Genomic DNA, 56,621 nt, shown 5'->3' with positions numbered 1-56,621 from the left:
CTTTGCGCCTTTTTGCATCCATTGAGTCATCCCATAGCGAAGTTTCGCGTAGCGAAGATTTGTATATAGACAAATAGAAGTCGTATTTGACAAAAGTGGCGCTCGGGAGAAAACTGCATTCAACCCCTCACTGACGTTGGATGCCGCCATGAAATCACTGACCGACTACCAGAGCTACGCCGATGCGCAGCTGCAGTTTTCCCCCGAACGGCTCTGGGATCTGTTCGACGGAAACCGCGAGTCGCTGAACATCGCCCACGAGTGCGTGGACCGCCATGCGGCTTCGGGCCGCGACGCGTTGATCGTGGTCCAGGCCGCGGGCGGCGAAGAGCGCATAGGCTTTGCCCAGCTGTCGGAAGATTCATCGCGCCTCGCACACTGGCTGGAAGCCCGGGGCGTGCAGGCCGGCGACCGGGTGGCGATCATGCTCGAGCCCTCGCGCGCTTTCTATACCGCGATGTTCGGCGTGATCAAGCGCGGCGCGATCGCCGTGCCGCTGTTCACGCTGTTCGGCCCCGACGGCATTCGGCTGCGCGTGCAGGACTGCCAGCCCGCGCTGCTGATCACCAACGCCGAAAAGGAAGACGCCGCGCGCTTTCCCGGCCACCCGCCGGTGCAGGTGTTCGATGCCGCTTTCGCCGAAACGCTTGCACAGTTCCCCGCGGCTTATCAGACCCAATCCAAGGCATCGGACCTGGCGGTGTTCCAGTACACCTCGGGCACGACGCGCGAACTGCCCGAAGCCGTCAAGCATTCGCACAAGGCGCTGGTCACGCTGATGGTCGCGGCGCTCTACGGCACGGGCATTCGCCCCGGCGAGCGCTACTTCTGCCCGTCGTCGCCGGCCTGGGGCCATGGGCTGTGGCATGGCACGCTCGCACCGCTGGCGCTGGGCCTCACGGTGGGCGCATACAGCGGGCGCTTCAACGCCGAGCGCCTGCTGCAGGGCCTGGCCGAACACGGCTTCACCAACATGTCGGCCGCGGCCACGCACTACCGCATGATGAAGAACTGCGGCAAGGCCGGCGACTACCGCTTCGCGCTCGAGAAGCTGTCGTTCACGGGCGAGCCCATCGATGACGACACCGCAGACTTCGTGCGCGCCACGTTCGGCCTCGAAGTCTGCAGCATGTACGGCACGACCGAGATCGGCGTGGTGCTGGCCAGCTACCCGGGTGCGCCCGACTTTCCCGTCAAGAAAGGCGCGCTGGGCAAGGCCGTGCCCGGCACCGAAGTGCAGGTGCAGGGCGACGACGGCAAGCCCTGCGCGCCCGGTGTCACGGGCCAGCTGATGGTGCTGCGCCGCGGCGAGTGGATTCCCACCAAGGACCTGGGCCGCATCGACGCCGACGGCTACTTCTATCACGGCGGCCGCGCCGACGACGTGATCATCTCGGCGGGCTGGACCATGAGCGCCGTCGAGATCGAGAACGTGATCCTGATGCACCCCGACGCGCTCGAAGCCGCGGTCATAGGCGTGCCCGACGCGCTGCGCGGCCAGGTCGTCAAGGCCTTCATCGTCAGCACGCGCCCGGCGTGCGACATCGATGCCTTCACGCGCGAAATCCAGGAGCTGGTCAAGACCAAGCTGAGCCAGCACGAGTACCCGCGCCATGTGGCCCTGGTCGACGAGCTGCCCAAGACGCCGGCCGGCAAGGTGCATCGCAAGGTGCTGCGCGAGCGCGAGCTGGCACTGGCTGGAGGGCAAGGCCGTTCATCCTTCGACAGGCTCAGGACGAACGGTTCGGCGCCCGGGCTCTCGTCCGTTCGCCCCGAGCCGCCCCCCGTTCACTCTGAGCCGCCCCCCGTTCGCCCTGAGCTTGTCGAAGGGCCCTCCGTTCGCCCTGAGCTTGTCGAAGGGCCCCCCGTTCGCCCTGAGCTTGTCGAAGGGCAATGCACCCCAGGCCGCTGACCCCGCCCACCCCCGTTTTCCCTTTCCCGTTTCTCAACCAGGAGTCGTCACCATGGACATGAAAGCCCAGCGCAATTTCCCCAAGATCACCGAAAGCGGACTCGACGAATTGCGCCAGCGCATAGGCGTCAAGATCGGTCACACCGTCGAGCCGTGGTGCCATGAGGCCACGCGCGACAACATCCGCCATTACGCCCATGGCATTGGCGACGACAACCCGCTGTGGTGCGATCCCGACTACGCGGCCAAGTCGCACTACGGCGGCATCGTGGCACTGCCCAGTTTCCTGTTCTCCACCAGCCGCATCGTCTCGGGCTATGTCGGCGGACTGCCGGGCGTGCACGCGATGTGGTCGGGCGCCGACTGGACCTGGCACAAGCCCGTGCACCGCAACGATGAAATCCACACCGAGGCCTATCTCAAGGACCTGGTCGAGCACCAGACGCGTTTCGCGGGCCGGGCGGTGCAGCAGATCTACCACGTCGACTTTTTCAATCAGAACGGCGACAAGGTGGCCGAGGCCGACAGCTGGTGCTTTCGCACCGAGCGCGACCATGCGCGTGAAGTCGGCACCAAGTACGATGCGGCGCGCGAACGCGGCCAACGCAGCTATACCGACGAGGAACTGGCCGCGGCCTTCGACCTCTACCGCAAGGAAGAAGTGCGCGGCGCCGTGCCGCGCTACTGGGAAGATGTGAAGGAAGGCGAGGCGCTGCCGACGATGTTCAAGGGTCCGATGACCGTGACCGGCTTCATCGCCTATGCCCAGGGCTGGGGCGGCCTCTACATCCGCGCCAACAAGCTGGCCTGGAAGCTCATCGATGCGCATCCGGGCGTGGGCATCAAGAACCGTTTCGGCATTCCCGATGTTCCAGAGCGTGTGCATTGGGAAGAAGACTTCGCGCTCGAAGTCGGCGCGCCCGGTGCCTATGACTACGGTCCTGAGCGTACTTCGTGGCTGACCCACCACCTGACCAACTGGATGGGCGACACCGGCTTCCTGCACAAGGCCAGCTGCAAGATCCGCCGCCACAATCCCGAAGGCGACATGGTGTTCATCACGGGCAAGGTGGTGCGCAAGTTCGTCGAGAACGGCCAGCACATGGTCGAGATCGAGCAGATCGCGCACAACCAGGACAACGAGTTGTCCGTGGTCGGTAGCGGTGTCGTGGTCCTGCCCAGCCGCGGAGCCTGAGCCATGAGCCGCGCAGGCGCCTTGCAGGGGCTGAAGGTCGTAGACCTGACCCGGGTCCTGGCCGGGCCCCTGTGCACGCAAATCCTCGCCGACCATGGGGCCGAAGTGACCAAGGTCGAGCCGCCCGCGGGCGACGAGACGCGCCGGTTGGGGCCGCCGTACACGGCCAGCCAGCAGGCCGCATATTTTTCCGCGCTCAACCGCGGCAAGCAGTCGATCAGCCTCGATCTGTCGACGCCCGACGGCCAGCAGGTGCTGCATGGCTTGCTGGCCGGCGCCGATGTGCTGGTCGAGAACTTCGTTCCCGGCACGCTGGAGCGCTGGGGCCTGGGCTACGAAGACGTTCTGGCCGCGCGCTACCCACGGCTGGTGCTGTGCAGCATCAGCGGCTTCGGCGCCGACGGGCCGCTGGGCGGACTGCCGGGCTACGACGCCGTGCTGCAGGCGGCCTGCGGCATCATGAGCATCAACGGCAGCGCCGACAGCGGCGCGACCAAGGTCGGCATTCCCGTGGTCGACCACCTCACGGGCTATGTCGCGCTGACCGGCATTCTGATGGCGCTGCAGGCGCGCGAGCGTGACGGCCTGGGCCAGCGCGTCGAGGCCACACTCTACGACACCGCGATCAGCCTGCTGCTGCCGCATGGCGCGAACTGGCTTTGTTCGGGCGAAGTGCCCGCGCCCTTGGGCAGCGCCCACCCGAACATCGTGCCCTACGACAAGTTCCGCGCGGCCGACGGCGAGCTGTTCATCGGCATTCTCAACGACGCGCAATTCGGGCGCTTCTGCGCAGCGATAGGCGCGCCCGCGCTGGCCGCCGACCCGCGCTTCGCCAACAACGCCCAGCGCCTGGGCCAGCGCGACGCGCTGTACGCGGCCATCGAGGCGGCGATCGCCACGCAGCCGGCGCAGGTCTGGGCCGATGCGCTGATGGCCGTCGGCGTGCCGGCCTCGGCCGTCAACAGCGTGGCCGCCGCGCTCGATCATCCGCATACCCAGCACCGGCAGATGCTGGTGCGGCGCGGCGACTACACGGGCATACGTTCACCGGTGCGGCTCATGGGCACGCCCGCGGTGCCGGGCGCGGCGCCGCCGCGGCTGGACCAGGACCGCGCGGCGATCCTGGCGCGCAGCTGGCAGGCACAGGCGCAAGCGCAAGGGCAGGTCACTGCGGGTTTGGCACAGGCGCCAGCGCAGGCGTCGGCCCGCAAAATGCAGGAGGGCCATGCCATCACCCAACACTGATCCACAGAAGAAAAGCCGCTGCACGGGGCCTGGCCCCGCGCAGGAAAAAACCGTTGGCATCACAAGGAGACAGACATGAAACTCATCGCATTGGGCCTGGCCGCCGTCATGGGCCTGGCCGGCAGCGCGCTGCACGCGCAGACCTATCCGGCCAAACCCATCAAGATCATCGTGGCCTACCCCGCAGGCCAGGGAACGGACATCGCCACGCGTTATCTCGCCGACCAGATCGCACGCGATCTGGGCCAGCCCATCATCATCGACAACCGCCCCGGCGCTGGCGGCAACGTGGGCACCGAGGCCACGGCCAAGGCCCATCCCGACGGCTATACGCTGACCATGGGCACCAACGCCACCCATGTGCTCAACGAGTTTCTGTACACCAAGATTCCTTTCAACGCAGGCAGCGACTTCGAGCCCGTGGTCATGGTCGGCACCTTTCCCATGGTGCTGGCCGTGGCGAGCACTTCGCCGCTGACTTCGGCCCGGCAGCTGGTCGACGCGGTCAAGTCCGCGCCGCGCAGCGCCGACATCGCCTTGCCCAGCACCAGCGCGCGCCTTGTGGTCGAGCTGCTCAAGGAGCGTTCGGCCGTTGCGCTGTTCGGCGTGCCTTACAAGGGCGCGAGCATTGCGATCACCGATCTGATCGGCGGCCAGCTCACGGCCATTGTCGACACGCCCACCAGCCTGCGCCCGCACCTGCAGTCGGGCAAGCTGCGCGCCATCGCCGTGACGTCCAGGCAGCCCAGCGCGCTGGTGCCCGGCGTGGCGGCGATCTCCGAGCAGGGCTACCCCGACTTCGACGTGATCGCCTGGAATGCGCTCTACGCCCCCAAGGGCACGCCGGCGCAGATCATCCACACGCTCAACGCCGCGTTCAACAAGGCGCTGGCACGCCCCGAAACCCGCCAGCGCCTGCTGGAACTGGGCTTCGAGCCCGCGGGCGGCACGCCCGAATGGCTGCAGGCCTTTGGCAAGACCGAGCGCCAGAAGTGGCAGGGGGTGATTTCCACGGCGGGGTTGAAGGCGGATTGAGGACCACGCCATGGAACTGCAGGCCCACGGCTGGAAACCCCACGAACTCCCCGGCTTCATGGGCCTGGCCGGCCCGCTGTGGAGCCGGCGCGAGGGCGATGACTGGGCCTATGGCCTGCAGGTGCAGGCGCAGCACCTGAACCCGGCGCGCATGCTGCATGGCGGTGCCTTGCTCACGCTGATGGACCATGCGCTGAGCACCATCGCCTGGCAGGCCGCGGGGCGCCAGCCCTGCCTGACGCTGCAGCTCGACAGCCATTTCCTGGCCGGCGTGGGCGAGGGCGCTTTTGTCGAAGTGCGCGCCCGCATCACGCGGCGCACGCGCAGCCTGTTGTTTCTGCAGGGCCTGGCCAGCGTCGACGGCGCGCCGGTGCTGCAGGCCCAGGCCATCATGAAGGCCGTGGCGCAAAGGAGTACGCCATGATTTCGCTCGACATGGCCTGGACGCCTTTGGGGCGTGCGGCTTCGGGTAAGCTGGACATCCCGACCGTGCGTCGTCGCCACCAGAAAACCAGCAGCATGGCCAGTGAACCGAGTCAACCCAAGGCCCAGCGCGTGCGGCCCGTGCCGGCCGTGAGCCGATCGATCGCCATCTTGCGGCTCTTGGGCGAGAGCAAGCCGGGGCTGGGCGTGAAGGCGATCGCCGACCAACTGGGCCTGGTGCCCAGCACCTGCCTGCATATCCTGCGCGTGCTGGTCAGCGAAGACCTGGTGCAGGTGGACAGCGCGACCAAGCGCTATACGCTGGCCGGCGGCATGATCAGCCTGGCGCGCAGCGTGCTCGAAGGCGGCAGTTTCGCCCAGCGCGTGCAGCCGGGCCTGGACCGGCTCGCGGCCCGCCATGGCGTCACGGCCATGGGCGTCGAAGTCACGCAGCACCAGAGCGTGGTGGTGCTGGCGCTGTCGAAGTCGAATCAGCCGTTTCGCCTGCACACCGATGTCGGCAGCCAGTTCTCCAGCCTGGTCAGCGCCACGGGCCGGCTGATCGCGGCTGAACTGGGCGCGACCGCGGCGCAACTCAAGAAGATCTACGCGGCGATTGCCTGGGACGACGCGCCCGGCTTCACCATCTGGCGCAATGAAGTCGAACTCGCCAAGCGCCAGGGCTGGGCGCTGGACCGCGACCATTTCGTGCGCGGACTGTCCGTGGTCGCGCTGCCGGTATTCAACGCGCGCCAGCAGCTCACGCATACCGTCGTCGCCGTGGGCATGAGCAGCCTGCTCGACGGCGCGGCCGTGCAGCGGCTCGTGCATGACATGCGCACCGAAGTCGACGCGCTCGCCGGCCGGCCCTGAGACTGGCGCCGCCGCTTCAGTAGACGCTCGCCAGCGCCGGCCCCTGCGTGCGCAGCAGCTCGACGATGCGTTGCGCCGCGGGCGACAATTCGCCCGCGCGGCGCACGGTCACGCCCAGCTTGCGCCGCAGCGTCGTGGCTTCGAGCCGCACTTCCTCGAGGTGGTCGCCGCCCGGCAGCGCGAGCGTATGCCGCGACACAAAGCTCAGCAGGTGGGTGCGCGCGATCATGCGCGGCAGCAGCGCGATGGAGCTGGCCTCGATCTGCACGCTGGGCGGCGCCAGGCCCTTGTTGGCGAACGCCATGTCGAGCCACTGGCGGCTGGGAATGACGGGCGCGGGCAGGGCCCAGGGGTAGCGCAGCAGCGTCTGCATGGTGATCTTGGGCGTGGCGAACACCGGGTGGCTGCGGCTCGCGGCCACGACCACCACGTCTTCGACGATGGGGTAGGAGATGGTGGTCGGGTCGCCGTCTATGGTCAGACCGATCAGCAGATCGATCTTGCCTTCGCGCAGTTGCTCGCGCAGCTCCCAGCTCGGGCCGACGACGATGCTGATCGTCGTCTGGTGGCCGCCCGCCAGCGCCAGGCTGCAGACTTCGGGCAGCAGGTGATCGGCCGCGACCGGCCCGCTGCCTATGCGCACATGGCCGGCCAGGCCCTGGGCGAACTCCTGCACCTGGCGCACCACTTCCTCGGCGGTATTGCGCAGCATGCGTGCCCGGCCCAGCAGCATCTCGCCCACGGGCGTGAGCCGTATGCCGCGGCCTTCGCGCTCGAACAGCGGGCTGCCGAACGCCTCTTCGAGGCGCTGAATGCATTTGGTCAGCGCGGGCTGGCTGCGCGCGAGATGCTCGGCGGCCTGGCCGAAATGGCCCATTTCGGCCGCGGCTTCGAAATAGCGCAGATCGCGCAGATGCAGGTCCATGGGGCGCTTTCTTCAATTACCAAAAGAAATGAGTCAATCACCATTATTCAATAGACCGAATGAATGCCGCTGCGCAGAATGCGTTCTCATCAGGATCCGTCCGAGATCCCGCAACGAGACAACATGGCATTCACGATTTTCATCACCGCGCCCAAGCTGGCCCCCGCAGGCCTGCGCATTCTCGAAGACGCAGGCTGCCGCGTGCTGTTCATGCGCGATGGCAACGACGCCGCCGAAGTCGAGCAGATCCTGGCCAGCGAGCCGGTCGACGCGATCATTTCGCGCACCGTCACGCTGTCGGCCGCGGCCATCCGTTCCTGCCCCACGCTCAAGGTCATCTCCAAGCATGGCGTGGGCGTGCCCAATATCGATGTCGCCGCGGCCAGCGAGCGCGGCATTCCGGTCTATGTGACGCCCGGCGCGAACGCGCAGTCGGTCGCCGAACTCACGCTGGGCCTGATGCTGGCCGCGGCGCGCAAGGTCGCGCTGCTCGACGCCGAACTGCGCGCCGGCCGCTGGACGCGCGCCCAGGACGGCGTTCAACTCGCGGGCCGGCGCCTGGGCCTGGTCGGCTTCGGCCAGGTGGGCCAGCGCGTGGCCAAGGTGGCGCTGGCGCTGGGCATGGAAGTCGAAGCTTTCGATCCCGGCCTGCAGGGCCCCAGCCCGGTCGAGGGCGTGGCGCTGCATGGCGCGCTGGACACCTTGCTGCCACGCGCCGACGTGCTGAGCCTGCATATTCCGCTCAACGCCCATACGCGCGGCCTGTTCGATGCCGCGCGCCTGGCCTTGCTGCCGCGCGGCGCGATCCTGGTGAACACCGCGCGCGGCGAAGTGATCGACGAGCCCGCGCTGATCGCGGCGCTGCGCTCGGGCGCGCTGTTCGCCGCGGGCCTGGACACCATGGCCGTCGAGCCCCTGCCGGCCGACAGCGCGCTGGCCGCGCTGCCCAACGTGGTGCTCACGCCCCATGTGGGCGGCTCGACCGCGGCCGCGCTCGAAGGCATGGCCACGGGCGCGGCGCGCAACGTGCTGGGCTTTCTCACGGGCCAACCCCCCGATCTTTGCGCCTGCGTGAACCCGCAGGTGTTTTCCGATAACCACCAGAGCATCCGATGAGCAATACCCTTTCGTGGCCCGCGGGCTACCGCATCAACCCCCGCGTCGCCGGCCCCGACGCCGAAACCGTCGCCGCATTTCGCGAGATGCCGGTCGCGGCAATAGGCGACTCCATGAGCCGCAATGTAGGCACCATAGGCCTGCGCCAATACCACCAGCGGCTGGACACCGTGCTGTGCGGCCCGGCCGTCACGGTGCGCGTGCGCCCCGGCGACAACCTGATGATCCACAAGGCGCTGATGATGGTCGAGCCCGGCGATGTGCTGGTCATCGACGGCGGCGGCGATGTGTCGCAGGCGCTGGTCGGCGGCCTGATGCGCACCACCTGCCTGGCCAAGAAGCTCGGCGGCCTGGTGATCGACGGCGCGGTGCGCGACCTGTGCGAATGGGCCGAAGACGGCATGCCGATCTTCGCCAAGGGCCATACGCACCGCGGCCCGAGCAAGGACGGCCCGGGCGAAGTCAATGTGCCGGTGTCGTGCGCGGGCATGGTGGTGCTGCCCGGTGATCTGATCGTTGGCGACGCCGACGGCGTGATCGCCGTGCCGGCCGCGGACGCCGCCAGCGTTCTTGCCAAGACGCGCGCACACCTGCTCAAGGAAGCCAAGATTCGCGAGACCAACCGCACGGGCACGGCCGATCCCGAGCGCTTCGACGCGGTGCTGCGCGAAAAGGGGCTGCCTATCTAAAGCGGCGATGGATTTCCGTTCGGCCTGAGCGGGGTAAGCGAGCCGTGGCCTCGCAAGGCGTTCAAAAGAAACAGCGGGCACTAAAAAACCGTTCGTCCTGAGCCTGTCGAAGGATGAACGGCCTGCGCTCAAGTCATGAGGACAGGCCGTTCATGGTTCGACAGGCTCACCACGAACGGTTTGAAAGCGCACGTCGCTGTTTGCACAAAACGAGTGCTTTCTAAGTGCTTGATTTAATTGATGAAAAAAGCTGTTTCTTGAGAGCCTGTCGGAGGATGAACGGCCCTTCGACAAGCTCAGGGCGAACGGTTCTATCGGTAGTTGACGTCGGCTCCACAGCGGCCTGCGCATAGAAACAAGAAATAAACCAAAGGAGACAATCCATGCAACGACGTACTTTTCTTCACACCGGCGCCTTGGCGCTGACCGCGGCAACCACGGGCGCTTTTGCCCAGAGTACCTGGCCGGCCAAGCCCATCAAGCTGATCGTGCCGTTTCCTCCGGGCGGCGGCACCGATGCGACGTCGCGGCTGATCGCCGAGAAGTTCACGGTGCTCAACCAGTGGACCGTGGTCGTCGAGAACCGCCCCGGCGCGGCCGGCAATATCGGTCTGGACGTGGTCGCCAAGGCCCAGCCCGACGGCTACACCATAGGCATGGGCCAGGCGTCGAATCTGTCGATCAATCCCGCGCTCTACGCGAAGATGCCTTTCGACCCGCTCAAGGACTTCACGCCCATCGTCGAGATCGCCGTGCAGCCCGTGGTGCTGGTGGTGCGCGCCGATTCGCCGTTGCGCACGCTGGCCGATTTCATCAAGGCCGCCAAGGCCAAGCCCGGCGATTTCAGCATCGCCCATGCGGGCAACGGCACCGTGGGCCATCTGGCCGGCGAAATGCTCGCGCGCCGCGCGGGCATCGAAGTGCTGCAGGTGCCCTACAAGGGCGCGGGCCCGGCAATGAACGAGCTGCTGGGCGGCCAGGTGCAGCTGTACTTCGGCAACAGCGTGTCGGTGATGTCGCAGATGAACAGCGGCCGCGTGCGCGCGCTGGCCGTGAGCTCGGCCCAGCGCCTGCCCGTGATCGGCCAGGTGCCCACGGTGGCCGAGCAGGGCTATGCCGGCTTCGACGCCACGACCTGGCTGGGCCTGGTCGGCCCCGCGGGCATGCCGGCCGACGTGGTGGCGCGCGTCAACAAGGAAGTCGGTGCGATGCTGGCGCGCAAGGACGTGCAGGACAAGCTGGCCTTCGAAGGCAATATTCCCGTGACCGGCACCCCGCAGCAGTTCGCGGCCTTCATCAAGGCCGAGCACACCAAGTGGGGCAGCCTGATCCGCGAAGCCAACATCAAGCTCGAGTGAAATTTCGGCGCTGAAATGAACAACGCCGGCAGCGCAAAGATGCCGGCGTTTTTCGTTTGGGCGCTCAGTGCTTGGCGAACAGATGTTCGCGCCCCAGCTCGGCCGGGCGACTGACGCCTATCAGCGCCATGTTGCGCAGGATTTCCGAGGCCAGTATGCCTATCGCATGGCGCACGCCAGCTTCACCGGCCACCGCGCCCGCGTAGTTGAAGGGCCGGCCGACAAACACGAACTTCGCGCCCAGCGCCAATGCCAGCAGCACATCGTTGCCGCGGCGAAAACCGCTGTCGATCATTACGGGATAGTCGCTGCCCAGCGCCTGCACCACGCCCGGCAGCACCTGCAGCGGCGAGACCGCGCCGTCGAGCTGGCGCCCGCCATGGTTCGACAGAATGATGCCGTCGGCGCCATGGTCGCGTGCCTGCACCGCGTCGTCCTGGTGCAGGATGCCCTTGAGCACCAGCTTGCCTTTCCAGCGCCGGCGTATCAGATCGAAATGCTCCCAGTTCAGATGGTCGCGCGCGCCGAAGTCGCGCGTCACGGTCGACGACAGAATGGGCGCGCCGCGGCTGGCCTGGGAGTTCTCGAAGTGCGGCATGCCGTGGCGCACCAGCGTGCGCAGCGCCGTGCCCCACAGCCAGCCCGGGTGCGTGATGCCTTCCCAGGCCAGGCGCAGGCTGGGGCGCAGCGGCGTCGAAAAGCCGGCGCGCAGATTGTTCTCGCGGTTGCCCGAGACCGGCGTGTCTGCGGTCACCACCAGCGTGCCGAAGCCCGCGCGCGCGACGCGCGCCAGCAGCAATTCGATGCGCTCGGGCTCGCCGGGCACATAGGCCTGGAACCAGGCGCGCGGATTGGCGCGCACCACGTCTTCCATGGCGATCAGCGAGGTGCCGCTGAGGATCATGGGGATGTTGGCCGCCGCCGCGGCCTGGGCCTGGACCAGATCGCCGCGGTAGGCCGACAGCGCGCTGATGCCCATGGGCGCGATGCCGAACGGCGCGGCCCAGTCTTCGCCCAGCAGCGCGGTCGTGAGGGTGCGGCCCGAGGTGTTCTTCAGTATGCGCGTCTGCCAGCCGTAGTCGGCGAACGCGCTGCGGTTGCCCTGCAGCGACCGGTTGGTCTCGCAGCCGCCCGACACATAGGCAAAGATGGGACGGGGCAGAAAGTCGCGCGCCGCATGCTCGAAGTCGTCCAGCGACAGCATCTGGCGCAGACGGCGCGGCAGCGCGGGCGCGCCGGCGCGGGTGGGAGACGCCGAGCTCGGCGCGGCAAAGTCTTCAAGACGGTAGGTGGAGGTCATGGCCTGGCGAAATCGATGGAACAAGCCCGCATGCTAGAAGACAATACGCAGTTGTTGTTTGATCATTCGTCGTTCGATACACGAGAAAAACTCATGAAAATGCAGTTGCTTGCCACCCTGTCCTCGGTCGTGCAGCAGGGCAGCTTCGCCCAGGCCGCCGAGCAGGTGAACCTCACGCCCAGCGCCGTGAGCCTGCAGATGAAGCAGCTCGAACAGTATTTCGGTCAGCCGCTGTTCGATCGCTCGGCGCGCAATGCGCGGCCCACGGCGTTCGCGCTGCAGCTCGCGGCCGTGGTCGACCGCAGCCTGGCCGAACTCGAGTCGCTGCGCCACACGGCCGACGCCGCGCCCGCGGGCAATGTGCGCCTGGGCATCACCGAGTCGGCGCTGACCACCTTGCTGCCCCAGGCCTTTGGCGCGCTGCAGCGCCAGGCACCCAAAATTGCCTTGCAGATATCGCGCGGCACCACGCCCGATCTGCTGCTGGATCTCAAGGCCGGGCGCGTCGACGCCGCCGTGGTGGTGCGGCCGGTGTCCGGGGGCTCGAGCCGGCTGCTGTGGACGCCGCTGCTGCGCGAGCCTTTCGTGCTGGTCGTGCCCGCGAACATGGCGCCGGGCACGGTCAAGCAGATTCTCAGCCATTCGCCCTGGATACGGCTGGACCGCGCGGTGGTCGCGGGCCAGATGGCGGCGCGCTTTGTGAACCAGCTGGTGCCGCAGCGCCAGCCGCTGCTCGATGTGCCGGCCATGGACGCCATCGTCGCCATGGTGGCCGCGGGCCTGGGCGTGTCGGTGCTGCCCAAGATCCGCTACCAGCTGCGCGATGCCTATGGCGTGCGCGAGATTGCGCTGGGGCGTTCCGCGCCGGTGCGTCAAATCTGCATCGTGCGGCGCAGCGCGGACGCGGGCATGCAGCGGCTCGATGCCGTGGAGCAGGCGTTCGTGGCCGCCGCCGCCCTGCCTTGAGCGCGGCCTTGGCTGGCATCAACAGGGGCGCGGCGCTGTCTTCAAAGCGGTAGCGAACTGTTGGCGTTTGCTGACATCGCGCGCGCCGGGCGCACCGCATACTGCAAGCAGCGCATGGGTCCCATTGGTCATCCAGCATGCGTGGCGCAAAGAGGAGCAGTCGCTGGCGCAGGAATTCTCCTTGTCATTCTGGTAGCCCACGACAACCATGATCAGACTTCAACTCCAAATCGAGTTGTCCTATACGGTGTTCGCACCGGGAGCGGATTTCTTCTTCTACATCCATGCCGCGCACACGCCGCATCAGGTGGTGTCCGATGAAAAGCTGGTGATCAGCCAGCCCGACGCCTGGCGCGAACTGCAGCAAAGCCCCGATATGGGCCAGCGCTGCCTGCGCCTGGCTGCACTGCCCGGGCCGCTCACGGTGCAGTACGCGGCCACGGTCGACATCTCGCACCACAGCGCCGATCCGGCGCAGATCGCCGAAGTGCCGGTGCGCCAGCTGCCGCTCGATGTACTTCCCTATATCTATCCCAGCCGCTATTGCCAGTCCGACCGGCTGTCGAATTTCGCCATGGGCCAGTTCGGCTATCTGAACCAGGGCTATGCGCGCGTGCAGGCCATCTGCGACTGGGTGCGCCAGCATGTGACGTTTCGCTCCAATAGTTCGAGCGGCACCACGTCGGCGGTCGACACGCTGGTGGAGCGCGTGGGCGTGTGCCGCGACTTCGCGCATCTGATGATCGCGCTGTGCCGTGCGCTCAATCTGCCCGCGCGCTTTGTCACGGGCACCGACTATGGCGCCGATCCCGCGCTGGGGCCGCCAGATTTTCATGCCTATGTCGAGGTGTATTTGGGCGATCGCTGGTACCAGTTCGATCCTTCGGGCACGGCAATTCCCATGGGCATGATGCGCCTGGCGACCGGGCGCGACGCAGCCGATGTGGCCTTTGCGACCATCTTCGGCGGCGTGATGAGCGAGCAGCCGCATATCCATGTCGTCGCTCTGGAAGATGCGGCGGCCGGCCTGGAAATGCCCCAGCACACCTCACTGGCGCTGTCGACCGCCTAAGCGCAGCAGCGCCCGCGGCGCCCAGGTGGCCAGACCCACGACGGCAAAGGCGCTGGCGCTGAGCAGCACCAGCCACAGCAGCGCGCCCATTCCCGGCCCCTGGCCGCTGGCGCACAACGCGAATGCGGCCAATGCGAGCAGCAGCGCCGCTGTCTTGCATATGCCCGGGCGCGGCGCGGCTTCACCCAGTTCGCTGCGCGTGCGTGCGCTGGCCAGATACAGCAGCGTCCAGCCCGCGAGCAGGCACAGCGCGGCCAGCAGTGTGCTCATGGCGCCAGCCCCCGCGCCTGCAGGCGGCGCGCCGCATAGACCGCGGTCATGGCGATGGCCAGCAATACGGCATCCACACCCCAGACCGCCCAGGGCGTGGTGATGCGCGTGTAGGCATCGGTGGTCAACGCGTTGAGCAGCGCCGCGCTAACGGCCAATACGGCAATTGCCCAGGCCTGTTCGCGCCAGCTCTGGATTCCGCGGCCCAGTCCATGCGCCAGTGTCAGCGCCCAGAGCACAAAGAACGCCAGCATTTCGAGTCCTGGCCTTTCCGTTGCGCCCCATTGCGCGGTCTGGGGCAGCAGGCGGTTGGCGCACAGAAAGCCCAGCGTCGCCGCGATCAGCCCCGTGGTGCTGGCGCTGCACAGCGCTTCGACCAGGCGCGAGCGCCAGCCCGGCCGTGTGCCCTTGCGCCGCGAGGCGAGCCAGAACACCAGGCCGGTGGCGATCAGCACGCAGCCCGACAGGCCCAGCGCAAAGTACAGCCAGCGCAGCAGCGGGTGTTCGAACTGAATGAAGTGCAGGCCCGAGAAAAAGCGCTGCACGGCCATCGCGGGCGCGGCTTTGAATTCGTGCAGAAAGCGGCCCGTGCCGGCGTCGAAATACAGCTGGTCCAGATTCATAGCCACTTCGCGCGCATAGGAGCGGCGCAGCTCGACATAGCTGTCGGCCTGGCCCGGTTTCCAGACGCGCACGAAATACGGCTCGGCGCCATCGCCCCAGCGCGCGCGCGCCTGTTCGGCCATCACATCGAGCGAGGCCAGCGGCAGTGGCTGGGCATCGGGCGCGGCCTTGGGGCGGTAACGCCCATAGCCTTCGGCCTGCACCGCGGCCTTGGCCTTGGCGCCGCTGCCGTAGACGCCTTCGTGCGCCTGCGGAAAGTAGATGGCCCAGAAGATCACCAGCCCCGACAGCGTGATCAGGAAATGGAAAGGCAGGGCCAGAGTGCCCGTGACATTGTGCAGATCGAGGCTGCTGCGCGGCAGGCGCTTGCGCGTGCGAAAGGTGAAGAAATCGGCGAACAGCTTGCGGTGGATGACCACGCCGCTGACCAGCAGCACCAGCATCGCCATGCCGGCCAGGCCCACCAGCCATTTGCCCAGCTCCTTCCACGAGATCATCAGCCCGTAGTGCAAAGGAAAGAAAAAGCCGCTCGCGCCCAGCGTGCCGGGTTCGGCAATCGGGGCCAGCGTCGCGGGATCGAGGTATTGCAGTACGCGCTGGCCGTCCTGGGTCTGCCACGACAGGCGCAGCACGGGCGTGCGCGGCGTGGCCCAGTCTATGCGCCACTGGCGCGCGCCTGCGGGCACCAGGCTTTGCGCCAGCGGCGCGATCGCGTCGAGGCGCGGCGGGCCCTGGGGCGCTGCCAGGCGTGTCGCGGGCATCATCCAGCGATCGATCTCGCGGTCGAAGACGCTGAGCGTTCCCATCCAGAAGATCAAGAACAGCAGGGCGCCCAGCACGATGCCCACCCAGGTGTGGACCGCGCCCAGGCGCTGGCGCCAGGGCTTGGCGGGCGCGGCGTTCATGCCTTGGCTCCGAGCCAGGCCAGCAGTCCGAACACCAGACAGCCCAGGCCCAGCACGCCGATCAGGCGCCTGAGACTGGGGCAGGCCAGGGCCCACAGCAGCAGGCACAGATAGGCGGGAAAGCCCAGCATGGCCGCGGTCACCACGGCGTCGGACGGCGCCTGGCCGGCGCGCGCCAGCAGCGCCGCGAGCGCCCTGACGGCCAGCGCCACCAGCGCATAGCCGCCGCCGACCGCGACCACGGCGCGCGCGGCCGCAGCGAAGGCCGGGTGTTGCATCAGAAGTCCAGCGAGTAGCCCACGGTGAGCGTGCGACCCCGCCCGGCGAAGTAGCGCAGCGGCTCGACCAGCGCGCTTTGCGAGTAGTAGCTGATGTAGTCGCGATTGAAAACATTCGCCACGGCCAGGCGCAGCGTGCCCTGGGGCAGCTTGTAGTTCAGGCTCGCATCGACCAGCGTATAGCCCTTGAAGCGTTTGGCCGGGTCATCGAAGTGGCGGCTGATCGCGTGCTGCACCTGCACGAACGACGACAGTTTGCCGTTCCATTGCGCGGTCCAGGCGGCCAGCACGCGGTCGGGCGCGACATTGAGGCCGTCGAGGCGCGCGTCCAGGCTGCCGTCGCCGTTGCTGTCGTATTGGCCCTTGGTGCGCGCATAGGACAGCTTGGCGCGGTGGGCGCGGTTGATGCGATAGCCCAGGCTGGTTTCCACGCCTTCGATGCGGTTCTTCTCGCGCGCCAGCATGAATGCGTCGTTGACACGCACCACGCGCGTGCCGTAGTCCGAACTGGAGCGGAACCAGCTGGCTTCGGCGTCCCAGTCGCCGCGCTTGTAGCGCGTGCCCAGTTCCACGCTGTTGGTGACGATGGGGCTCAGGCTGCGCATCTCGTCGACGTTCTGGCCCGGCGTGTTGATGGCGCGCAGCACGCGGCCCACGTCGGGCATGCCCAGGCCTTCGGAGTAGCTGGTGTAGATGTTCCAGTTTTCCGTGGGCGAGAACACCAGGCCGGCGTTGTAGAGCGTCTCGTCGAACTTGAGCGTGCCGCCCGCGACCGCGACGCGGTTGTAGCGCGCCAGCGTCCGGTAGCTGTCGATCTCCAGTTCGGCATGTTCCTTGCGCACGCCCGCGTGCACCGCGAGTTTCTCGTGCAGCTGGTACTCGCCTTGCAGGAACAGCGACAGATTGCGGTAGGTGGACTCGGGCACATAGGTGCGGCCCGTGCCGTAGAGGTCTTGCTTGCCCTGGTCGACCAGGGTGTCGAAGCCGCCGGTCAGCTTGAGCTTGCTGTCGAGCAGATCGGACTTGGTCAGCGTGACCTTGCTGCCCAGCTTGGACGAGGTGGCGCGCGACTGGTCATAGAGCCGGCCCACGGGTGCGATCGCCGCGTCCTGGAACGTCGCCGAGTTGTCGGCGCCGAACAGCGCCTCGAAATCCTGGTGGAAGACCATGGCCGACAGCTCCATGCCGGCGAGGTCGTAGTGGTTGTAGCTGACGCTCGATGTCCAGACATCGTTCCACGGCGCCGTGCCTTCGGGCGTGCCGCGCACCGAGGTCGTGGGCAGTCCCGTGGCGCGGTTGCCGGCCACGGGCAGGTAGTTGGCTTCGCCCTTGATGCGGTAGCGGTTGAGCGAGAACTGCAGGCGCTGGTCGTCGTCGAGCCAGTAGCCGATTTTTCCCAGGATGTCGTAGCTGCGCGAATCCATCAGATCGCCCTGGGTGGTGTCCGTGCCTATGGAGCGGCCGCGCGCGTCGCGGTGCAGGCCCTGGTCTTCGGCGGCAATGGCGAACAGATAGTCGAGCTTGTCCTTGCGGCCGCTCACGCGGTAGCTGGTCTTGTAGCCCATGGTCTCGCTGCCGGGGTTGGAGGTGGGCATGGTCGCCTGCACATCCACATGCTGGTTGAACGCGCCGTTCTCGGGCCGCTTGGTGATGATGTTGATCGTGCCGCCGGTCGCGCCCAGACCGTTGATCGCATTGGCGCCATGCACGACTTCGATGCGCTCGACCATGGCGAAGTCAATGGTGTGCGATTCGCGGCCTGTGGGGCGAATGGGGTTGGACTGGGGCACGCCGTCGATCAGGATCAGCGGCGTGCGCCCGCGCAGCGTCTCGCCGCTGCCGTTCATCTTGCCGCGGCTGGGCGTGTACGAAGGAATGAGATTGCTCAGCACATCGGACGAATTCGTCGACAGCGCCATCTGGCGTTCGATATCGGCCTGGCCGATGATCTGCACGCTTTGCGGCGCCTTTTGCGCGTCCATGTTGGAGCGCGATGCCTGGACGATCACGGCTTCGAGAGGCTGGTCTTGCCCGGCTTGCGCGGCTTCCACTGCGGCATCGGCCGACTGCGCCTGGGGCGAGGCCGGCGCTGGCGCGGCAGGCGCGGGCGTCAGCAGATAGCCGGCGTCCGATTTCTGGATTGCCTGGCCCGTGCCCTTGAGCAATTGCGCAAAGCCGTCCGGCACGCTGTAGCTGCCGTTGAGGCCCTGGGTGCGCAGCCCGGCGACGCGTCCCGCGTCCATGACCAGGGCCACGCCGGCTTCCTGCGCAAAACGATTGAGCGCGGGCGCGAGCGGGCCGGCGGCAATGCTGAAACGCTGGGCCGACTGGGCGCTGGCCGCGGTCTGGGCTTGGGCTGCCGTGGCGATGGTCGCCAGGGCCAGCGACAGGGAAAGCGCCAGCGGCGAGAGGCAGCCGCGCGGGCTGAGGCGTTGTCCGTCACGCATGTGAAGAGTCCTTGTTGGTGGTGTTCACTGGCATTGACGGATGAGATCGGGGAAGTGGAACCTCGAAGGCGAGATATTTGCAAATAATTATTGGGAAGGGTGCGGGTTTGTGCAGGCGCCGAATTTCAGAGGACAGGCCGTTCATGGTTCGACAAGCTCACCACGAACGGGGGCAAGAGCGGTGCAGCGAAAGTTGGACGGGAGCATGCACGGAAACCTCCCGCTCCCCCGTTCGTCCTGAGCTTGTCGAAGGATGAACGTCCTGCCCTCAAGCCAAGAGAGCAAGACGCTCAAGACGCTCCCGCCTGCAAATCCACCCACACCCAGCGCGAAGCCAGAAACCGCATGCGCAGCTGCGGAAACGAGCGTTGCAGCAGCCGCAATGTCTGTGCCGTATCGTCCAGCGGCAGTACGCCCGAGACGCGGATGTCGGCCAGCGCCGCGCGATCAAAGCGTATGGGCCCGGGGTGGTGGCGCGCGATCTGGTCCAGCACTTCGGGCAGGGGGCGGTCGTTCACCACCAGCTGATGCCGGCGCCAGCCTTGTTCCACCCCTTGCGGGTCCATGTCTTCGACGGCGGAGATGCCGTCGCTGCCCAGGCGCACGCGCTGGCCGGCCTGTACCACCAGGGCTTGGTCGCTGCCGCTTTGCCATTGCTGCGGGGTCTGCACGGCGACGCGCGACTCGAGCATTTCCAGCGTCACCTGGCCGTTGTCGTAGCGCACGGCAAAACGCGTGCCCAGCGCGCGAATGCGGCCCAGCGGCGTCTGCACATAGAACGGCCGCGCCGCGTCCTTGGCGACTTCGACCAGGATGCTGCCGCGCACCAGTTCCAGCACGCGGCGGTCGGCGCTCACTTGCCAATTGATCGCGCCCGTGCCGCTGAGCGTGACCTGCGAGCCGTCGCTGAGCGTGCGTTCGCGCCATTGGCCCGTGCTGGCGTGCATGTCGCTCCAGAGCAGCGCGGGCGGGTGGTTGTGCACCGTGAGCCAGGTGGGCATGGCCAGCAGCACGACCAGGGCCAGGGCGCCGCCCACGCGCGCCGTGAGCCGGCGCCGGCGGGTGGCCGTGCGCTGGCCGCGCACCGCATCAAGGGCGGCCTGGGCGGCGCGCGCTTCGGTCGGGCTGCCGCCCAGCTGCTGCACCTGGACGACAAAGGCCTGCAGCCGGGCCGCGGCCTGGGCATGGCGCGGGTCCAGCGCCTGCCATTGCGCAAAGCCTTGCTGCGCCCGGGCCTGCTCGGCGGCGTCGTCGCTGTCGAGCTGCACTATCCAGGCCGCTGCCTGGCGCGCGATATCCGCGCTGCTGGGCAGGCTGTGCAAGGGCGCCGACATCTCAGCCTTCGAGCGCCAGATGGCAATGCGTGAGCGCCTGGATCAGATACTTCTGGACCATCTTGGTCGACACGCCCAGCTGCTGCGCGATCTGCGCATGGGTCTGGCCTTCGAGATAGCACAGCAAGAAGGCCTGGCGCGCCTTGGCCGACAGCCCGGCGAGCGCGGCTTCGATCTGCATGAGTGCCTGCACGGCTTCGAGCAGTTCCTGCGCCGAAGGTGCGCCCTGGTTCGCCGACATCGCGAGCGCCAGTTCCTGCAGATACGCCTTTTCGATGAGATCACGCCGTGCCTGGTCGATCATCAGCCGCTTGGCCGTGGTCACCAGATAGGCGCGCGGTTCCTGCACGCCCAGCAGGCCGTCGCGCGAGGCGAGAATGCGCACAAAGGTGTCCTGGGCCACATCGGCCGCATGGTGGCCGCAGCCCAGCTTGCGGCGCAGCCAGCCGAACAGCCAGCCATGGTGGTCGCTGTACAGCGCATGCATCTGCTGCTGAAAGGCCGTTTCCACGGCGGACGTCGGACCTTCCTGTAGGCAATGCACTTTGAGCGGTTTCAATATATGAGAATGGTTCCCATTCTATTCGGTGCTGGCGCGGCACCGGCAGCGCACCCTGAGCGCCAAAGGGACATGGCCGCGTTCAGGCGCGCTGCAGCAGCGGGTTCTGGGCGAACAATTCGGCCGCCCAGTCGACAAACGCGCGCACCTTGGCGCTCAGGTGGCGGTTGGGCGGATAGACCACATACACGGGCAGCGCAGGCTGGGGCCAGTCGGGCAGCAGCGCCACCAGTTCGCCGCGTTCCAGATGCGGCTGGGCCTGGAAGGTGGTGATCTGGCCCACGCCCTGGCCGGCGACGATGGCGAACACATAGGCATTGCTTTCGTTCACCGTGAGGTGCGGGTTGTTGGCGATCTCCAGGACTTCGCCGTCGCGGTGGAATTCCAGCGGATAGCGGCGCTGCGAGACCGGCGAGAAATAGGTCACGATGCGGTGGCCCGATTCCAGGTCCAGCGGATGCGCGGGCGTGCCGTGCTGCGCAAGATAGTCGGGCGTGGCGACGGTGATGAACTCCAGGTTGCCTATGCGCCGCGCGACCAGCGACTGGTCGCTGAGTTCGCCGCCGCGTATCACGCAGTCTACGTTGTCGCTGATCAGATCGATGGTGCGGTCGCTGACGCCCAGGTCGATCTGGATGTCGGGGTAGCGCTGCTGGAATTCGGCCAGCCGCGGAATGATCAGCATGCGCGCCACCGAAGTACCGATGTCGACGCGCAGCCGGCCGCGCGGGTTGGCGCGCGCATGGGTCATGCTCGCTTCCATGTCGTCGAAGTCGGCGAGCAGGCGCACGGCGCGGTCGTAGTAGGCCGCGCCGTCGGTGGTCACGGTGACGCGGCGCGTCGTGCGGTTGAGCAGCTTCACGCGCAGACGCTCTTCGAGCGCCTGCACATGCTTGGTCACGGTGGCCTTGGGCAGTTGCAGCGAATCGGCCGCATGCGTGAACGTTCCGGCCTCGACCACGCGCGCAAACGTGCGCATGGCTTGTATCTGATCCATGGGCTCTCCTTGTGCGTTGGGGGGTGGTCAGCAGGTGGCGAATTCTGACATGCGGTCTCTATGCCTATTGTTCAGGATTTGGAAACAGTGCGGCAACGTTTCTCGGGTTTATGCGCGGGTCGCGAACGTTTACATTTGTGTCTCCACGGTTCCGCCCGGATCACACCATGACTTCAACTTCGCCTGACCGCCCATCACCTTCGCTTCATACCGACGCCGCCATTGCGCTGGCGTCCGGTGAGGAGGTGGTCGTGCGCACCTATGGCAGCAAGAAAGCCGGTGAGACCTTGCCGCTGGTCGTGCATTTCCATGGCGGAGCCTTCATCTCCGGTTCGCTCGACAGCGGCTGCACCGTGGCCCATCTGCTCGAAGCAGCGGGAGCGCGTGTGGTGTCGGTGGCCTATCCGCTGGCGCCCGAGCATCCGTTTCCGCGTCCGCTGGAGATCGGCTTCGAGGTGCTGCAGTGGGCGTTCAAGCACCGCACGCGGCTCGCGGGCAAGGGCGCCCAGGTCTACCTGGCGGGCGAGGAGGCCGGTGGCAATCTGGCGGCCGGCGTATGCATGATGGCGCGCGATCAGCGCCATCCGCCGCTGGCTGGACAGATCCTGCTGTCTCCCATGCTCGATCCCTGCGTGGGCACGCCTTCCGTGCGCGCCGCCACGGGCACGGCGACCGATTGCAAATGGGCCCAGGGCTGGCTGCAGTTCCTGCGCTCGGCCTGCGACGCCGTACACCCCTATGCCGTGCCCAGCACCGCCCAACGCCTGGCCGGCCTGCCGCCCACGCTGATGCTGGTGGGCCACAACGACCCCATGCGTGACGAAGCCCTGGCCTATGCGGGCCGGCTCGAAGCCGCGGGATTGAGCGTCACGCGCCATGTGTTCGACAAGGCCCAGCAATGGCCCGATGCGCTGCTCATTCCCGATCCCCGGCCATGCCCTTGTGCGCAGGAAGTGCAGGACCAGTTCCAGCAGTTCTTCAGCACCACGCGATGTCGGCCGCCCGACCCGGCCTGACCCTCTGAGCTCCTGACGCCTGCTGCCTGACAGCTGCGTGCCCTGGCCTGTGCCGGGACGCGCTGGCGCAGCCGTTCCCGCACGGCCGCCCCCCGACTTTCCATTTGTTTTCGATTTCCGACCTTTGCGCCGGAAGGGAGCATTGCGCCCGCAAAACGCCGACTTCCAGCTTTCACTCCTTTTCAAGACCAAGACCGACCATGAAACACCACTTCACCTCCTTGCCCCAGCGCTGGCGCACCGCGGCGATTGCCGCCGCCGCCATTGCCGTCGTCGGCGGCGCGGCTTTCGGCCTGCAGGCTTCGGCTCAAGCACCGGATGCACCCGCCGCGCCACCGGCGATTCCCGTCGCCGTGGCCCAGGTCACGCAGCAGGACGTCGCGCTGTGGGACGAATTCTCGGGCCGGCTCGAAGCCGTGCAGCGCGTGGACATCCGCCCGCGCGTCGCCGGCGCCGTGCAGGCCGTGCATTTCCGTGAAGGCGCGCTGATCAAGCAGGGCGACCTGCTGTTCACGCTCGACGCCGCGCCGTTCAACGCCGATGTCGATCGCGCCCAGGCCCAGGTGGTCGCGGCCCAGGCCCGGCTGTCGTATACGCACAGCGAAATGGAACGCTCGACCCGCCTGTGGGAAGAACGTGCCATCGCCCAGCGCGAGCACGACGAGCGCGTCAACGCCCAGCGCGAAGCCGATGCGAATCTGCGCGCCGCCCAGGCCGCGCTGCAGACCGCGCGCCTGAACCTGGGCTATACCCAGGTGCGCGCGCCCATCGCCGGGCGCGTGGGCCGCGTCGAAGTCACGGTGGGCAATCTCGTGGCCTCGGGCGCGAGCGCGCCGGTGCTGACCACCATGGTGTCGGTGAGCCCGATCTACGCGAGCTTCGACAGCGATGAGCAAGTGGTGGTCAAGGCGCTCGACGCTCTTGAAGCCGGCCAGGGCGGGCGCGCACGCATTGAGCGCATTCCGGTGCAAATGGGCACGGGCACGGCCGGCGGCACGCCGCATGCGGGCCATCTGCAGTTGATCGACAACCAGGTCGATGCGCAAAGCGGCACGGTGCGCGTGCGCGCGGTGTTCGAGAACCAGGACGGCGCGCTGATGCCCGGCCAGTTCGCGCGCATTCGCATGGGCCAGGCGGGCGTGACGTCCGCCGTGCTGGTCAACGAGCGCGCGGTCGGCACCGACCAGAGCAAGAAGTACGTGATGGTCGTCGGTGCGGGCGAAGTCGCTGAGTACCGCGAAGTGCAGCTGGGCGCGCCGGTCAATGGAATGCGCATCGTCACTTCGGGCCTCAAGGCCGGTGAACGCATCGTCGTCAACGGCCTGCAGCGCGTGCGCCCAGGTGCACGTATTGAAGCGCAAGACGTGCCCATGGCCAACAAGCCTGAAGTCGCGGCCAAGAACGCCAAACAGCCCGCCGCCTGAACGCGGTGACTGAAAAGAACAATATATGAACCTCTCCCGCTTTTTCATTGACCGCCCGATCTTTGCCGGGGTGCTGTCGGTGCTGATCTTCCTGGCCGGCCTGATCGCCTTGCGCGCGCTGCCGATCTCGGAGTATCCCGACGTCGCTCCGCCATCGGTCGTGGTGCGCGCCCAGTACCCGGGCGCCAATCCCAAGGTGATCGCCGAAACCGTGGCCACGCCGCTGGAAGAATCGATCAACGGCGTCGAAGGCATGCTCTACATGGGCAGCCAGGCGACGACTGACGGCGTGATGACGCTCACCGTGACCTTCGCTCTGGGCACCGACCCCGACAAGGCGCAGCAGCTGGTGCAAAACCGCGTCTCGCAGGCCGAGCCGCGCCTGCCCGAGGAAGTGCGCCGCCTGGGTATCACCACCATCAAGAGCGCGCCCGACCTGACCATGGTCGTGCACATGGTCTCGCCCAATGACCGCTACGACATCGACTACCTGCGCAACTACGCGGTGCTCAATGTCAAGGACCGTCTGGCGCGCATCCAGGGCGTGGGCCAGGTGCAGATCTTCGGCGGCGGCGACTACGCCATGCGCGCCTGGCTGGACCCGCAGAAAGTCGCGCAGCGCGGCCTGTCGGCCGCCGACGTCGTCGCCGCGATCCGCGGCCAGAACGTGCAGGCCGCGGCCGGCGTGGTCGGCGCTTCGCCGGGCCTGCCTGGCGTCGACATGCAACTGTCGATCAACGCCCAGGGCCGTCTGCAGACCGAGGAAGAGTTCGGCGACATCATCGTCAAGTCGGGTGCCGACGGCGCGGTGACGCGGCTGCGCGATGTCGCGCGCCTGGAACTGGGTGCGGCCGACTACGCGCTGCGCTCGCTGCTCAACAACGAGCCCGCCGTGGGCATGGGCGTGTTCCAGGCCCCGGGCTCGAACGCGCTCGACATCTCGGCCAATGTGCGCGCCACGATGGCCGAGCTGCAGAAGAACATGCCCGAAGGCGTGGAATTCCGCATCGCCTACGACCCCACGCAGTTCGTGCGCGCCTCGATCAAGTCCGTGATCACCACGCTGCTCGAAGCCGTGGCCCTGGTGGTGCTGGTCGTGGTGCTGTTCCTGCAGACCTGGCGCGCGTCCATCATTCCGCTGCTGGCCGTGCCGGTGTCGGTCGTGGGCACGTTTGCCGTGCTGCACCTGCTGGGCTTTTCGATCAACGCGCTGAGCCTGTTCGGGCTGGTGCTGGCCATCGGTATCGTCGTCGATGACGCCATCGTGGTCGTGGAAAACGTCGAGCGCAACATCGAAATGGGGCTGTCTCCGCGCGAAGCCACGTACCGTGCGATGCGCGAAGTCTCGGGGCCCATCATCGCCATCGCGCTGGTGCTGGTCGCGGTGTTCGTGCCGCTGGCCTTCATCAGCGGGCTCACGGGCCAGTTCTACCGCCAGTTCGCGGTGACCATCGCGATCTCGACGGTGATCTCGGCAATCAACTCGCTGACGCTGGCGCCCGCGCTCAGCGCGCTGCTGCTCAAGGGCCATGACGCGCCCAAGGACGCGCTGACGCGCGGCATGGACCGCGTGCTCGGCGGGTTCTTTCGCCGCTTCAACCGCCTGTTCCAGCGCGGCTCCGACGCCTACAGCGGCGGCGTGCAGCGCGTGATCGGCCGCAAGGCGCTGATGCTGGTGATCTATCTGGCGCTGGTCGGCGCGACCTGGGGCCTGTTCAAGATCGTTCCCGGCGGCTTTGTGCCGGCGCAGGACAAGCAATACCTCGTGGGCTTTGCCCAGCTGCCCGACGGCGCGACGCTGGACCGCACCGACGAAGTGATTCGCCGCATGGGCGAGATCGTCAAGCAGAACCCCAACGTCGAGGACGCGCTGGCGTTCACCGGCCTGTCGATCAACGGTTTCACCAACAGCTCGAATTCGGGCGTGGTGTTCGTCACGCTCAAGCCTTTTGCCGAGCGTACGCAAGCTGACCAGAGCGGCGCGGCCGTGGCCGGCCAGCTGAACCAGGCGTTCGGCGGCATCCAGGAAGCCTTCATCGCGCTGTTCCCGCCGCCACCGGTGGCCGGGCTGGGCACGACCGGCGGCTTCAAGCTGCAGATCGAGGACCGCGCTTCGTTGGGCTATGAGGCCATGGACGCGGCCGTGAAGGCCTTCATGGCCAAGGCTTACCAGACCCCTGAACTCGCGGGCCTGTTCACCAGCTGGCAGGTCAACGTACCCCAGCTCTACGCCAATATCGACCGCACCAAGGCGCGCCAGCTGGGCGTTCCCGTGACCGATATCTTCGAGACGCTGCAGATCTATCTGGGCAGCCTGTACGCCAACGACTTCAACCAGTTCGGCCGTACCTACAGCGTGCGCGTGCAAGCCGATGCGGCCTACCGCGCGCGCGCCGAAGATGTGGGCCTGCTGCAGGTGCGCTCCACCACCGGCCAGATGGTGCCGCTGTCGGCGCTGATGAAGCTCGAGCCCAGCTTCGGCCCCGAGCGTGCGATGCGCTACAACGGCTTCCTGTCGGCCGACGTCAGCGGCGGCCCCGCGCCCGGCTTCTCGTCGGGCCAGGCCCAGGCCGCGATCGAACGCGTGGCCGCCGAAACCCTGCCGCAAGGCATTGGCTATGAGTGGACCGAGCTGACCTACCAGGAAATCCTGGCCGGAAATTCCGCGCTGCTGGTGTTCCCGCTGGCCATCCTGCTGGTGTTCCTGGTGCTGGCCGCGCAATACGAAAGTCTCACGCTGCCCATCGCCATCATTCTGATCGTTCCCATGGGCTTGCTCGCGGCGATGACGGGCGTGTGGCTCAGCGGCGGCGACAACAATGTGTTCACGCAGATCGGGCTGATCGTGCTGGTGGGGCTGTCGGCGAAGAACGCGATCCTGATCGTGGAATTCGCGCGCGAACTCGAATTTGCCGGGCGCACACCGATACAGGCCGCGATCGAGGCCAGCCGCCTGCGGCTGCGCCCGATCTTGATGACCTCACTGGCCTTTGTGATGGGTGTGCTGCCCCTGGTGCTGGCCACGGGCGCGGGCGCCGAAATGCGCAGCGCCATGGGCGTGGCGGTGTTCTTCGGAATGATAGGCGTCACGGCCTTCGGCCTGTTCCTCACGCCTGTGTTCTATGTCGTGCTGCGCCGCATGGCCGGCAACCGGCCTTTGCTGCAGCACCCTGGCCCGGACGCTCCTTCGCCTGAGCATGGCTCTGGCGCGGTAGCCCACCCCGTACTGGCCGCCCCGCGTGGCCACGATGAATAAGAAGAGGATCCATTCCATGAAAGCCATCCCTTTGTTGGCCCGGCCGCGCCTCGCGCTGCTGACCCCGCTGTTCGCCGCGCTGGTACTTGCCGGCTGCGCCAGCGCCTTGCCGGCTCCGGCCGAACATGCAGGCATCGACCTGCCCACCACCTTCAGCAGTGCCGAAGGCGGTACCTGGACGCAGACCGCTGCGGCCGAAGCCCAGGCGCGCGGCGCCTGGTGGCTGGCGTTTGCCGACCCGCAGCTGACCGCCTTGGTCGAGCGCGCGGGCGACGCGAACACCGATATCCAGGCCGCCGCCGCGCGCCTGGCCGAAGCGCGCTCTTTGCTGCGCTCGGCCGACGCCCAGCGCCTGCCGCAGATCGGTGCCTCGGCGGGCGTGGCGCGCCAGGCCGGCCTGCAGACCACGGGCAATACCACGCCGGCGACGGTGGGCACGGCGGGTCTGAACCTGTCGTATGAAGTCGATCTGTTCGGCAAGCTGTCGCAGGCCAGCGCCGCCGCGCTGCAGGACGCGCAGGCACGCGCCGCGCTGCTGCAAAGCACGCGCCTGATGGTCCAGGCCGATGTGGCCCAGACCTATCTGCAATTGCGTTCCGTTCAGACCGAGCGCGCGCTGGTCGTGCAAAGCCTGGATATCTACCGCGACAGCCTGCGCCTGACGACGCGGCGCTTCCAGGCCGGCGACGCCGCCGAACTCGACGTGGCGCGCATGCAGACCGAAGTCTCGGCCACCGAGTTCGAAGTGTTGGCGCTCGAACGCCAGCAGGCCGTGCTGGTGCATGCGCTGGCGGTGCTGACGGGCGAAGTCGCGGGCCGGTTTGCGCTGGCAGATGAGCAGACCCAGGCGACGCTGCCGGTGATTCCGGCCGGCGTTCCTGCCGCGGTGCTGGCGCGCCGCCCCGACGTCTCGGCCGCCCAGGCCAATGTGCAGGCCGCGCTGGCGCGCGTGGGCGTGGCCCAGACCGCGTGGTTTCCGTCCATCGTGCTGACCGCCAACGGCGGCTATGCCTCGCCCGAACTCGGCGATCTGCTGCGCTGGTCGGCGCGTTCCTGGGGCCTCAACGCCTTGCTGTCGCTGCCTATCTTCGACGGCGGCCAGCGCGCGGCGCAGGAAGAGGGCGCCAAGGCGCGACTCGAAGCGGCGATCGCCGCCCAGCGCGGCCAGGTGCTCACGGCGTTTCGCGATGTGGAAGACCAACTGAGCGCGCTGCGCCTGCTGGCGGGCCAGTCCGAAGTGCTGGCCCAGGCCGTGCAGTCGGCCGAGCGCGCCAGCCATCTGTCGGACGTGCGCTACCGCAACGGCTATGTGAGCCAGCTCGAACTGCTGGACGCGCGCCGCAACGCGCTGCGCCAGCGCCGCAATGCCCTGCAGGTCAGCACCGCGCAATACACCACCACGGTGATGCTGATCCGCGCGATCGGGGGGAGCTGGGAGCAGGGGGCGGTGTAAAGCTTTCCCTTCGCCCCGCGCTTCTGGCTGGCGATGAACGGTCTGTTCTCGATCTACGAGGGCAGGCCGTTCGTCCTTCGGTAAACTCTCAAGTAGCAGTTTTTTCATCAATTAAATCAAGTGCTTAGAAAGCACTCGATTTGTGCAAACAGCGACGAGCGCTTCCAAACCGTTCGTGGTGAGCCTCCCTGGCCGGGCGCGTCGAACCATGAACGGCCCGTTCTCATGACTCGAGCGCAGGCCGTTCATCCTTCGACAGGCTCAGGACGAACGGGGGATGAGGCCCGCTGTTTCTTTTTGACGCCTTGCGAGACTTTGTCTCGCTCACCCCGCCCCCCCCTCAATTCACCGTCGCCCCCGAAGTCGCCACGATCTTCTTCCATTTCTGCGCTTCCTCATCCATGAAGCTGCGGAACTCGGCCGGGCTGTTGGCTACGATTTCGGCGCCCAGGTCGATCAGCTTGGCCTGCATGTCGGGCTGGGCGATGATGGCCTTGATGTCCTGGCTGATGCGCTCGCTCAGCGGCGCCGCGATGCGCGCCGGCGCGAGCACGCCGAACCAGGTAGCGGCCTCGAACTTGTCGAGGCCGGCTTCGGCAAACGTCGGGATGTTGGGCACCTTCTGCACGCGCTTGTCATTGGCCAGCGCGATGGCACGCAGCTTGCCTGAAGCGATATAGGGCAGCACCACGGTGAGCGTCGCATACATCGCGTCCACGCTGCCGCCCAGCAGGTCGGTGATCGCGGGCGCGTCGCCGCGGTAGGGCACATGCGTGGTCCTGGCCTGCACGGCGGTGTTGAACATTTCGCCCGCCAGATGCTGGGCCGTGCCGTTGCCGGGCGAGGCAAACGACAGCGCGCTCTGCTCCTTTTTCGCCAGCGCGATGAACTCCTTGAGATTGGTGGCGGCCAGGCCCGGGCGCACCACGAGCACCAGCGGCACCTTGGCGACCAGCGAGATTGGCGAGAAGTCCTTGACCGGGTCGAAGTCGAGCTTGCTGTAGATGCTGCCCGCGATGGTATGGGCCGACGTGGTCATGTAGAGCGTCTGGCCGTCGGCGGCCATGCGCGCGAGCTGGCTTGCGGCCAGCGTGGTGCCGGCGCCGGGCTTGTTCTCTATCACCACGGGCTGGCTCCACCTGGCGGTCAGCTTGTCGCCCAGCGTGCGCGCGATGATGTCGGTCGCTCCGCCCGCGGCGTAGGGCACGACCATCTTGACCGGACCCTTGGGGTAGCCGGCCTGGGCCCAGGACAGTGCGGGAGCGAGGGCGCCGGCCACGCAGGCGGCGGTGAAGGTTCTGCGGGAAGTCATCGTGTTGTCTCCTGGTTTGTTATGGATTTCAGTGCTTGCCCGCGATCAGCTCGCTGATGACCGGGTGGTATTGGTCGCCTACGCCGGCGTCTATGGCCTGGTCGAACCACTCGCCGACCAGCTGCGCGCCCCTGGCCGGAACGCCGTGTTCCTGCGCCAGTTCGAGCGCGTAAAGCAGGTCTTTGCGCGCATAGCGCACGGAGAAGGTGCGCTCGGGAAAGGTCTCGGGCAGCACGGCTTTCATTCCGTGGTTGCGCAGCGCGAAGCTGTCGGCCGAGCCCTTGGACAGCGTCTCGAACAGCACGCCGGCATCGACGCCCGCGCGCACGCCTATGGCCTTGGCTTCGCTGATCGCGACCACGGTCTCGAACAGCACCATGTTGTTGAGAATCTTGAGGACCTGGCCGCAGCCCACGCCGCCGCACAGCGCGATGTCGGACGCAAAGGTGGCGATCAGCGGCTGCACGCGCGCGAAGTCTTCGGGCGTGCCGCCGACCATCACGGCCAGCGTTCCTGCTTCGGCCGCGGCGCGGGTGCGCGCCACGGGAGCGTCCATGAACGTCACGCCGATGGCCGCGAAATCGCGCGCCAGTTCACGCGTGGTCGATACCGGCGAGGTGCTCAGGTCGATGATGGTCTGGCCGCTGCGCGCCTGGGCCAGCAGGCCCTGGGGCTGGCGGCTCAGACGCTCGACGATTTCGCCCGAAGGCAGCGACAGGAAGATCGTCTCGCAGTCGCGCAGTATTTCTTCCAGCGTCGCGGACTGCACGCCTTAGGCATGCAGGCGCGCCAGCGGCGCCGGGTCCAGATCCGACGCCAGGATCTGCTGGCCCGACTTGCGCGCCAGGTTGCGGCACATGGGCTCGCCCATCACGCCCAGTCCGATGAAACCCAGTTTTTTCTCAGTGCTCATAGTCATTTCTCGTCTCACATTCCAAAAAAAATGCCTTTGGCCTGCTGGTACAGGTGCACGCCCTGTATGCCTTTTTCGCGGCCTATGCCGCTGTCCTTGAAGCCGCCGAACGGCGTGGCAATCGACAGCTGCTTGTAGGTGTTGATCCAGACCGTGCCGGCTTCGAGCGCGCGTGCCACGCGCCAGGCGCGCTGGTAGCTGCCGGTCCAGATGCCCGAGGCCAGGCCGAACACCGAGGCATTTGCCTGTGCGACCAGATCGGCCTCGTCGTCAAACGGCATCAGGCACAGCACCGGACCGAAGATTTCCTGCTGGGCAATCGCATCGCTGTTGCGCATGCCGGTCAGAATCGTCGGCAGGTAGAACGCGCCCGCGGCCAGCGCCTGGTCTTGCGGCGCGCGCGCGCCGCATTCGGCCTTGGCGCCGGCGGCGATCGCCTGCTCGACCATGGACGCGACCTTGTCGCGGTGGGCAAAGCTCGCCATCGGGCCCATCTGCGCCTGGGCCTGGTCGGGCAGGTGCACGGTGATGGCGCGTGCGCGCTGCACGAGTTTTTGCAGCACCGCGTCATAGACGCCGCGCTGCACGAAAGCGCGCGAACCCGCGACGCACGACTGGCCGCTGCCTTCGAAAATGCCGCCCGCAATGCTGTCGACGGCCAGATCGAGATCGGCGTCGTCGAACACGATATGCGGCGACTTGCCGCCCAGCTCCAGCGCCACGGGCATCAGCTTGGCCGCGGCCGCCTGGCCGATGCGCCGGCCGCTTTCCGTGCCGCCCGTGAACGACACCAGCCGCACCTGCGGGTGCGCCACCAGCGCCGCGCCGACTTCATGGCCCCAGCCGGGCAGCACGTTCAGAATGCCTGGCGGCAGGCCGGCGTCGAGCGCAATCTTGCCCAGCAGCAGGCCGGTCGACGGCGTGACTTCCGAAGGCTTGAGAATCACCGCATTGCCCGCGGCCAGCGCGGGCGCGATCTTCTGCGCTTCCATGGTCATGGGCGAATTCCAGGGGGTGATCGCCACCACCACGCCATAGGGCTCATACACGGTCAGCGACAGGTAGTTGCCGCGCGCGGGCGTGACTTCCGAGCCCAGCGTTTCGCAGACACCCGCGTAGTAGCGGAAGGTCGCGGCCGCGCTCTTCACCTGGGCCTGGCACTCTTTCCAGACCTTGCCGTTTTCCAGCATCTGCAGCCGCGACATCGGGTCGCTGTGCGCCTCTATGCCTTCGGCGATGCGGTACAGGATGCGCGCGCGCTCCGCGGGCAGCATGTCGCGCCAGCCCGGCTGGCGGCAGGCCTGGTGCGCCGATGCGACGGCAGCCGCCGCGAACTGCGCGCCCGCGGCCGCCACTTCATGGTTGACCATGCCGGTCGCGGGATTGGTCGAGAACAGGCGCTCGACGCCGGGCTCGCCGTCCATCCATTCACCGCCGATCAACAACTTCTTGATTTCCATCATCGTTCCACTCCACAGAATTTGAAGCGGATTCTATGGCGTCAATGTTCTGTAAATCGACCAGTTTAGGGTATGCACTTAGGTTGATGGTTCTGTCCTGCAGAATTTCATCGCCGAAAATTTGGAACTTGACGGAAGACTTGGTCGGATCCGTCACAATCGCCGCATGAACGACAAGGCAACGAATTACGAGGCAAACATGGCGGGCGTGGCCGCCGTGGACAAGGCCATGCGCGTGGTGGTCGCGCTCGAGGCGGCGCGCGCGCCGCTGCGGTTGTCCGAAATTGCCGCGGCCACGGGCCTGTACAAGAGCGCGGTGCTCAGGCTGCTGGCCAGCCTGGAGAAATGCGGCCTGGTGGTGCGGCGCTCCGACAGCGCCTATTGCCTGGGCAATCTGGCGTTCCGGCTGGGGCGGGCCTTCGACTCGAGTTTTCGCTTTCGCGAACATCTGCTGCCGCTGATGCAAAAGCTCGTCGATGCGGGCGCGCCCAGCCCCTCATTCCATATCGTTCACGACGAGGCGACGCGGTTTTGCGTGCTGCGCCTGGACTCCAACCATTCGACGCTGGACCGCGTGCGCGCAGGCGATCTGCTGCCGCTGGCCGCGGGCGCGGCGGGCAAGGTGTTGCGCAAGGTGCCTTCGGATTTTCTGGCCGACCAATGGCCGTGGATACACCAGTCGCGCGGCGAGCGCGATCCCAGTTGCGGAGCGCTGTCGGCGCCCATCATCGGGCCGGGCGATACCTTGCTGGGCGCGCTGTCGCTGTCGGGGCCGCTGGCACAGTTCACCGATGCGTCGGTGGAGTTCATGGCGCCGTTGCTGATCGAGGCCTGTCAGCAGGGATCGCTGGCGCTGGGCGGGCGCGCGCGGCATGGCGTGACCGCGGGCTGAAAGCGCCCGGCCGGGGGCTTATTCCGCGGCTTGAGTGTTCACCGACGTGGTCTCTGTCCAGCAGCCCGTTGGTTGCACGGCGACCTGCGTCAATGGAGTGTCCGGGCCGGTCGCTTCGGGTTCGACCAGGCGATCGTCGGTTTCGAATTCGCAGGTCGAAGGCAAGTCGCGCTGCACGGGAATCTCCATGCGCTGCACCTGCAGCAGCCGGTTGGGCGAGGAGTGGACATGCAACTGCAGGTTCTCCAACGACAAGCTGCGCACCAGTTCGTCCGTTTCGCACTGCAGAAAACTGTCGTTCAGACCGCTTTCATCCATGCCGTAGAACGACGTGTCCAGAATTCCGGGCGGCTGGGCATCGCGATCGAAGACGCGCTCCCGATCGGGCACAGGCTGATTGCGCGCAGCGGTATTGGAGTTGCTGGAATAGCTCCAGCTGATCTGGCTGAGGAATTCCGCGATGTCGCTGGAGACCGGCTTGTCCATGGCGGTGCCGGGGGGCTGGGCGTTCGGATGAGCGCCTTGCGCCATCGTGCCCGCGGGGATGAATAGCGTGGGGGACTGAAAGGGACCGCGCGTGTCGTTGGACTGCGTGGGCGTGTCGTTGGCGGAGTTTTGTGAAGCTTTGAGCATGCGGATGGAATGAAGGGATCTGGATTGAGAAAGCGACCCAGGGGACGCACGGATGCGTGCACGCGCAAGACTTGCAACGCAGCGCTTTATCAAAGCTTTATTTGGCTAAGATAAATCAATTATCAATAGCATTAAGCTATTGTCAAGGTGCTGTCCATTCATCTTCTTCTGCGTTGTACCGGCCGTCGCCGCGACCCAAGGTCGGCTTCTCCTACGCCGCTGTCGGCCCGGTGACTACCCGGGTCCGGCGCTTGCGGCGTTAGCCTTGGGCTTGAAGTCATCCTGCTTCGGCACATTGAGGAATCCTTATGAATACACCCAATACCGCATCGAGCGTCATTTCTTCCGACAAGGTCAACGGCACCAATGTCTACAACCCCGCTGGCGAAAAGCTGGGCTCCATCGACTCGCTGATGATCGACAAGATTTCGGGCCGCGTGCGCTATGCGGTCATGGAGTTCGGCGGTTTCCTGGGCATTGGCACGGACCGCTATCCGCTGCCCTGGGACACCCTGAAGTACGAGCCTGAAATGGGCGGTTATGTGGTCGCGGTGGAGAAGTCGCAACTCGAAGGCGCGCCGCGCTATGCGCGCGAGACCTCGCCCGAGTACACCGACGAATACGGCCGCCGCGTCAACGATTACTACGGCACGCCTTATTTCTAGGCCGATGCTGTCAGCGGCGGGGCCTGATGGGCGCCGCCGGACATGAAAAAAGGGAGCCAAGGCTCCCTTTTTGTTCTGTGTGCGTGGGCTTCAATGCGCGCCGCCCGCATCGGCCGCGGCCCCGCCGCGCTCCGGCCGCTTGGTCAGCCAGATCATGGCGATCAGCAGCAGGAACAGCACCGACGAGCCGAGGAAGATGTCGTCCGCGGCGCGCGTGAATGCCTGCTGGTTGATCAGCTGATTGATCTGCGCCAGCGCCTGCGCCTGGCTCATTCCCGCGGCCTGCAGGTTCTGCAAGGTCTGGCCGAACACGCCTTGTCCCTGAATCAGTCCTTCGGTCAGATGGGCGTGGTGCATGGTCGCGCGGTTGTCCCACAGCGTGGTCGCGATCGAAGTGCCCATGGCGCCGGCCGTGATGCGCACGAAGTTGCTCAGCCCCGCGGCCGCGGGAATGCGTTCGGGCGGCAGACCGGCCAGCGTGAGCGTGGTCAGCGGAATGAAGAAGAACGCCATCGCGCCGCCCTGCAGCAGTGTCGGGATCAGGATGTGGATGAAATCCGTCTGCGTCGTGAAGTGCGAACGCAGCCACAGCACCAGCGCGAACACGATGAACGCGCCGGTGGCCATCTTGCGCGGGTCCCATTGCCCGACTTTCTTGCCGACCAGCGGCGTGAGCAAAATGGCGAAGATCCCCACGGGCGCGAGCGCCATGCCGGCCGAAGTCGCGGTATAGCCCATCCATTGCTGCAGCCACAGCGGCAGCAGCACCACGTTGCCGAAGAACAGGCCGTAGGCAATCGACAGCGCGAGAGACCCGGCCGCGAAGTTGCGCCTTGCGAACAGCCGCAGATCGACCACCGGGTGGGCGTCGGTCAGCTCCCAGACGATGAACACCGCAAGACCTATGACGGCCGCCACGGCCAGTCCTATGATTTCGCCCGACGAAAACCAGTCCAGCTCCTTGCCCTTGTCGAGCATCAGCTGCAGCGCGCCTACCCACAGCACCAGCAGCGCCAGCCCTATGGTGTCTATGGGCAGCTTGCGCGTGGGCGTCTCGCGCTGGCGGTAGATGCCCCAGGTCAGCGCCGCGGCGAACAGCCCCACGGGAACGTTGATGTAGAAGATCCAGGGCCAGGAAATGTTGTCGGTGATCCAGCCCCCGAGCAGGGGCCCGACAACGGGCGCGACCAGCGTCGTCACCCCCCAGAGCGCCAGCGCCGTTCCGGCCATGGCCGTGGGGTAGCTCGACAGCAGCAGCGTCTGCGACAGCGGAATCATCGGTCCGGCGACCAGCCCTTGCAGCACGCGGAAGAACACCAGCATTTCGAGCGAAGTCGCAAAGCCGCAAAGCCAGGACGTCAGCACGAACAGCAGCACGCTCACGGTGAACAGGCGCACGGCGCCGAAGCGCTGCGTGAGCCAGCCGGTCAGCGGCACGGAAATCGCGTTGGCCACACCGAAGCTGGTGATCACCCAGGTGCCCTGGGTAGGGCTCACGCCCAGATCGCCCGAGATCGCGGGAATCGCCACGTTGGCGATGGACGAGTCGAGCACGTTCATGAACGTGGCCAGCGACAGCGCCATGGTGCCCAGCAGCAATGCCGGGCCGTGCAGCGGCGACAGCCGCAGCGGCTGGATGGGGGCGCCGGGCGCGCGCGGGGCGGACCCCGCGGCGGCGGTGGAGGGGGTACTCATGCGAATACTTCTCGCGCGCGCTTATTGGCGGGCCGCCGCAGCGACAGGCGCCGCCGCCACCGCCGGCAAGGCCTTGAGCGCGGGCAGCACTTCACCGGCCACGATGCGCGCGATGCGCTCGTCGGCATCGGCCATGCCTGTGTCATACACGGTGGTGGAGGACACGGGCGTGGTGCGCGGCACGCTGGAAAGCATGGCGCCGGCGCTGCCTTCCTGGGCGCTCACATCGACCTTGGCTTCCATCGACAGACCTACGCGCAGCGGATGGCTGGCGAGATCGGCCGGGTCCAGCGCGATGCGCACCGGCACGCGCTGCACCACCTTGATCCAGTTGCCGGTGGCGTTTTGCGCCGGCAGCAGCGCGAAGGCCGCGCCCGTGCCCGCGCCCAGGCCCAGCACCTTGCCGTGGTAGGTGACCTTGTCGCCATAGACATCGGCCGTGAGTTCGGCGGGCTGGCCTATGCGCAGTTCGGCGAGCTGGCTTTCCTTGAAGTTGGCATCGACCCAGAGGTCGTTGAGCGCGACCACGGTCATGACCGGCGCGCCCGCGGCAATGCGCTGGCCCAGCTGCACGCCGCGCTTGGCGACATGGCCTTCGACGGGCGAGAGCAGGCGCGTGCGCTGCAGCGCGAGATAAGACTCGCGCACCTTGGCCGCGGCGCGCACCACGTTGGGATGGTCCTGCTGCGAGCTGCCTTCGGTCTGGGCCTGGGCGGCCGTGAGCTGGGCACGCGCGGCGCGCACCGCGGCCTGGGCGGCGCCCACGGCGTTGCGGTTGGCGGTGAACTGGGTCTGGGCATGGTCGAACTCTTCCTTGCCCACGGCGCCGCTGGCCAGCAGCGGACGGCGGCGTTCCACGTCTTCCTTGGAGCGCGCGGCATCGGCTTCGAGGCGCTGCAATTCGGCTTCGCGCAGCGCGACCTGGGCCTGCAGCGGCGCGTTGTTGGCGTAGAGCCCGCGCACTTCGCGCACGGTCTGCGCGAGTTGGGCCTCGGCCTGGGCCAGCGCGACCAGCGCGTCGGCGGCGTCGAGCTGCACCAGCAGCTGGCCGGGACGCACGAAGTCGGTGTCGTCGGCGCCAATGCTGATGACGGTGCCGCCCAGCTGGGGCGTGATCTGCACCACGTTGCCCGCGGCATAGGCGTTGTCGGTGGTCTGGAAGTTGCGGCCATGGGCCCAGTGCCAGCCGCCCCAGGCGATGGCGGCGATGGCCGCGGCGGCGGCAATCACCTTGAGGCCCTTGCGGCGGGCGGGAGGGTTGCCGGCAGGCGTTGCGTTGGCCGGTGCGGGAGCTTGCTTGGAATCGGTCATGAGAGTCGGCGCTTTGTTATACGGTTGGGTTTTGCGTCCGGGGCAGCTGGCTGCCCGCTGGGAAATGAAAGGGGTTTAGCGTTGGCTGACCTGCAGTTGTGCGGTGTCGTCGCTCCAGCCGCCGCCCAGGGCTTTCATGAGGGCGATGCGCGTGTCGAGCTGGCGCGCCTGCAGGTCCACGCCCAGGCGGCGCTGGGTGATGACCTGGCTTTCGGCATTGAGCATGGTGATCTGGTTGCTCAGGCCCGCGCGGTAGCGCTGCAGCGCGAAGTCATAGGCCTGTTCGGCCTTGCCCGCGGATTCGTTTTGCAGCGCCTGCTGGCGGCCCAGCGATTGCACCGAGGCGATGGCATCGCCGGCTTCCTTCACTGCGTCGAGGACCGCGCCGTTGTACTGCGCAATCGCCGTGTCGCGCTCGGCTTCGCGGCCGCGCAACTGGGCGCGCAGGCGCGTGCCTTCGAAGATAGGCAGGCGCAGCGCGGGCGTCACGCCCATCTGGCGCGAGCTGCCTTGCAGCAGCTGATCGAGGCCTATGGCGTTCAGGCCCACGAAAGCGCTGAGGCTGATGTCGGGGTAGAAATCGGCGCGCGCGCGTGCGATGTCCTGGCCCGCGGCTTCCACGCGCCAGCGCGCGGCGACGATGTCGGGGCGCCGGCCCAGCAGGTCCAGGCCCAGCGCCTGGGGCACGTCCTGCAGCGCCAGTTGCGACAGCTGCGGCGCCAGCGTCTGCTGGGCTTCGGGCGCCTGGCCGCTGAGCACGGCCAGCGTGCGGCGCGCGAGCGTGATCTGCTCGTCGAGCATTTCGATCTGCGTGCGCGCGTCGGGCAGGCCGGCCTGGGCCTGCGTCAGTTCGACCTGGCTGTCGAGGCCGGCCTGGGTGCGCTGGTGGCTCAGGTCGAGCAGTTGCTGGCGCTGGTCCAGCGTGCGCTGCGCGACATCGCGCTGGGCCAGCAGCCGGGCCAGGGCCACATAGCTGCGCGCGACCTGGGCCGCGAGCTGGTTGGCCGCGGCCGCGCTGTCGGCCTGGGCCGCGCGCGCCTGGCCCAGCGCCGATTCGAGTTCGGCCGCATGCCGGCCGAAGAAATCGGGCGCCCAGCTCAGGCCCACCTGGGCATTGCCGCTGTTGTAGGTATTGCCGGCAATCGGCGCGGGCACCAGGCCGTTGGCGCTGTAGTGCTGGCGCGTGGCATCGATGCCCAGCGTGGCGTGGGGCCCGCTGGCGGTGCTGCTGGCCGTGGCCAGCGCGGCTGCGCGTTCGAAGCGCGCGCGGCTCGCGGCAAGGCTGGGATTGCCTTGCAGCGCCTGGTCTACCAGCGCGTTCAGGCGCGGGTCGCCGAGTGCGGTCCACCAGGACGCGGTGGGCAGGCCCTGGGTCGCGGTCTGGGCGGTGAGGCCGGTATCGGCGGGCGTGAGCTGGGCGAGCGCGGCGCGGTCGGCGCCGGGCAGGGCGCAGCCCGCGAGAACAAGCGCAGCGCACAAAGCCAGCAGCCGCGGGCTGGGCAATGAAGGAAAGGGATGCATGGTGGTGGAGGGAGTGGTGATGCGGGAAAACGGTCGCCGGCGAGAGGGCTTCAGTTGGCGGCGCCGGGTTTGGGCGCGGCATCGGGCGCTTGCGCGGCGCGCAGGGCTTCGCCGTTGAGCACCATGCGGCGCAGCATGTCGATCAGCAGCCGGCATTCGTCGTGGCTGAAGCCGCTCAGATGCGCGTTGAGCACGCTGGCCAGGGCCTGAGGCACCTTGGTGGCGATGGCCCGGCCTTCGTCGGTCAGCACCAGATGCACCACGCGGCGGTCGCTGGTCGAGCGTTCGCGGCGCAGCATGCCCTTGGTTTCGAGCCGGTCGAGCGCGCGCGTGATGGCCGCGGGGTCAATGCCCAGATTGCGCGCCAGGCTGGCGCTCGTGGCCTCGCTGCACAGCAGCAGCTTGTACAGCGGCAGCCATTGCACATAGGTCAGGTCGTGCACCGACAGCTGGGCATCGGCCTGTTGCAGGATGGAGCTCAGCACCCGGCGCATGAGGAAGCCCGCGCTTTCGTCGGGCGTGTAGACGCCCGCCTGGTAGAAGTCCGAAGGAGTAAGCGCAGAACCGGTCATGAAGTAGGGCTGGGTATTTAGTTGACTAGACAACTATTGTTGCCGATATTATTGCAGCAGCACGGACTTTGCAGGTTCACCGTGGAGACATCAGGGTTTTTACCGGGGTCGGCGTGGGTGAGCAGGTCGCGTTAGAATGGCCTACCGACCGTTAGGAAGGTGGTTTGTCATACCACTGCTTCAACGGACCTCTTTATGGCTTCGCGCCAGGAATCGTTTCATGACTTCGTCCCACATTGCGTCGTCCGCGGCGCCACCCCCGACTTTCGGCGGTCCGTTTCTCTTTCTGCTGGCCATGATCACCGCGCTCGACGCGATGGCCATCGACATGTACCTGCCCGCGTTTCCCGCGGTCGCGCAGGAGCTGGGCGTATCGGCCGGCAAGATCCAGCAGACGCTGTCGGTCTTTCTGGTGGGCCTGGCGCTGGGACAGGGCCTCTACGGGCCGCTGCTCGACCGCTATGGCCGGCGCTGGCCGCTGCTCATCGGCCTGGGCATCTTCGTGCTGGGCTCGGTCATGGCCGCGCTGGCGCCCAACGTCGAGTGGCTGCTGTTCGCGCGCTTTCTGCAGGCGCTGGGCGCGGCCGCAGGCCTGGTCGCGCCGCGCGCCATCGTGTCGGACGTCTGCACGGTGCAGGAGTCGGCGCGCGTGTTCTCGGTGCTGATGCAGGTGATGATGATTGCGCCGATACTTGCGCCGGTTGTCGGCAGCTATCTGCTGACGCATGGTGGCTGGCGCATGGTGTTCTGGACGCTGGCCGTGGTCGGCACGCTGGGCGCGGCCTGGGGCCTGCGCGCGATCCCCGAAACCCTGCCGCGCGAAAAGCGCGCCCCGCTGCATGCGCGCGCCATCCTGCGCGCCTATGCGCAGCAGTTCCGCAACGCGGGTTTCATGGCCTATACGCTGGCCGGCGGTTTCATTCTGGGTGCGCTGTTTGTCTATATCAGTGCCTCGCCGTTTGTGCTGATCGAGCATTTCGGCATGACGCCCCAGCATTTCAGCTACTTCTTCGCCGCGAATGCGGTGGGCATCGTCGCGGCCGGGCAGCTGAGCCTGTGGCTGACCAAACGCTGGGGCGAGCAGCGCGTGCTGCTGGCCGGCATCGCCGTGCATGCGCTCGCAGGCCTGGCCTTGGTGCTGGCGGTGCAGCTGGGCGTGGCGGGCCTGGGCGTCTATCTGGCCCTGGTCGGGCTGTCGGTCTGGACGCTGGGCCTGGTGTTTGGCAACCTCACGGCGCTGACCATGGCCCAGGCGGGCGAGCAGGCCGGCGTGGCCTCGGCGCTGATGGGGCTGTTGCAATACCTGATGGGCGCGGTGGTCGGCGGCCTGGTCACGCTGGCCGCGCCTGGGCTGGTGCCGCTGCCGGCGGCCATCCTGGTCTGCGGCGTGCTGGCCGCGCTGTGCTGCTGGATCGCCGGTCCGGCATCGAGCCGCCAGGCGCATGCGGCCTGACGGAATGCATCCGGGCGGTCAGCGCATCACAGCGTAGCGAACCCGTGCAGTTCCGCCGCGTTGTCGTGCAGCGCGCGGCGGGCGAGCCAATCCACCTGCTGCGCATTCCAAACCCCACGCTGCACGCCGTCGTTCAGCACATGGTTCAGGGCCTGGCGCGCAAAGTGCGCCGATGCGACGTGGAACTCGGGCGCACCGGCGTCCGAGCCGAACAGCAGCTTGTTGGCCGGCAGAATCTCCAGCCACTCGCTGAGCTTCTGGCGCAGATAGAAGTGGTGCAGGTAGGGCATCCAGGAGAAATCCAGGAATACATTGCCATAGGTCTGCGCCAGGGCCGCCATCTGGCTGGAGTAGGGGTAGCCGCCATGCAGCAGCGTGACCTTGAGCCGGTTGAGCGAACGGATGTTGAGAAAGGTCTCGAGCAGAAAGGGCTCGCCGTTGGCGATGCGCATGCCGGGCTCGGGGTGGCCCATGCCGACATGGATCTGCACCGGCAGGCCGCGGTCGGCGGCGAACTGCGCCAGGCGCTGGACGATGAAATTTTCCAGCGGCCGGCGATCGACATCTGCCAGTCCCGCCGACACGCCGGCATAGGCCGCGGCGGCATCGGCGTAGGAAGCCGGGCGAAAGTCAATCGGCCGCACATAGGCGGACGCGATCTTGAGACTGACCACGCCTTCGCTGACGCGTTGCTGTACCGAAGCATCGACAAACTGCAGATATTCATCGAAGCCCTGCGGCGGTTGCTGCATGCCGTGGCGCTGCAATTCCTTGTGCAGCACGGCCGCGAAACCCGCATGGAAGCGCTGGAACTCGGTACCGCGCAACTCCGACTGCCCATCATGAAACGGATACACATAGGGATCGATGCGCATCACCTGGCGATAGCGCTGCGGGTTCCAGACTTCACGATCCAGATAGCTCACATCGGCCAGCACGATCGGGGTGTTGGCCACCTGCACCGCCTGGTCATAGATATAGGACGGGCCGCGCGTGCTCCATTCGCGCGCCGTGGCCATCTGTTCTTCTTCCGAGGCTTGCGGGCCATAGAGGCGGCCCAGTCCTTCCCTGAGCGCGCGCGCAAAGAAGGTCGTGGAGCGAAAGGCCACGCCTTGCTGCATCAGCGTCTCGGTGCGGTGCGCGGCTTCGAGCTGCTCCAGCGTCTGCGTATCGCCCTTGTTGCGGGCCGCGATGAAAGCGTCGTAGATCTCCGCGGGAACGTTGGCTTCGAGATGCGCGGTGGAAAAATGCCGATCGATCTGGTCGATGGTACGAAAGCGGGCCATCGACGCATGCGAGTGGTTGTCGATGGCGGGAATGCCGCCGGTGATGTCTGGGGTCATGGGGTCGGGCTCCTGCTCAATCCGGGGAGATGTTCTTTTCCTTGATGATGGCCTGCCAGCTCGCGGCTTCCTTGCGGATCTGCTCGGCGAACTGCGCCGGGCTGCTGGCCTGCGGCGTCGTGCCCAGGCTGCGCAGGCGTTCGGGCAGCGTCCCGCTGGCGAGCGCCTTGGCGGTTTCCGCGCTGAGCTGGGTCAGCACCTCCTTGGGCGTGCCGCCCGGCGCGCACAGGCCGTACCAGGAGTTGACGTCAAAGCCCTTGACCCCCAGCTCGTTGAGCGTGGGCACGTCGGGCAGAAACTGCGAGCGCTCGAGGGAAGTGACCGCCAGTGGAATGACCTTGTCCTTTTGCGCGTGGATATAGCCCAGCGCGGAGGGCAGGGGGTTGAAATAGAAGTCCACATGCCCGCCGATCAAATCGGTGATCGCCGCCTGGCCGCCCTTGTAGGGTGCATGGATGGCCGAGACGCCGGCCTGGCGCAGGAACAGCTCGGCCACCAGATGGGTGATGTTGCCCGTGCCGCCCGATGCGTAGAAGACCTTGCCGGCGTTGGCCTTGAGGTGGTTCACGAACTGCGCATAGTTCTTGACTGGAAGCCGATGGCTGGCCACCAGCACCATGGGCGTGGTGCCGACCAGCGACACGGGAAGGATGTCCTTGCCCACGGTGTAGGGCACCTTGGGGTACAGCCCTGGATTGATGGTCATAGGCCCGGGCGAGCAAATCAGCAGCGTATGGCCGTCGCCCGCGGCCTTGGCCACCTGGCCGGTGCCTATCATGGCGTTGGCCCCGGGCTTGTTCTCGACGATATAGGGCTGGCCCCAGGCCGCGCGAAAGTGCTCGCCCAGACCGCGTGCGGTGGGGTCCAGATCGCCGCCCGCGGGAAACGGCACGACAATCTTGATCAGCTTGTTGGGATAGGTGTCGGCGTGGGCGCAGACAGCGGCCGCGGCGACGACCAACGTGCCTCCGAGTCGGAGCAGGGAATTCATAGATTTCATAAAATATGTAGCGCTACAAAATTAAAGCAAATAAATTGCTTACCTATTCCATTCCATTGGTGATGAGGTAAGCAGTGCCCGATGCCAGCAAGTTAGGGAATTGTAGCGCTACATTTTTTCAGCGCAAGAGGAATTACATGAAGCTTGAACGCAAGCGTGATATGACCATGGCGGATCTGGCCGCGGCCGCGGGCGTGTCGCCGATGACGGTGTCGAATTGCTTCAAGCACCCGGGCAAGGTCCATCCGGACACACGCCAGAAGGTGCTGGAGATCGCGGCCGCCATTGGCTATGTGCCCAATCTCATCGCCAGCAGCCTGGCGTCGGGCAGCAGCCGCATGGTGGCGGCGCTCGTGCCTTCGCTGCGCAACTCCAATTTCGCCAAGACGCTGCAGGGGCTGGGCGACTACCTGCATGCGCGGGGTTATGAGCTGCTGCTGGCCGTGGCCGATCACCCGGAGCAGGAAGAGCGCGTGGTACGCAGCCTATTGGGGCGGCGCGCCGCCGGCATCGTGATGACCGGCGGCGAGCACAGCGCGGGCACGGTGGCCTCGATCCGGCAGGCGGGCATTCCTGTGGTGGAGACCTGGCTGGACCGGGAGCCCTGCATCGACATGGCCGCGGGTTTTTCGCTGTTCGATGCGGCCCGCGATATCGCCAACATGATGATTGCCAAAGGCTTGCAACACATAGGCTGGGCAGGGCACGACACGCCGCAAAACGACCGCTATGTCCAGCGTCAGCGCGGCTTTCAGCAGGCCATGGAGGATGCAGGCCTGCGCAGCGATCTGGTCTTTGCGGCGCCCGAGAGCGTGGGCTTTGCCACCGGGCGTCTGGCCATGGAGGCCTTGCTACCCCAGGAGCCGCGCCTGCAAGGCCTTTGCTGCGTCACCGACATCGTGGCATCGGGCGCGCTCTTCGAATGCATGCGCCGCGGCTGGAGCGTGCCCGACCGATTCTCGGTGGCCGGCTACGGGGACTACGAGATTGCCGCGGAAGTGCCGCCAGGCCTGACCACGGTCAGGACCAATGGCGGCGAAATTGGCCGCGCGGCGGGCGAGATGCTGCTGCAGAAGATAGAGACCGGCCAGGTCGAATCGAGGGTGCGAAAGATTCCCTACGAGATCATCGTGCGGCGCAGTCTCTAAGGCCGCGGCGTGTGCGTCGCGGCCTCGAACACCGCCCAGACCGCCTGCAGCCGGCGCGCGAACTTCGCCGGGCCGGCGTAGGTCAGCTCGACTTGCAGGCAGTCGATGAGGCCCAGGCAGGTCTTGGTCAATACTTCGGCGCTCAGGCCCTGGGGGTTGGGCACGAGACTGGAGCCGGCGATCGCGGCGAGCACGATGGCTTCGAGATCGTCCATGAACACATGCATCAGCGCCATGACCTGGTCATGCAGATGGCCGGGCGGCGTGTAGAGCGCGCGCATCCAGAACTGCACGCGAAATGATTCGTCGTGGCGCACCTGGATGCTCTGCAGATAGGCGTGAATCTGCGCGCGTATGGTGTCGCCGCCGACCAGCACGGTCTTCGCGTAGTCCAGCTCGGCCGTGATCATCAACGGAATCAGGCTCAGGTAGAGCGCGTCCTTGTTGCGGAAATGCGCGTAGATCGACGGCTTCTTGATGCCCACGTCGGCGGCGATTTCGGCCATCGACGTGGCGTCGAAACCCTGGAGCGCAAAGCGCGCGAGCGCGGCGTCCTGCAAACGGGAAGCGGTCAAGACAATGGGTTCCATGCGGGGCATTTTACGTGGTCCTACCGTACGGTCGTTCGGTTGATGCAGGCGGTTTGGCCGTGAACGGACGGCCGGGCGGCTCCGTGTACGTAACCTCGTCAATGAATTGGTTGCATGTTTGCGCAGCGCCGGTCTGCGTACCCCGGCCTTATTACGCGGGCTGATCCTGCTGCGGTCGGGCGCGCGCCAGCAGGTAGTCGATGCAGGTGCGCACCGCGCGCGTCTGGTGGCGCTGGGGCATGTAGAGCATGTACATCTGCGTGCCGAAAATGCTCAGCCGCCACTCGTCCAGCGTGGTCAGCACTTCGCCGCTGGCGACCGCGTCTTCGACCACGTAGTCGGGCACCAGGCCCACGCCCAGGCCGGCCAGAATGCCCTGGCGCAGAAAAGGAAAGTGCTCGGAAATCAGCGTGGGTTCGAGCATCACTTCCTCGCGGCGCGTGCCCTGGTAGGCGCTCAGGCGCAACTGGCGCCCGACCACGCCGGCGGTGATCAGCGGCGCGGTGCGCAGCGCTTCGAGTTCGGTCGGCAGGCCGTGGGTGCGCGCGTATTCGCGCGAAGCGCAGGCGATGTAGCGCACCTGGCCCAGATCGCGCGCCACCAGCGTGGGCGGCGGCTCGGGCATCACGCGGATGGCGATATCGACTTCTTCGCGTATCAAATCATCGACGCGGTTCTCGAAGCGCACGTCGAGCACGATGAACGGGTACAGCCGCTTGAAGTCGATCAGCCAGTCGGACATCACCAGCTGGCCGTAGCCGCTGGGCACGCTCAGGCCCACGCGGCCCTGCAGGCCCTGGCCCAGCGTGGTGATGGTTTCGCGCGCGGCGCGCATTTCGTTCTGGATGGCCAGGCCGTGCGCATAAAGGCGTAGGCCCACCTCGGTGGGTTCCACGCGGCGCGTGGTGCGGCGCACCAATTGGGCGCCTACGGATTTTTCGAGCTGGTTGAGGTGGTAGCTCACGTTGGCGCGCGTCATTTTGAGGTTGCGCGCGGCCTGGCTCAGGTTACCGGCGTCAAGAATGTCCACCAGCAGGGTGAGGGAGTGGAGTTCCATGGAAGCTTTGTCAAAGATTGTTTGACAGTCTGTCAATCGTCCATGTAATTGTCAAGATTGTTTGGCGTGTCCACAATGGTGCAATTAATGCCATTCCCGGAGAATCGTCCATGGGCGCTGCCCCCCTCGCTTTAGCTGTCAACACGGCCCTTCACGGCGCCATCCTGGTGGTGACGATCGACAACCCTCCTGTGAACGCGCTGGGCCAGGCCGTGCGCCAGGGACTGGCCGCGGCCATTCAGCAGGCCGAGGCCGATGACGCCGTGCAGGCCGTGCTGCTGGTCGGTGCGGGCAAGGCCTTCATTGCCGGCGCGGATATCCGCGAATTCGGCAAGCCGCCCGTGCCCCCGTCGCTGCCCGAAGTCTGCGGCGCTATTGAAAACTGCAGCAAGCCGGTGATCGCTGCCATCCATGGCGCGGCGCTGGGCGGCGGCCTCGAAGTCGCCATGTCGGCGCATTATCGCCTGGCGCTGCCGGCCGCCAGCCTGGGCCTGCCCGAAGTGCTGCTGGGCCTGCTGCCCGGCTCGGGCGGCACGCAGCGCGCGCCGCGCCTGATGGGCGTCAAGCCCGCAACCGAACTGATGCTCGGCGGCAAGCCCTTGAACGCCAAGGCCGCGCTGAAAGCCGGCCTGGTGGACCAGCTGGTCGAAGCCACGGACCCGGTCGCCGCAGGCCTGGCCTATGCCAATGAATTGCTGGCGCAGAACGCGCCCGTGCGCCGCACGCGCGATATCGTGATTGTCGACGCCGCAGCCGCGCTGGCCGAACTCGAAGTGCTCAAGGCCGAGACCGCGAAGAAAAGCCGCGGTCTGTTCTCGCCGCTGAAGATCATCGAATGCGTGCAGGCCGCGGTGCAAAAGCCGTTCGACGAAGCGCTGGCTTTCGAGCGCGCGCAGTTCATCGAATGCGTGGCCAGCCCGCAGCGCGCCGGTCTGGTGCATGCGTTCTTTGCCGAACGCGAAGTCGCCAAGGTGCCCGAAGCCAAGCTGGCCGCGCCGCGCGCGTTCTCCACCATCGCCATCATCGGCGGCGGCACCATGGGCGCGGGCATCACCGTGTCGGCGCTGGACGCCGGCTATGCCGTGACCATGATCGAGCGCGATGCCGAATCGATCGCGCGCGGCCAGGCGAATGTCGAGAAGGTCTATGACGGCCTGATCGCCAAGGGCCGGCTCACGGCCGATGCCAAGGCGGCGATCATGGCGCGCTATACGCCGTCGACCAGCTACGACGACATCGCCCAGGTCGATCTGGTGATCGAAGCGGTGTTCGAAGACCTCGAAGTCAAGAAAGCCGTGTTCCGCGAACTCGACCGCGTCTGCAAGCCCGGCGCAGTTTTGGCGACGAACACCTCCTACCTCGACATCGAAGCGATTGCCGACGCGACCCGCCGTCCGCAGGACGTGATCGGTCTGCACTTCTTCAGCCCGGCCAACATCATGAAGCTGCTGGAGATCGTTGTGCCGTCCAAGGTCGGCGCCGATGTCGTCGCCACGGCGTTCGAGCTGGCCAAGAAGCTCAAGAAAGTGCCGGTGCGTGCCGGGGTCTGCGACGGCTTCATCGGCAACCGCATTCTGGCCGTGTACAAGCAGGCCGCCGACTACCTGATGGAAGACGGCGCCAGCCCCTACGAGATCGACGCCGCCGTGCGTTCGTTCGGCTATCCCATGGGCCCGTTCCAGGTGACGGACCTTGCCGGTGGCGACATCGGCTGGGCGACACGCAAGCGCCGCGCCGCGACGCGCAACCCCGCGGCGCGCTACGTTGAAATCGCCGACCGCATCTGCGAGCGCGGCTGGTTCGGCCAGAAGACCGGCCGTGGTTTCTACCTCTACCCGCAAGGCGCGCGCGTGGGCCAGCCCGACCCCGAAGTGCTGGCCATCGTCGACGCCGAACGCCAGAAGAAGGGCGTGACGCCGCGCACGTTCACCGAAGCCGAGATCCTGCGCCGCTACATGGCGGCCATGGTCAACGAAGGCGCCAAGGTCGTGGAAGAGGGCATTGCCCTGCGCCCGCTGGACGTCGACGTGACCTTCATGTCGGGCTATGGTTTCCCGCGCCACCGCGGCGGCCCGATGAAGTGGGCCGACATGGAAGGCCTGCCCAAGATCCTGGCCGACATCGAAGCCTTCGCCAAGGAAGACCCGCTGTTCTGGCAGCCCGCGCCATTGCTGGTGCGGTTGGTCCAAGAGGGCAAGGGCTTCGACAGCCTCAACAAGGCAGATTGAACGCAGCTAGCGGCCGGGCCCGACGGGCCCCCCCCGCTCGTGGTGAGCTTGTCGAACCATGGGCGGCCTGTCCTCATGACTTGAGCGCAGGCCGTTCACCCTTCGACAGGCTCAGGGCGAACGGGTTTTGATTTCGAACTAGAGCCAGCGCTGCACCGCCCGCCGGGCCCCGCGCAGACGCCCAGCCACCCAACCTAACAGAGACAACACCATGCGTGAAGCAGTCATCGTATCCACCGCCCGCACTCCGCTGGCCAAGTCGCACCGCGGCGAGTTCAATGTCACGCCGGCCGCGCAGTTGGCCGCGTTCTCCGTCAAGGCCGCCGTCGAGCGTTCGGGCGTCGATCCCGAAAGGTTCGAGGACCTGGTGCTGGGCTGCGGCAATCCCGATGGCTTCCAGGGCCGCAACCTGGGACGCCAGACCGCGCTGCGCGCCGGCCTGCCGCTGTCGGTGGCGGGCATGACCGTGGCGCGCTACTGCGCTTCGGGCCTGCAGTCGATCGCCATTGCCGCGGGCCGCATCGTGGCCGAAGGCGTTCCGGCCATGATTGCCGGCGGCGTCGAGACCATCTCCGGTCTGCGCCCGGGCAACAATCTGCCCGGCGACATCGATCCCTGGCTGCTGGAGCACAAGCCCGATCTGTACATGGCGATGATCGATACCGCCGACATCGTCGCGCGCCGCTACGGCATCAGCCGTGAAGACCAGGACCGCTTCTCGCTGCTGAGCCAGCAGCGCACGGCAGCGGCCCAGGAAAAGGGCGTGTTCGCCGACGAAATCATCGCCTGCGCCACGCGCATGGCCGAGAAGAACAAGGACACGGGCGAAGTCACGCTGCGCGAGGTGATCGCGACAAAAGACAACTGCAATCGCCCCAGCACCACGCTCGAAGGCCTGGCCAAGCTCGAGCCCGTGAAGGGCCCGGGCCAGTTCGTCACCGCGGGCAATGCCTCGCAGCTGTCGGACGGCTCGTCGGCCAGCGTGCTGATGGAAGCCAAGGAAGCCGAGCGCCTGGGCCTGCAACCGCTGGGCGCGTTCCGCGGCTTTGCGGTCGCGGGCTGCGAGCCCGACGAAATGGGCATAGGCCCGGTGTTCGCCGTGCCCAAGCTGCTGGCGCGCCACGGCCTCAAGGTCGAGGACATCGACCTGTGGGAAATGAACGAAGCCTTTGCCTCGCAGGCGCTGTATTGCCAGCGCACGCTGGGCATTCCATCGGAGCGCCTGAACGTCAACGGCGGCGCGATTTCCATCGGCCATCCGTTCGGCATGACGGGCGCGCGCCTGGTCGGCCATCTGCTGCTCGAAGGCCGCCGGCGCAAGGCCAAGTACGGCGTCGTGACCATGTGCATCGCCGGTGGCATGGGCGCCGCCGGCCTGTTCGAAATTTATTGAGAAACGCGATATGGATCTGAATTTCACTCCCGAAGAACTGGCGTTTCGCACCGAAGTGCAGGAATTCCTGCGCGACAAGCTGCCTGCGGCCCTGGCCGCCAAGGTCAAGGCCGGCCAGCGCCTGAGCCGCGACGACCAGTCCGAATGGCATGCGATCCTCAACGAGCGCGGCTGGTTCGCCAACCACTGGCCCGAGGAGCATGGCGGCCCCAGCTGGACGCCGGTGCAGAAGTTCATCTTCGACCACGAGTGCGCGCTCGCGGGCGGCCCGCGCATCGTGCCGTTCGGCGTCAACATGCTGGGCCCGGTGCTGATCAAGTACGGCAACGAGGCGCAGAAGAACTACTGGCTGCCACGCATCCTGAGCGGCGAAGACTGGTGGTGCCAGGGTTACTCCGAGCCCGGCGCGGGTTCGGACCTGGCCTCCGTCAAGACCACGGCCGAGGCCGGAGTCGACGCCCAGGGCGCGCACTACATCGTCAACGGCCAGAAGACCTGGACCACCCAGGGCCAGCACGCCAACATGATCTTCTGCCTGGTGCGCACCGACAAGCAGGCGCGTCCCCAGTCGGGCATCAGCTTCCTGCTGGTCGACATGAACACGCCCGGCGTCGAGATTCGCCCCATCCGCACGCTCGACGGCGACCGCGAAGTCAACGAAGTGTTCTTCACCGACGTGCGCGTTCCCGCCGAGAACCTGGTGGGTGAGGAGAACAAGGGCTGGACCTACGCCAAGTACCTGCTGACCTATGAGCGCACCGGCATCGCCGGCGTGGGCTTCTCGGTCGCCGGCCTGGAAAAGCTCAAGGCGATCGCCAGCCGCGTGCAGCGCAACGGCAAGCCGCTGGACCAGGACCCGCAGTTCGCGCAGCGCATGGCCAAGGTCGAGATCGATCTGGAAAACATGAAGACCACCAACCTGCGCGTGATCGCGGCCGTGGCCGGCGGCGGTGTGCCGGGCGCGGAAAGCTCGATGCTCAAGATCCGCGGCACCGAAATTCGCCAGGAAATCCTGTCGCTGATCCGCCGTGCCATGGGCCCCTACGCGCTGCCGTTCACCGAGGAAGCGCAGTACTCGGATTACACGGGCGAGAGCGTGGGCCCCAAGGAAGCGGCCACGGCCGCGGCCAATTACTTCAACTACCGCAAGCTGTCGATCTTCGGCGGCTCCAACGAAATCCAGAAGAACATCATCTCCAAGATGATTCTGGGCCTGTGAGGCTGGCGCGATGAATTTTGAACATACCGAAGACCGCCGCATGCTGGCGGACACGCTCAACCGCTTTGTTTCCGAGCAATACGGTTTCGAGACCCGCAATGCGATTGCCTATGGCGACGTGGGCATGGCGCCCGCGCTGTGGAACCAGTTCGCCGAACTCGGCGCGATAGGCGCGCTGTTTGCCGAAGACGACGGCGGCTTTGGCGGCGCGGGCTTCGACATCGCCGTGGTGTTCGAGGCCCTGGGCCGCGGCCTGGTGGTCGAGCCTTTCCTGGGCGCGCTGATGGTGGGCCGGGCCCTGGCCGCCGTGGGCACGTCGGCGCAAAAGGCGCTGATCGCCAACCTGGTCGACGGCAGCAGCATCGCGGCGCTGGCGCACGACGAGCCGGCCAGCCATTACGAACTCAGCCGTGTCGCCACGCGCGCCGAGCGCAGCGGCGACGGCTGGACGCTCTCGGGCGCCAAGGCCGTGGTGCTGCAGGGCGACCATGCGAATCTGTTGCTGGTCTCGGCACGCACTTGCGCTGAAGTCGACAGCGAAGACGGCATTTCGCTGTTTCTCGTTCCCGCCGACACGGCAGGCGTGAGCCGCCGCGGCATGGGCCGCATGGACGGCGGCCGCGTCGCCGAGATCACGTTCGACAAGGTGCAAGTGGGCGCCGACGCGCTGCTGGGCGCCGAAGGCCAGGGTCTGGCGACGCTGGAAGTTGCCGTGGGCGCGGGCGTGCTGGCGCTGTGCGCCGAAGCCGTGGGCGCGATGGAAGTCGCCAAGCGCGACACGCTCGAATACCTGCAGACGCGCAAGCAGTTCGGCGTGGCGATCGGCAGCTTCCAGGCGCTGCAGCACCGCATGGCCGATCTGCTGCTCGAGATCGAGCAGTCACGCTCGGCGGTGATCAATGCCGCGGCGGCGCTCGACGGCGACCGCCTGACGCGCGAACGCGCGCTGTCGGCCGCGAAGGTGACGATAGGCCGCATAGGCGCGCTGGTCGCCGAAGAGAGCGTGCAGATGCACGGCGGCATTGGCATGACCTGGGAATTGCCGCTGTCGCACTATGCCAAGCGCCTGGTCATGATCGACCATGAACTGGGTGACGAAGACCACCATCTGGCGCGCTTCATCGCGCTGGGCCGGGAGACTGCGCAATGAGCAACGTACAAGACATGCCTTTGATCACGCGCCGAGAAGGCGCGGTGCTGGTGCTGAGCAACAACAACCCGGCCGCGCGCAATGCGCTGTCGCCGGCGTTCTATCTCGCGCTGACCGAAGCGCTGCACAACGCCAAGAACGATCCCACCGTGGGCGCGATCGTGCTCACGGGCGAAGGCGGCCATTTCTGCGCGGGCGGCGATCTGCGCCAACTGGTCAAGCGCCGCGAACTGTCGGTGCCCGAGCGCCGCGAAAAGCTCGAAGGCCTGCATGACCTGATTCGCGCGGTGCGCGACTGCCCCAAGCCCGTGATCGCCGCCGTCGAAGGCGCGGCCGCGGGTGCGGGCGTGTCGCTGGCGCTGGCCTGCGACATGCTGGTGGCGGCGCGCAATGCGGCGTTCTCCGTGGCCTATGTGAAGATCGGCCTGACGCCCGATGGCGGTGCCACGGCGTTTCTCGCGCAGTTCGTCTCGCGCCAGGTGCTGACCGAGCTGTGCCTCACGGGCGAACGCGTGTCGGGCGAGCGCCTGCATGCGCTGGGCCCGGTCAACCGCCTGGCTGAACCCGGGGAGGCGCTCAACGAAGCGCTGACCCTGGCCAAGCAGCTGGCCGCCGGCCCCGACGAAGCCATGGCGAACATCAAGGCGCTGTGCCACGGCGCCTACGACAACACGCTGGAGCAGCAGTTGGAGCAGGAAGCCCAGTTCATGGTGCATGCCCAGGCCAGCGAGGAATCGCGCGAAGGCATGGCGGCCTTCCTCGAAAAACGCCCGGCCGATTACACGCAGCTGCGCCAGCCTCGCGGCTAGCGGCGGCGGCAAGGAGACAACATTGAGCGACCACAACAACACTTCACCCGCCGACGACACCACCGACTTCCCGCTCGAAGGCGTGCGCGTGCTCGATCTGTCGCGCGTGTTTGCCGGCCCGATGTGCGGCATGGTGCTGGCGGATTTCGGCGCCGAAGTCATCAAGGTCGAGCATCCCGAACGCGGCGACGACACGCGCGACTGGGGCATTCGCATAGGCAAGACCGAGACCACCTACTACAGCGCGATGAACCGCAACAAGCGCTCGGTCACGGTCGATCTGCAAAGCCCTGAAGGCATCAAGATCATCCATGATCTGCTGCCCCAGTGCGATGTGGTGCTGCACAACTTCAAGACCGGCGGCGCCGAGAAGCTGGGTCTGGGCTACGAGCAGCTCAAGGCGCTCAAGCCCGGCCTGATCTACTGCGCGATCGCGGGCTACGACACCTCGGGCCCCGAAGCCAAGCGGCCCGGCTACGACCTGGTGATCCAGGGCGAGGCCGGACTGATGGCGCTCAACGGCGAAGCCCAGCAGCCGCCGCTCAAGTTCGGCGTGGCCGTGGTCGATCTGATGACCGGCATGTATGCGGCCCAGGCCGTGCTCGCCGCGCTGTTCCGGCGCGAGCGCACGGGCAAGGGCCGATTGATCGAGATGGCGCTCTACGACTGCGGCATCATGGTCACGGGCTACTACGGCCTGGACGCCATGCAGCTGGGCCGCGACCCGGCGCGCTATGGCAATTCGCACCCGTCGATCGTGCCCTACGGCATGTTCGAGGCCGCCGACGGCCCGCTGATCATCGCCGTGGGCAACAACCAGCAGTTCGAGCGCTTTTGTCGCGACGTGGTGCAGCGCCCCGACATCCTGGAAGACGCGAAGTTCGCGACCAATGTCGAGCGTTCCAAGAACCGTCCGTCGCTGCTGCCGCTGCTCACCGAGCTGATACGCGCCGAGACGCGCGATGTGCTGATCGAGCGCATGTCCCGCTTCGGCATTCCCTGCGGCCGGGTCGCGGGCCTGCACGAAGCGCTGACCAGCGAGCGCACGCGCCGCGGCGGTCTGCTGCAGGAAATGCCGCATCCCGTGGCCGGCACCACCCATGTGTTTGCGCCGCCGTACCGGCTCGATGGCCAGCGCCTGCCCATCCGCAACGCGCCGCCCACGCTGGGCGAAGGCACGAAGGACGTGCTGCAGCAATTGCTGCAGCTGTCCGAAGACGAGCTGCAGGCGCTGCAGGCCAAGGGCGTGCTGACGCTGCCCACGGCCTGAGTTGCCCGGCCCGCGCGCAGCCCTTGGCTGCGTGCTCCAGACCTATAAAGAGACAGAGACATCATGAATTCCTTCGCCACCACCCGGCGCGCGCTGCTGGCCCTGGCCGCCGCGCCGCTGCTCGTCGGCAACGCCTTTGCCCAGCAAGCTGCCTGGCCCAGCAAGATGGTCAAGCTGATCGTGCCGTTTCCCGCAGGCGGCCCCACCGACACCGCGTCGCGCATCGTCGGCCAGAAGCTGTCCGAGCGCCTCAAGCAGACGGTGATCGTCGAGAACCGCCCCGGCGCCTCGGGCTCGATCGCCGCGGCCCAGGTCGCCAAGAGCCCGGCCGACGGCTATACGCTGGTGATGCTGGCCACGCCCACGCTGCTCGCGCCGCACCTGTACAAGACCGCGGGCTACGACACCGTCAAGGACTTCGCGCCCGTGGCCACGGTCTATGACCTGCCCATCGTGGTCGTGGTCAACCCCAAGCTGCTGCCCGACGTCACCGATCTCAAGAGCCTGATCGCCCACGCCAAGGCGCAGAAGACCGCGCTCAACTACACCAGCTCGGGCGCGGGCAGCTTCGGCCACCTGAGCATGGAGCTGCTCAAGCAGATGGCCGGCTTCGAGATGCAGCATGTGCCCTACAAGGGCGGCACGCCGGCCATCACCGACACCATAGGCGGCCAGGTGCCCATCATGTATGCCGACCTGGTCGCGGCGCTGCCGCATGTCCAGGCGGGCAAGCTGCGCGCCATCGCCGTGGGCTCGCCCCAGCGCGTGACCATGCTGCCCGAAGTCAAGACCATTGCCGAGCAGGGCATCAAGGGCTATGACGCCGTGTCCTGGGGCGGCCTGCTGGCGCCCAAGGGCACGCCCGCGGCCGTGGTCGACCGCATCGCCAGCGAAGTCAAGCAGATCCTGGCCGAACCCGAAACCCAGTCCCGCCTGCTCAACGCGGGCGCGATCGCATTCTTCCAGTCGCCCGCCGAGATGGCCGGCCGCATCCAGCAGGATTACACGCGCTGGGGCCAGCTGATTCGCGACAAGCACATTGCCTCGGAGTGAACATTCGATGAAGACGCGCATCACCGAGCTGTTCGGCATAGAGCATCCCATCATCCAGGGCGGCATGCACCATGTCGGCCTGGCCGAGCTCGCGGCGGCGGTGTCGAACGCCGGCGGCCTGGGCATCATCACGGGCCTGACGCAGCGCACGCCCGAACTGCTGGCCGCGGAGATCGCGCGCTGCCGCACGATGACCGACAAGCCGTTCGGCGTGAACCTCACTTTTCTGCCTTCGGTCAACCCGCCCGACTACCCGGGCTATGTGCAGGCGATCATCGACGGCGGCGTGAAGATCGTCGAGACCGCGGGCAACAACCCGCAGAAATGGCTGCCGGCGCTCAAGGCCGCAGGCATCAAGGTGATACACAAATGCACGTCGGTGCGCCATGCGCTCAAGGCCCAGGCCATAGGCTGCGACGCGATCAGCGTCGACGGCTTCGAGTGCGGCGGCCACCCGGGTGAAGACGACGTGCCCAATTTCATTCTGCTGCCGCGCGCGGCGCAGGCACTGAAGATTCCGTTTGTCGCCTCGGGCGGCATGGCCGACGGCCGCTCGCTCGTGGCCGCGCTGGCCCTTGGCGCCGAAGGCATCAACATGGGAACGCGCTTCATCGCCACGCAGGAAGCGCCCGTGCACGACAACGTCAAGCAGGCCATCGTCGCGGCCAGCGAACTCGACACGCGCCTGGTGATGCGCCCGCTGCGCAATACCGAGCGCGTGCTGACCAATGCGGGCGTGGAGCGCCTGCTGGCCAAGGAGCGCGAACTCGGCGCGGCGATCACCTTCGCCGACATCGCGCCCGAAGTCGCGGGCATCTACCCGCGCATCATGCAGCAGGGCGACATGCAGGCCGGTGCCTGGTCCTGCGGCATGGTGGCGGGCCTGATCGACGACGTTCCCACCGTACAGCAATTGATAGACAGCATCATGGACCAGGCACAGGCGCTGATCAGCGCCCGTCTGGCCGGAATGCTGCACCCCTCGGCCTAGTCCGCCCCTTTTCAAAAACCTCTGGAGACTCTCTCCCATGAAAATCATTGTTCCCGTCAAGCGCGTCGTCGACTACAACGTCAAGGTGCGCGTGAAGTCCGACGGCACGGGCGTCGATATCGCCAACGTCAAGATGAGCATGAATCCCTTCGACGAAATCGCCGTCGAGGAAGCCGTGCGCCTCAAGGAAAAAGGCCAGGCCACCGAAGTCATTGCCGTCTCGTGCGGCGTGACCCAGTGCCAGGAAACCCTGCGCACCGCCATGGCGATT

General features: G+C 66.8%; 49 protein-coding genes and 1 pseudogene (1 of these 50 running past the window's edge). 28 read left to right on the top strand and 22 right to left on the bottom strand.

The genetic code is table 11. The features are described 5' to 3' along the window. A protein-coding gene (locus KHY18_RS05760; RefSeq protein ID WP_213295419.1) for a hypothetical protein crosses the window boundary here: on the bottom strand, window positions 1-150 show its 5' portion. The gene continues 168 nt to the left of window position 1, outside the view; the window shows 150 of its 318 coding nt (coding positions 1-150); its start codon is at window positions 148-150; the stop codon falls past the left edge of the window. On the opposite strand from KHY18_RS05760, the gene KHY18_RS05755 reads away from it, so the two are divergent. The 6 genes from KHY18_RS05755 (at window position 149) to KHY18_RS05730 (ending at window position 6,683) form a co-directional block, all read left to right on the top strand. Next, window positions 149-1,912, top strand: a complete 1,764-nt coding sequence (locus KHY18_RS05755; RefSeq protein ID WP_213295418.1) for an acetate--CoA ligase — start codon at window positions 149-151, stop codon at window positions 1,910-1,912. The two genes, KHY18_RS05760 and KHY18_RS05755, sit on opposite strands and share 2 nt — an antisense overlap. A 52-nt stretch (window positions 1,913-1,964) precedes the next feature. Then, a complete protein-coding gene (locus KHY18_RS05750) occupies window positions 1,965-3,107 on the top strand; it encodes an FAS1-like dehydratase domain-containing protein (RefSeq protein WP_213295416.1) in 1,143 nt (380 codons plus the stop codon). Between the two features lie 3 nt (window positions 3,108-3,110). Next, window positions 3,111-4,352 (top strand): CaiB/BaiF CoA transferase family protein, encoded by a 1,242-nt coding sequence (locus KHY18_RS05745; RefSeq protein ID WP_213295414.1) that lies wholly within the window; start codon window positions 3,111-3,113, stop codon window positions 4,350-4,352. A 75-nt stretch (window positions 4,353-4,427) separates the two neighbouring features. Next, window positions 4,428-5,387, top strand: a complete 960-nt coding sequence (locus KHY18_RS05740) for a Bug family tripartite tricarboxylate transporter substrate binding protein (protein ID WP_213295412.1) — start codon at window positions 4,428-4,430, stop codon at window positions 5,385-5,387. Window positions 5,388-5,397: 10 nt separating this feature from the next. After that, the gene (locus tag KHY18_RS05735; protein WP_249728943.1) at window positions 5,398-5,811 is read left to right on the top strand and encodes a PaaI family thioesterase; all 414 of its coding nucleotides are present in this window, start codon (window positions 5,398-5,400) and stop codon (window positions 5,809-5,811) included. Further along, a complete protein-coding gene (locus KHY18_RS05730; protein WP_213295409.1) occupies window positions 5,808-6,683 on the top strand; it encodes an IclR family transcriptional regulator in 876 nt (291 codons plus the stop codon). Before KHY18_RS05735 ends, KHY18_RS05730 begins: the two co-directional genes overlap by 4 nt. Before the next feature lie 16 nt (window positions 6,684-6,699). On the opposite strand, the gene KHY18_RS05725 is transcribed toward KHY18_RS05730, so the two are convergent. Next, window positions 6,700-7,608: a LysR family transcriptional regulator gene (locus tag KHY18_RS05725; protein ID WP_213295406.1), complete on the bottom strand. Its 909-nt coding sequence runs from the start codon at window positions 7,606-7,608 to the stop codon at window positions 6,700-6,702. Window positions 7,609-7,731: 123 nt separating this feature from the next. Here KHY18_RS05725 and KHY18_RS05720 point away from each other — a divergent pair, with 123 nt between their 5' ends. The 3 genes from KHY18_RS05720 (at window position 7,732) to KHY18_RS05710 (ending at window position 10,771) form a co-directional block, all read left to right on the top strand. Beyond that, window positions 7,732-8,724: a hydroxyacid dehydrogenase gene (locus KHY18_RS05720; protein WP_213295403.1), complete on the top strand. Its 993-nt coding sequence runs from the start codon at window positions 7,732-7,734 to the stop codon at window positions 8,722-8,724. Then, window positions 8,721-9,413, top strand: a complete 693-nt coding sequence (locus tag KHY18_RS05715; protein ID WP_213295400.1) for an RraA family protein — start codon at window positions 8,721-8,723, stop codon at window positions 9,411-9,413. The genes KHY18_RS05720 and KHY18_RS05715 overlap by 4 nt, the downstream gene beginning before the upstream one ends. Window positions 9,414-9,796: 383 nt before the next feature. Next, the gene (locus tag KHY18_RS05710; protein ID WP_213295397.1) at window positions 9,797-10,771 is read left to right on the top strand and encodes a Bug family tripartite tricarboxylate transporter substrate binding protein; all 975 of its coding nucleotides are present in this window, start codon (window positions 9,797-9,799) and stop codon (window positions 10,769-10,771) included. Between the two features lie 64 nt (window positions 10,772-10,835). On the opposite strand, the gene KHY18_RS05705 is transcribed toward KHY18_RS05710, so the two are convergent. After that, window positions 10,836-12,071 (bottom strand): alpha-hydroxy acid oxidase, encoded by a 1,236-nt coding sequence (locus tag KHY18_RS05705; RefSeq protein WP_213295394.1) that lies wholly within the window; start codon window positions 12,069-12,071, stop codon window positions 10,836-10,838. A gap of 93 nt (window positions 12,072-12,164) precedes the next feature. On the opposite strand from KHY18_RS05705, the gene KHY18_RS05700 reads away from it, so the two are divergent. Further along, window positions 12,165-13,037 (top strand): LysR family transcriptional regulator, encoded by an 873-nt coding sequence (locus tag KHY18_RS05700; protein ID WP_213295391.1) that lies wholly within the window; start codon window positions 12,165-12,167, stop codon window positions 13,035-13,037. A gap of 208 nt (window positions 13,038-13,245) precedes the next feature. Then, window positions 13,246-14,109, top strand: a complete 864-nt coding sequence (locus tag KHY18_RS05695) for a transglutaminase-like domain-containing protein (RefSeq protein ID WP_213295388.1) — start codon at window positions 13,246-13,248, stop codon at window positions 14,107-14,109. On the opposite strand, the gene KHY18_RS05690 is transcribed toward KHY18_RS05695, so the two are convergent. The 7 genes from KHY18_RS05690 to KHY18_RS05660 all read right to left on the bottom strand — a co-directional run bounded on the left by KHY18_RS05690 (window position 14,086) and on the right by KHY18_RS05660 (window position 21,523). After that, window positions 14,086-14,379 carry a DUF3325 family protein gene (locus tag KHY18_RS05690; protein ID WP_213295385.1) on the bottom strand — a complete coding sequence of 98 codons (294 nt, stop codon included), beginning with the start codon at window positions 14,377-14,379 and terminating at the stop codon, window positions 14,086-14,088. The genes KHY18_RS05695 and KHY18_RS05690 overlap by 24 nt on opposite strands. After that, window positions 14,376-15,908, bottom strand: coding sequence for a PepSY-associated TM helix domain-containing protein (locus KHY18_RS05685; RefSeq protein WP_213295383.1), 1,533 nt, complete (start codon window positions 15,906-15,908; stop codon window positions 14,376-14,378). Before KHY18_RS05685 ends, KHY18_RS05690 begins: the two co-directional genes overlap by 4 nt. After that, window positions 15,905-16,186 (bottom strand): iron transporter, encoded by a 282-nt coding sequence (locus KHY18_RS05680; RefSeq protein WP_213295378.1) that lies wholly within the window; start codon window positions 16,184-16,186, stop codon window positions 15,905-15,907. The genes KHY18_RS05685 and KHY18_RS05680 overlap by 4 nt, the downstream gene beginning before the upstream one ends. After that, entirely contained in the window at window positions 16,186-18,633 is a 2,448-nt protein-coding gene (locus KHY18_RS05675) for a TonB-dependent receptor (RefSeq protein WP_213295377.1), read from the bottom strand. Before KHY18_RS05675 ends, KHY18_RS05680 begins: the two co-directional genes overlap by 1 nt. Before the next feature lie 290 nt (window positions 18,634-18,923). Then, window positions 18,924-19,967 carry a FecR family protein gene (locus tag KHY18_RS05670; RefSeq protein WP_213295374.1) on the bottom strand — a complete coding sequence of 348 codons (1,044 nt, stop codon included), beginning with the start codon at window positions 19,965-19,967 and terminating at the stop codon, window positions 18,924-18,926. A gap of 1 nt (window position 19,968) precedes the next feature. Next, window positions 19,969-20,454: a sigma-70 family RNA polymerase sigma factor gene (locus KHY18_RS05665; RefSeq protein ID WP_213295555.1), complete on the bottom strand. Its 486-nt coding sequence runs from the start codon at window positions 20,452-20,454 to the stop codon at window positions 19,969-19,971. A 154-nt stretch (window positions 20,455-20,608) separates the two neighbouring features. Then, window positions 20,609-21,523 carry a LysR family transcriptional regulator gene (locus tag KHY18_RS05660; RefSeq protein ID WP_213295371.1) on the bottom strand — a complete coding sequence of 305 codons (915 nt, stop codon included), beginning with the start codon at window positions 21,521-21,523 and terminating at the stop codon, window positions 20,609-20,611. A 167-nt stretch (window positions 21,524-21,690) separates the two neighbouring features. On the opposite strand from KHY18_RS05660, the gene KHY18_RS05655 reads away from it, so the two are divergent. The 4 genes from KHY18_RS05655 (at window position 21,691) to KHY18_RS05640 (ending at window position 28,672) form a co-directional block, all read left to right on the top strand. Continuing rightward, on the top strand, window positions 21,691-22,539 hold the full coding sequence (locus KHY18_RS05655; protein WP_213295368.1) for an alpha/beta hydrolase: 849 nt from the start codon (window positions 21,691-21,693) through the stop codon (window positions 22,537-22,539). Window positions 22,540-22,739: 200 nt separating this feature from the next. Next, on the top strand, window positions 22,740-23,963 hold the full coding sequence (locus tag KHY18_RS05650) for an efflux RND transporter periplasmic adaptor subunit (RefSeq protein ID WP_213295366.1): 1,224 nt from the start codon (window positions 22,740-22,742) through the stop codon (window positions 23,961-23,963). A 25-nt stretch (window positions 23,964-23,988) separates the two neighbouring features. Next, complete coding sequence (locus KHY18_RS05645; protein ID WP_213295363.1) at window positions 23,989-27,219, top strand: efflux RND transporter permease subunit; 3,231 nt, start codon at window positions 23,989-23,991, stop codon at window positions 27,217-27,219. 16 nt (window positions 27,220-27,235) lie between these two features. Beyond that, complete coding sequence (locus KHY18_RS05640; protein ID WP_249728942.1) at window positions 27,236-28,672, top strand: efflux transporter outer membrane subunit; 1,437 nt, start codon at window positions 27,236-27,238, stop codon at window positions 28,670-28,672. Between the two features lie 340 nt (window positions 28,673-29,012). Here the strand turns inward: KHY18_RS05640 and KHY18_RS05635 are convergent, their stop codons facing one another. The 3 genes and pseudogenes from KHY18_RS05635 to KHY18_RS05625 form a co-directional block, all read right to left on the bottom strand. Continuing rightward, window positions 29,013-29,984: a tripartite tricarboxylate transporter substrate binding protein gene (locus KHY18_RS05635; protein ID WP_213295358.1), complete on the bottom strand. Its 972-nt coding sequence runs from the start codon at window positions 29,982-29,984 to the stop codon at window positions 29,013-29,015. Between the two features lie 28 nt (window positions 29,985-30,012). Further along, window positions 30,013-30,897, bottom strand: a pseudogene (locus KHY18_RS27415) (NAD(P)-dependent oxidoreductase). Between the two features lie 14 nt (window positions 30,898-30,911). After that, on the bottom strand, window positions 30,912-32,360 hold the full coding sequence (locus KHY18_RS05625; protein ID WP_213295355.1) for an aldehyde dehydrogenase: 1,449 nt from the start codon (window positions 32,358-32,360) through the stop codon (window positions 30,912-30,914). Between the two features lie 163 nt (window positions 32,361-32,523). On the opposite strand from KHY18_RS05625, the gene KHY18_RS05620 reads away from it, so the two are divergent. Further along, the gene (locus KHY18_RS05620; protein ID WP_249728941.1) at window positions 32,524-33,249 is read left to right on the top strand and encodes an IclR family transcriptional regulator; all 726 of its coding nucleotides are present in this window, start codon (window positions 32,524-32,526) and stop codon (window positions 33,247-33,249) included. 18 nt (window positions 33,250-33,267) lie between these two features. Here KHY18_RS05620 and KHY18_RS05615 read toward each other — a convergent pair whose 3' ends face one another. Further along, window positions 33,268-33,882, bottom strand: a complete 615-nt coding sequence (locus KHY18_RS05615; RefSeq protein WP_213295352.1) for a hypothetical protein — start codon at window positions 33,880-33,882, stop codon at window positions 33,268-33,270. A gap of 308 nt (window positions 33,883-34,190) precedes the next feature. Here KHY18_RS05615 and KHY18_RS05610 point away from each other — a divergent pair, with 308 nt between their 5' ends. Then, a complete protein-coding gene (locus KHY18_RS05610) occupies window positions 34,191-34,547 on the top strand; it encodes a PRC-barrel domain-containing protein (protein ID WP_213295343.1) in 357 nt (118 codons plus the stop codon). 90 nt (window positions 34,548-34,637) lie between these two features. Here KHY18_RS05610 and KHY18_RS05605 read toward each other — a convergent pair whose 3' ends face one another. From KHY18_RS05605 to KHY18_RS05590, 4 genes are all read right to left on the bottom strand, one after another. After that, entirely contained in the window at window positions 34,638-36,242 is a 1,605-nt protein-coding gene (locus KHY18_RS05605; RefSeq protein ID WP_213295335.1) for a DHA2 family efflux MFS transporter permease subunit, read from the bottom strand. Window positions 36,243-36,263: 21 nt separating this feature from the next. Further along, window positions 36,264-37,553 carry an HlyD family secretion protein gene (locus tag KHY18_RS05600; protein WP_213295331.1) on the bottom strand — a complete coding sequence of 430 codons (1,290 nt, stop codon included), beginning with the start codon at window positions 37,551-37,553 and terminating at the stop codon, window positions 36,264-36,266. Between the two features lie 75 nt (window positions 37,554-37,628). Beyond that, window positions 37,629-39,074: an efflux transporter outer membrane subunit gene (locus KHY18_RS05595; RefSeq protein WP_213295327.1), complete on the bottom strand. Its 1,446-nt coding sequence runs from the start codon at window positions 39,072-39,074 to the stop codon at window positions 37,629-37,631. A 50-nt stretch (window positions 39,075-39,124) separates the two neighbouring features. Beyond that, window positions 39,125-39,646 carry a MarR family winged helix-turn-helix transcriptional regulator gene (locus tag KHY18_RS05590; protein WP_213295324.1) on the bottom strand — a complete coding sequence of 174 codons (522 nt, stop codon included), beginning with the start codon at window positions 39,644-39,646 and terminating at the stop codon, window positions 39,125-39,127. Window positions 39,647-39,866: 220 nt separating this feature from the next. On the opposite strand from KHY18_RS05590, the gene KHY18_RS05585 reads away from it, so the two are divergent. After that, window positions 39,867-41,099 (top strand): multidrug effflux MFS transporter, encoded by a 1,233-nt coding sequence (locus KHY18_RS05585; RefSeq protein ID WP_213295321.1) that lies wholly within the window; start codon window positions 39,867-39,869, stop codon window positions 41,097-41,099. A gap of 26 nt (window positions 41,100-41,125) precedes the next feature. Here KHY18_RS05585 and KHY18_RS05580 read toward each other — a convergent pair whose 3' ends face one another. Next, a complete protein-coding gene (locus KHY18_RS05580) occupies window positions 41,126-42,442 on the bottom strand; it encodes an amidohydrolase family protein (RefSeq protein WP_213295318.1) in 1,317 nt (438 codons plus the stop codon). Window positions 42,443-42,458: 16 nt separating this feature from the next. Beyond that, window positions 42,459-43,433, bottom strand: coding sequence for a Bug family tripartite tricarboxylate transporter substrate binding protein (locus KHY18_RS05575; protein WP_213295316.1), 975 nt, complete (start codon window positions 43,431-43,433; stop codon window positions 42,459-42,461). Window positions 43,434-43,579: 146 nt separating this feature from the next. Here KHY18_RS05575 and KHY18_RS05570 point away from each other — a divergent pair, with 146 nt between their 5' ends. After that, a complete protein-coding gene (locus tag KHY18_RS05570; protein ID WP_213295313.1) occupies window positions 43,580-44,590 on the top strand; it encodes a LacI family DNA-binding transcriptional regulator in 1,011 nt (336 codons plus the stop codon). Here the strand turns inward: KHY18_RS05570 and KHY18_RS05565 are convergent. After that, entirely contained in the window at window positions 44,587-45,165 is a 579-nt protein-coding gene (locus KHY18_RS05565; RefSeq protein WP_249728940.1) for a TetR/AcrR family transcriptional regulator, read from the bottom strand. The genes KHY18_RS05570 and KHY18_RS05565 overlap by 4 nt on opposite strands. A 166-nt stretch (window positions 45,166-45,331) precedes the next feature. Further along, on the bottom strand, window positions 45,332-46,237 hold the full coding sequence (locus KHY18_RS05560) for a LysR family transcriptional regulator (RefSeq protein ID WP_213295309.1): 906 nt from the start codon (window positions 46,235-46,237) through the stop codon (window positions 45,332-45,334). A 110-nt stretch (window positions 46,238-46,347) separates the two neighbouring features. On the opposite strand from KHY18_RS05560, the gene KHY18_RS05555 reads away from it, so the two are divergent. The 9 genes from KHY18_RS05555 to KHY18_RS05515 form a co-directional block, all read left to right on the top strand. Then, window positions 46,348-48,465 carry a 3-hydroxyacyl-CoA dehydrogenase NAD-binding domain-containing protein gene (locus KHY18_RS05555; RefSeq protein WP_213295306.1) on the top strand — a complete coding sequence of 706 codons (2,118 nt, stop codon included), beginning with the start codon at window positions 46,348-46,350 and terminating at the stop codon, window positions 48,463-48,465. 211 nt (window positions 48,466-48,676) lie between these two features. Then, window positions 48,677-49,858, top strand: coding sequence for an acetyl-CoA C-acyltransferase (locus KHY18_RS05550; protein ID WP_213295303.1), 1,182 nt, complete (start codon window positions 48,677-48,679; stop codon window positions 49,856-49,858). A 10-nt stretch (window positions 49,859-49,868) separates the two neighbouring features. Then, on the top strand, window positions 49,869-51,077 hold the full coding sequence (locus KHY18_RS05545; RefSeq protein ID WP_213295300.1) for an acyl-CoA dehydrogenase family protein: 1,209 nt from the start codon (window positions 49,869-49,871) through the stop codon (window positions 51,075-51,077). A gap of 10 nt (window positions 51,078-51,087) precedes the next feature. Beyond that, entirely contained in the window at window positions 51,088-52,227 is a 1,140-nt protein-coding gene (locus KHY18_RS05540; protein ID WP_213295297.1) for an acyl-CoA dehydrogenase family protein, read from the top strand. Beyond that, window positions 52,224-53,036 carry an oxepin-CoA hydrolase, alternative type gene (locus tag KHY18_RS05535; protein WP_213295289.1) on the top strand — a complete coding sequence of 271 codons (813 nt, stop codon included), beginning with the start codon at window positions 52,224-52,226 and terminating at the stop codon, window positions 53,034-53,036. The genes KHY18_RS05540 and KHY18_RS05535 overlap by 4 nt, the downstream gene beginning before the upstream one ends. 22 nt (window positions 53,037-53,058) lie before the next feature. After that, the gene (locus tag KHY18_RS05530; protein ID WP_249728939.1) at window positions 53,059-54,306 is read left to right on the top strand and encodes a CaiB/BaiF CoA transferase family protein; all 1,248 of its coding nucleotides are present in this window, start codon (window positions 53,059-53,061) and stop codon (window positions 54,304-54,306) included. A gap of 63 nt (window positions 54,307-54,369) precedes the next feature. Beyond that, window positions 54,370-55,359, top strand: coding sequence for a Bug family tripartite tricarboxylate transporter substrate binding protein (locus KHY18_RS05525; protein WP_213295284.1), 990 nt, complete (start codon window positions 54,370-54,372; stop codon window positions 55,357-55,359). Between the two features lie 7 nt (window positions 55,360-55,366). Beyond that, window positions 55,367-56,350 carry an NAD(P)H-dependent flavin oxidoreductase gene (locus tag KHY18_RS05520; RefSeq protein ID WP_213295278.1) on the top strand — a complete coding sequence of 328 codons (984 nt, stop codon included), beginning with the start codon at window positions 55,367-55,369 and terminating at the stop codon, window positions 56,348-56,350. Between the two features lie 37 nt (window positions 56,351-56,387). Beyond that, a partial coding sequence (locus KHY18_RS05515; protein WP_502768328.1) for an electron transfer flavoprotein subunit beta/FixA family protein occupies window positions 56,388-56,621 on the top strand: 234 nt, incomplete at its 3' end.

Source organism: Acidovorax sp. CCYZU-2555, assembly GCF_018413525.1.
Taxonomy (GTDB): Bacteria; Pseudomonadota; Gammaproteobacteria; order Burkholderiales; family Burkholderiaceae_C; genus Comamonas.
The sequence above is the reverse complement of the archived record's forward strand: the minus strand, read 5'-3'. Positions and strand labels throughout refer to the sequence as shown.

Bases quoted from the DNA above. Each gene is read 5' to 3' on its own strand.
- KHY18_RS05625 (WP_213295355.1), bottom strand. From the start codon at position 32,360: ATGATGGAAATCAAGAAGTTGTTGATCGGCGGTGAATGGATGGACGGC.
- KHY18_RS05690 (WP_213295385.1), bottom strand. From the start codon at position 14,379: ATGAGCACACTGCTGGCCGCGCTGTGCCTGCTCGCGGGCTGGACGCTG.
- KHY18_RS05665 (WP_213295555.1), bottom strand. From the start codon at position 20,454: ATGCATGCGCTGTACAGCGACCACCATGGCTGGCTGTTCGGCTGGCTG.
- KHY18_RS05575 (WP_213295316.1), bottom strand. From the start codon at position 43,433: ATGAATTCCCTGCTCCGACTCGGAGGCACGTTGGTCGTCGCCGCGGCC.
- KHY18_RS05535 (WP_213295289.1), top strand. From the start codon at position 52,224: ATGAGCAACGTACAAGACATGCCTTTGATCACGCGCCGAGAAGGCGCG.
- KHY18_RS05700 (WP_213295391.1), top strand. From the start codon at position 12,165: ATGAAAATGCAGTTGCTTGCCACCCTGTCCTCGGTCGTGCAGCAGGGC.
- KHY18_RS05685 (WP_213295383.1), bottom strand. From the start codon at position 15,908: ATGAACGCCGCGCCCGCCAAGCCCTGGCGCCAGCGCCTGGGCGCGGTC.
- KHY18_RS05590 (WP_213295324.1), bottom strand. From the start codon at position 39,646: ATGACCGGTTCTGCGCTTACTCCTTCGGACTTCTACCAGGCGGGCGTC.
- KHY18_RS05745 (WP_213295414.1), top strand. From the start codon at position 3,111: ATGAGCCGCGCAGGCGCCTTGCAGGGGCTGAAGGTCGTAGACCTGACC.
- KHY18_RS05670 (WP_213295374.1), bottom strand. From the start codon at position 19,967: ATGTCGGCGCCCTTGCACAGCCTGCCCAGCAGCGCGGATATCGCGCGC.
- KHY18_RS05715 (WP_213295400.1), top strand. From the start codon at position 8,721: ATGAGCAATACCCTTTCGTGGCCCGCGGGCTACCGCATCAACCCCCGC.
- KHY18_RS05720 (WP_213295403.1), top strand. From the start codon at position 7,732: ATGGCATTCACGATTTTCATCACCGCGCCCAAGCTGGCCCCCGCAGGC.
- KHY18_RS05525 (WP_213295284.1), top strand. From the start codon at position 54,370: ATGAATTCCTTCGCCACCACCCGGCGCGCGCTGCTGGCCCTGGCCGCC.
- KHY18_RS05675 (WP_213295377.1), bottom strand. From the start codon at position 18,633: ATGCGTGACGGACAACGCCTCAGCCCGCGCGGCTGCCTCTCGCCGCTG.
- KHY18_RS05635 (WP_213295358.1), bottom strand. From the start codon at position 29,984: ATGACTTCCCGCAGAACCTTCACCGCCGCCTGCGTGGCCGGCGCCCTC.
- KHY18_RS05735 (WP_249728943.1), top strand. From the start codon at position 5,398: ATGGAACTGCAGGCCCACGGCTGGAAACCCCACGAACTCCCCGGCTTC.
- KHY18_RS05750 (WP_213295416.1), top strand. From the start codon at position 1,965: ATGGACATGAAAGCCCAGCGCAATTTCCCCAAGATCACCGAAAGCGGA.
- KHY18_RS05645 (WP_213295363.1), top strand. From the start codon at position 23,989: ATGAACCTCTCCCGCTTTTTCATTGACCGCCCGATCTTTGCCGGGGTG.
- KHY18_RS05555 (WP_213295306.1), top strand. From the start codon at position 46,348: ATGGGCGCTGCCCCCCTCGCTTTAGCTGTCAACACGGCCCTTCACGGC.
- KHY18_RS05605 (WP_213295335.1), bottom strand. From the start codon at position 36,242: ATGAGTACCCCCTCCACCGCCGCCGCGGGGTCCGCCCCGCGCGCGCCC.
- KHY18_RS05705 (WP_213295394.1), bottom strand. From the start codon at position 12,071: ATGACCTCCACCTACCGTCTTGAAGACTTTGCCGCGCCGAGCTCGGCG.
- KHY18_RS05570 (WP_213295313.1), top strand. From the start codon at position 43,580: ATGAAGCTTGAACGCAAGCGTGATATGACCATGGCGGATCTGGCCGCG.
- KHY18_RS05730 (WP_213295409.1), top strand. From the start codon at position 5,808: ATGATTTCGCTCGACATGGCCTGGACGCCTTTGGGGCGTGCGGCTTCG.
- KHY18_RS05595 (WP_213295327.1), bottom strand. From the start codon at position 39,074: ATGCATCCCTTTCCTTCATTGCCCAGCCCGCGGCTGCTGGCTTTGTGC.
- KHY18_RS05620 (WP_249728941.1), top strand. From the start codon at position 32,524: ATGAACGACAAGGCAACGAATTACGAGGCAAACATGGCGGGCGTGGCC.
- KHY18_RS05650 (WP_213295366.1), top strand. From the start codon at position 22,740: ATGAAACACCACTTCACCTCCTTGCCCCAGCGCTGGCGCACCGCGGCG.
- KHY18_RS05520 (WP_213295278.1), top strand. From the start codon at position 55,367: ATGAAGACGCGCATCACCGAGCTGTTCGGCATAGAGCATCCCATCATC.
- KHY18_RS05615 (WP_213295352.1), bottom strand. From the start codon at position 33,882: ATGCTCAAAGCTTCACAAAACTCCGCCAACGACACGCCCACGCAGTCC.
- KHY18_RS05540 (WP_213295297.1), top strand. From the start codon at position 51,088: ATGAATTTTGAACATACCGAAGACCGCCGCATGCTGGCGGACACGCTC.
- KHY18_RS05600 (WP_213295331.1), bottom strand. From the start codon at position 37,553: ATGACCGATTCCAAGCAAGCTCCCGCACCGGCCAACGCAACGCCTGCC.
- KHY18_RS05660 (WP_213295371.1), bottom strand. From the start codon at position 21,523: ATGGATCAGATACAAGCCATGCGCACGTTTGCGCGCGTGGTCGAGGCC.
- KHY18_RS05755 (WP_213295418.1), top strand. From the start codon at position 149: ATGAAATCACTGACCGACTACCAGAGCTACGCCGATGCGCAGCTGCAG.
- KHY18_RS05740 (WP_213295412.1), top strand. From the start codon at position 4,428: ATGAAACTCATCGCATTGGGCCTGGCCGCCGTCATGGGCCTGGCCGGC.
- KHY18_RS05580 (WP_213295318.1), bottom strand. From the start codon at position 42,442: ATGACCCCAGACATCACCGGCGGCATTCCCGCCATCGACAACCACTCG.
- KHY18_RS05680 (WP_213295378.1), bottom strand. From the start codon at position 16,186: ATGCAACACCCGGCCTTCGCTGCGGCCGCGCGCGCCGTGGTCGCGGTC.
- KHY18_RS05610 (WP_213295343.1), top strand. From the start codon at position 34,191: ATGAATACACCCAATACCGCATCGAGCGTCATTTCTTCCGACAAGGTC.
- KHY18_RS05560 (WP_213295309.1), bottom strand. From the start codon at position 46,237: ATGGAACTCCACTCCCTCACCCTGCTGGTGGACATTCTTGACGCCGGT.
- KHY18_RS05710 (WP_213295397.1), top strand. From the start codon at position 9,797: ATGCAACGACGTACTTTTCTTCACACCGGCGCCTTGGCGCTGACCGCG.
- KHY18_RS05550 (WP_213295303.1), top strand. From the start codon at position 48,677: ATGCGTGAAGCAGTCATCGTATCCACCGCCCGCACTCCGCTGGCCAAG.
- KHY18_RS05725 (WP_213295406.1), bottom strand. From the start codon at position 7,608: ATGGACCTGCATCTGCGCGATCTGCGCTATTTCGAAGCCGCGGCCGAA.
- KHY18_RS05585 (WP_213295321.1), top strand. From the start codon at position 39,867: ATGACTTCGTCCCACATTGCGTCGTCCGCGGCGCCACCCCCGACTTTC.
- KHY18_RS05655 (WP_213295368.1), top strand. From the start codon at position 21,691: ATGACTTCAACTTCGCCTGACCGCCCATCACCTTCGCTTCATACCGAC.
- KHY18_RS05695 (WP_213295388.1), top strand. From the start codon at position 13,246: ATGATCAGACTTCAACTCCAAATCGAGTTGTCCTATACGGTGTTCGCA.
- KHY18_RS05640 (WP_249728942.1), top strand. From the start codon at position 27,236: ATGAAAGCCATCCCTTTGTTGGCCCGGCCGCGCCTCGCGCTGCTGACC.
- KHY18_RS05545 (WP_213295300.1), top strand. From the start codon at position 49,869: ATGGATCTGAATTTCACTCCCGAAGAACTGGCGTTTCGCACCGAAGTG.